General features: G+C 71.2%; 39 protein-coding genes (1 of these 39 cut by a window edge). 25 read left to right on the top strand and 14 right to left on the bottom strand.

Going from position 1 to position 45222, the window contains the following annotated elements; translation table 11 throughout:
- Positions 1-140 precede the first annotated feature (140 nt).
- The 3 genes from ASC99_RS12225 to sucD all read left to right on the top strand — a co-directional run bounded on the left by ASC99_RS12225 (position 141) and on the right by sucD (position 3783).
- Positions 141-1325 carry a VWA domain-containing protein gene (locus tag ASC99_RS12225; RefSeq protein ID WP_057231197.1) on the top strand — a complete coding sequence of 395 codons (1185 nt, stop codon included), beginning with the start codon at positions 141-143 and terminating at the stop codon, positions 1323-1325.
- A 384-nt stretch (positions 1326-1709) separates the two neighbouring features.
- The gene (gene sucC / locus ASC99_RS12220) at positions 1710-2882 is read left to right on the top strand and encodes an ADP-forming succinate--CoA ligase subunit beta (RefSeq protein ID WP_057231195.1); all 1173 of its coding nucleotides are present in this window, start codon (positions 1710-1712) and stop codon (positions 2880-2882) included.
- 16 nt (positions 2883-2898) lie between these two features.
- On the top strand, positions 2899-3783 hold the full coding sequence (gene sucD, locus ASC99_RS12215) for a succinate--CoA ligase subunit alpha (protein WP_057231193.1): 885 nt from the start codon (positions 2899-2901) through the stop codon (positions 3781-3783).
- Positions 3784-3845: 62 nt separating this feature from the next.
- On the opposite strand, the gene ASC99_RS12210 is transcribed toward sucD, so the two are convergent.
- On the bottom strand, positions 3846-5357 hold the full coding sequence (locus tag ASC99_RS12210; protein WP_057231191.1) for a LuxR C-terminal-related transcriptional regulator: 1512 nt from the start codon (positions 5355-5357) through the stop codon (positions 3846-3848).
- Positions 5358-5471: 114 nt separating this feature from the next.
- Here ASC99_RS12210 and ASC99_RS12205 point away from each other — a divergent pair, with 114 nt between their 5' ends.
- The gene (locus ASC99_RS12205; RefSeq protein WP_057231190.1) at positions 5472-6842 is read left to right on the top strand and encodes a DUF6350 family protein; all 1371 of its coding nucleotides are present in this window, start codon (positions 5472-5474) and stop codon (positions 6840-6842) included.
- 13 nt (positions 6843-6855) lie between these two features.
- Here ASC99_RS12205 and ASC99_RS12200 read toward each other — a convergent pair whose 3' ends face one another.
- A complete protein-coding gene (locus ASC99_RS12200; RefSeq protein WP_057231188.1) occupies positions 6856-7545 on the bottom strand; it encodes a hypothetical protein in 690 nt (229 codons plus the stop codon).
- A gap of 418 nt (positions 7546-7963) precedes the next feature.
- On the opposite strand from ASC99_RS12200, the gene purN reads away from it, so the two are divergent.
- Positions 7964-8569: a phosphoribosylglycinamide formyltransferase gene (gene purN / locus ASC99_RS12195; protein ID WP_057232102.1), complete on the top strand. Its 606-nt coding sequence runs from the start codon at positions 7964-7966 to the stop codon at positions 8567-8569.
- Positions 8566-10146 (top strand): bifunctional phosphoribosylaminoimidazolecarboxamide formyltransferase/IMP cyclohydrolase, encoded by a 1581-nt coding sequence (gene purH / locus ASC99_RS12190; protein WP_057231186.1) that lies wholly within the window; start codon positions 8566-8568, stop codon positions 10144-10146. Before purN ends, purH begins: the two co-directional genes overlap by 4 nt.
- A 37-nt stretch (positions 10147-10183) precedes the next feature.
- Here the strand turns inward: purH and ASC99_RS12185 are convergent, their stop codons facing one another.
- The 3 genes from ASC99_RS12185 to ASC99_RS12175 all read right to left on the bottom strand — a co-directional run bounded on the left by ASC99_RS12185 (position 10184) and on the right by ASC99_RS12175 (position 11825).
- Entirely contained in the window at positions 10184-10876 is a 693-nt protein-coding gene (locus tag ASC99_RS12185; RefSeq protein WP_057231184.1) for an RDD family protein, read from the bottom strand.
- Positions 10877-11019: 143 nt separating this feature from the next.
- Positions 11020-11433 (bottom strand): DUF2752 domain-containing protein, encoded by a 414-nt coding sequence (locus ASC99_RS12180; RefSeq protein WP_200948324.1) that lies wholly within the window; start codon positions 11431-11433, stop codon positions 11020-11022.
- A 2-nt stretch (positions 11434-11435) separates the two neighbouring features.
- The gene (locus ASC99_RS12175) at positions 11436-11825 is read right to left on the bottom strand and encodes a DUF4190 domain-containing protein (RefSeq protein ID WP_057231181.1); all 390 of its coding nucleotides are present in this window, start codon (positions 11823-11825) and stop codon (positions 11436-11438) included.
- A 209-nt stretch (positions 11826-12034) separates the two neighbouring features.
- Between ASC99_RS12175 and ASC99_RS12170 the strand changes: the two genes are divergently transcribed.
- The 6 genes from ASC99_RS12170 to ASC99_RS12145 all read left to right on the top strand — a co-directional run bounded on the left by ASC99_RS12170 (position 12035) and on the right by ASC99_RS12145 (position 17085).
- Positions 12035-12892: a bifunctional methylenetetrahydrofolate dehydrogenase/methenyltetrahydrofolate cyclohydrolase gene (locus ASC99_RS12170; protein ID WP_057231179.1), complete on the top strand. Its 858-nt coding sequence runs from the start codon at positions 12035-12037 to the stop codon at positions 12890-12892.
- 5 nt (positions 12893-12897) lie between these two features.
- On the top strand, positions 12898-13299 hold the full coding sequence (locus ASC99_RS12165) for a DUF3017 domain-containing protein (RefSeq protein ID WP_057231177.1): 402 nt from the start codon (positions 12898-12900) through the stop codon (positions 13297-13299).
- 203 nt (positions 13300-13502) lie between these two features.
- On the top strand, positions 13503-14492 hold the full coding sequence (locus ASC99_RS12160) for a malate dehydrogenase (RefSeq protein ID WP_057231175.1): 990 nt from the start codon (positions 13503-13505) through the stop codon (positions 14490-14492).
- A gap of 83 nt (positions 14493-14575) precedes the next feature.
- The gene (locus ASC99_RS12155; protein ID WP_057231173.1) at positions 14576-15457 is read left to right on the top strand and encodes a hemolysin family protein; all 882 of its coding nucleotides are present in this window, start codon (positions 14576-14578) and stop codon (positions 15455-15457) included.
- Positions 15458-15487: 30 nt separating this feature from the next.
- Entirely contained in the window at positions 15488-16525 is a 1038-nt protein-coding gene (gene trpS / locus ASC99_RS12150; RefSeq protein ID WP_057232100.1) for a tryptophan--tRNA ligase, read from the top strand.
- Entirely contained in the window at positions 16525-17085 is a 561-nt protein-coding gene (locus ASC99_RS12145) for a 2'-5' RNA ligase family protein (protein WP_057231171.1), read from the top strand. Before trpS ends, ASC99_RS12145 begins: the two co-directional genes overlap by 1 nt.
- 11 nt (positions 17086-17096) lie before the next feature.
- Here ASC99_RS12145 and ASC99_RS12140 read toward each other — a convergent pair whose 3' ends face one another.
- A complete protein-coding gene (locus ASC99_RS12140) occupies positions 17097-19607 on the bottom strand; it encodes a CDP-glycerol glycerophosphotransferase family protein (protein WP_057231169.1) in 2511 nt (836 codons plus the stop codon).
- A gap of 225 nt (positions 19608-19832) precedes the next feature.
- Positions 19833-23333, bottom strand: a complete 3501-nt coding sequence (locus tag ASC99_RS12135) for a bifunctional glycosyltransferase family 2 protein/CDP-glycerol:glycerophosphate glycerophosphotransferase (RefSeq protein ID WP_057231167.1) — start codon at positions 23331-23333, stop codon at positions 19833-19835.
- A gap of 348 nt (positions 23334-23681) precedes the next feature.
- On the opposite strand from ASC99_RS12135, the gene ASC99_RS12130 reads away from it, so the two are divergent.
- The 3 genes from ASC99_RS12130 (at position 23682) to ASC99_RS12120 (ending at position 26927) form a co-directional block, all read left to right on the top strand.
- A complete protein-coding gene (locus ASC99_RS12130; protein WP_057231165.1) occupies positions 23682-24698 on the top strand; it encodes a glycosyltransferase family 2 protein in 1017 nt (338 codons plus the stop codon).
- A 256-nt stretch (positions 24699-24954) separates the two neighbouring features.
- On the top strand, positions 24955-25914 hold the full coding sequence (locus ASC99_RS12125) for a class I SAM-dependent methyltransferase (RefSeq protein WP_057231163.1): 960 nt from the start codon (positions 24955-24957) through the stop codon (positions 25912-25914).
- A gap of 89 nt (positions 25915-26003) precedes the next feature.
- Complete coding sequence (locus ASC99_RS12120) at positions 26004-26927, top strand: YihY/virulence factor BrkB family protein (protein ID WP_057232098.1); 924 nt, start codon at positions 26004-26006, stop codon at positions 26925-26927.
- A 7-nt stretch (positions 26928-26934) separates the two neighbouring features.
- Here ASC99_RS12120 and ASC99_RS12115 read toward each other — a convergent pair whose 3' ends face one another.
- Entirely contained in the window at positions 26935-28146 is a 1212-nt protein-coding gene (locus ASC99_RS12115) for a D-alanyl-D-alanine carboxypeptidase family protein (protein WP_369824180.1), read from the bottom strand.
- Between the two features lie 138 nt (positions 28147-28284).
- Here ASC99_RS12115 and ASC99_RS12110 point away from each other — a divergent pair, with 138 nt between their 5' ends.
- Both ASC99_RS12110 and ASC99_RS12105 read left to right on the top strand, forming a co-directional pair.
- Positions 28285-28530: an SCO4848 family membrane protein gene (locus ASC99_RS12110; protein WP_057231161.1), complete on the top strand. Its 246-nt coding sequence runs from the start codon at positions 28285-28287 to the stop codon at positions 28528-28530.
- Between the two features lie 89 nt (positions 28531-28619).
- Positions 28620-30101, top strand: a complete 1482-nt coding sequence (locus ASC99_RS12105; protein ID WP_057231159.1) for a hypothetical protein — start codon at positions 28620-28622, stop codon at positions 30099-30101.
- A 57-nt stretch (positions 30102-30158) separates the two neighbouring features.
- On the opposite strand, the gene ASC99_RS12100 is transcribed toward ASC99_RS12105, so the two are convergent.
- The 6 genes from ASC99_RS12100 to ASC99_RS12075 form a co-directional block, all read right to left on the bottom strand.
- Entirely contained in the window at positions 30159-30932 is a 774-nt protein-coding gene (locus ASC99_RS12100) for a succinate dehydrogenase iron-sulfur subunit (RefSeq protein ID WP_057231157.1), read from the bottom strand.
- Entirely contained in the window at positions 30932-32674 is a 1743-nt protein-coding gene (gene sdhA, locus ASC99_RS12095) for a succinate dehydrogenase flavoprotein subunit (protein ID WP_057231155.1), read from the bottom strand. The genes ASC99_RS12100 and sdhA overlap by 1 nt, the downstream gene beginning before the upstream one ends.
- Positions 32675-32702: 28 nt before the next feature.
- The gene (gene sdhD / locus ASC99_RS12090) at positions 32703-33194 is read right to left on the bottom strand and encodes a succinate dehydrogenase, hydrophobic membrane anchor protein (protein WP_057231153.1); all 492 of its coding nucleotides are present in this window, start codon (positions 33192-33194) and stop codon (positions 32703-32705) included.
- 6 nt (positions 33195-33200) lie between these two features.
- Positions 33201-33581, bottom strand: coding sequence for a succinate dehydrogenase, cytochrome b556 subunit (gene sdhC / locus ASC99_RS12085; protein WP_082598270.1), 381 nt, complete (start codon positions 33579-33581; stop codon positions 33201-33203).
- 219 nt (positions 33582-33800) lie between these two features.
- The gene (locus ASC99_RS12080) at positions 33801-34307 is read right to left on the bottom strand and encodes a 2-oxo-4-hydroxy-4-carboxy-5-ureidoimidazoline decarboxylase (protein WP_235502507.1); all 507 of its coding nucleotides are present in this window, start codon (positions 34305-34307) and stop codon (positions 33801-33803) included.
- A 412-nt stretch (positions 34308-34719) separates the two neighbouring features.
- Positions 34720-35460: an SDR family oxidoreductase gene (locus tag ASC99_RS12075; RefSeq protein ID WP_057231148.1), complete on the bottom strand. Its 741-nt coding sequence runs from the start codon at positions 35458-35460 to the stop codon at positions 34720-34722.
- A 233-nt stretch (positions 35461-35693) separates the two neighbouring features.
- Between ASC99_RS12075 and ASC99_RS12070 the strand changes: the two genes are divergently transcribed.
- The 8 genes from ASC99_RS12070 to ASC99_RS12035 form a co-directional block, all read left to right on the top strand.
- Positions 35694-37283 carry a methylmalonyl-CoA mutase gene (locus ASC99_RS12070; protein ID WP_057231146.1) on the top strand — a complete coding sequence of 530 codons (1590 nt, stop codon included), beginning with the start codon at positions 35694-35696 and terminating at the stop codon, positions 37281-37283.
- 217 nt (positions 37284-37500) lie between these two features.
- The gene (locus tag ASC99_RS12065) at positions 37501-38751 is read left to right on the top strand and encodes an amidohydrolase (protein ID WP_369824179.1); all 1251 of its coding nucleotides are present in this window, start codon (positions 37501-37503) and stop codon (positions 38749-38751) included.
- Between the two features lie 219 nt (positions 38752-38970).
- A complete protein-coding gene (locus tag ASC99_RS12060; protein WP_057231144.1) occupies positions 38971-40029 on the top strand; it encodes a BMP family protein in 1059 nt (352 codons plus the stop codon).
- A gap of 271 nt (positions 40030-40300) precedes the next feature.
- Positions 40301-41872 carry an ABC transporter ATP-binding protein gene (locus tag ASC99_RS12055; protein WP_057231142.1) on the top strand — a complete coding sequence of 524 codons (1572 nt, stop codon included), beginning with the start codon at positions 40301-40303 and terminating at the stop codon, positions 41870-41872.
- 5 nt (positions 41873-41877) lie between these two features.
- Complete coding sequence (locus ASC99_RS12050) at positions 41878-43029, top strand: ABC transporter permease (RefSeq protein ID WP_057231140.1); 1152 nt, start codon at positions 41878-41880, stop codon at positions 43027-43029.
- On the top strand, positions 43026-44294 hold the full coding sequence (locus ASC99_RS12045; RefSeq protein WP_057231138.1) for an ABC transporter permease: 1269 nt from the start codon (positions 43026-43028) through the stop codon (positions 44292-44294). The genes ASC99_RS12050 and ASC99_RS12045 overlap by 4 nt, the downstream gene beginning before the upstream one ends.
- The gene (locus tag ASC99_RS12040; RefSeq protein WP_057231136.1) at positions 44291-44686 is read left to right on the top strand and encodes a cytidine deaminase; all 396 of its coding nucleotides are present in this window, start codon (positions 44291-44293) and stop codon (positions 44684-44686) included. Before ASC99_RS12045 ends, ASC99_RS12040 begins: the two co-directional genes overlap by 4 nt.
- A gap of 97 nt (positions 44687-44783) precedes the next feature.
- Positions 44784-45222, top strand: the start of a protein-coding gene (locus ASC99_RS12035) for a thymidine phosphorylase (RefSeq protein ID WP_057231134.1). The gene runs 839 nt beyond the window's last position; 439 of the gene's 1278 nt are visible here — the first part of the coding sequence; its start codon is at positions 44784-44786; its stop codon lies off the right edge, out of view.

Here is a 45222-nt window from a genome sequence, read left to right as displayed (position 1 = left end):
CCCGCCGAGCTGGACATCGAACGCGCCGACGCCGCCCTGCCGGTGCTCACCCTGCTGCTGGGGCTGAGCCCGAGCAGTACCCCGGCCACTGCCACCGCCGTGGCCAGGATTCCCCGTCAGACCGACCGCAGGAGTGCCGGATGACCACCACTCAGTTCACCCCCGGCCCCGACACCCCCGAGCAGGACCGGCTCCGTCGCTGGCGCCTGGTGCTCGGCGGCGACTCCGACGGCACCGGCTGCACCCTCACCGGCCGGGACGCCGCGATGGACGGCGCACTCGCGGCGCTCTACCGGGGCGCCGAGGCAGCCGGCCCCGGCGGCCGGTCCGGTGCGACCCGGGCGGCCGGTCTCGGCGGCTCCGCCCCGCAGGTGGCCCGCTGGCTCGGCGACATCCGGGAGTACTTCCCGACCTCGGTGGTGCAGGTGATGCAGCAGGACGCGATCACCCGGCTCGGGCTGGAGCGGCTGCTGCTGGAGCCGGAGATGCTGGAGGCCGTCGAACCGGACGTGCACCTGGTCGGCACCCTGCTCTCGCTCAAGCACGCCCTGCCCGAGACCACCAGGGAGACCGCCCGTGCGGTGGTCGGCAAGGTGGTCGCCGACCTGGAGCGCAGGCTCGCCGACCGGACCAGGACCACCCTCGGCGGTGCACTCGACCGCAGCGCCAAGGTCAACCGTCCCCGGCACCAGGACATCGACTGGGGCCGCACCATCCGGGCCAACCTGACCAACTACCTGCCCGAGTACCGCACCGTGGTGCCCGAGCGGCTGGTCGGCTACGCCCGGGCGCAGCGCGCGGTGAAGAAGGAGGTGATCCTCTGCGTCGACCAGTCGGGCTCGATGGCGCCCTCGGTGGTGCACTCGGCGGTGTTCGGCGCGGTGCTGGCCTCGATGAAGAGCCTGTCCACCCGGCTGGTGGTCTTCGACACTTCGGTGGTGGACCTGACCGAGCAGCTCACCGACCCGGTGGACGTGCTGTTCGCCACCCAGCTCGGCGGCGGCACCGACATCAACCGGGCGCTGGCGTACTGCCAGTCCCGGATCACCCGGCCGGCCGACACCGTGGTGGTGCTGATCAGCGACCTCTACGAGGGCGGCATCCGGGACGAGATGCTCAAACGGGTGGCAGCGATGAAGGCGTCGGGCGTTCAGTTCGTCGCGCTGCTCGCACTCTCCGACGAGGGAGCCCCGGCCTACGACCACGCGCACGCCGCAGCGCTGGCCGCACTCGGTGCGCCCGCCTTCGCCTGCACGCCGGACGCCTTTCCGGAGATCATGGCTGCCGCGATCGAGCGCCGCCCGCTGCCGATCCCGGAGAGCTGACGACGGGTGAGCGGAGCAGGCAGGGGAGCTGACGGAGTGTTGAGGCCGATTCACCCGGACGTGCGACGGCCGGGCCCGACCTTCCGACGGCCTCACCGGGCCCGCGCACGGGTGGTGAGCTGGGCGCGCGGCGCGCCCGGAGGCACTCGTTGTGACGGTTCTCACCAAAGCCGACCGGGCCCCGGGCGAAACACGCCCGTCGTCCGGGGATAACCTGCCACACGGACGTGACGCGCGTGTTGATTGACGTGTGCGCCCGTGGCTGTGTGGGCCGCAAGGCCGTATCTCTGCGTACCCGCCCAGCCTCGACGACCCGCAGCGAAGATCCTGCCGTGGCACGCTCGTAGAGACACAATCCGCGACCACGAACAAGGACGAACACACGTGGACCTGTTCGAGTACCAGGCGAGGGACCTCTTCGCCAAGCACGGTGTACCCGTGCTTGACGGGGACGTCATCGAGACCCCCGAAGCCGCTCGCGCCATCGCCGAGCGTTTCGGCGGACGCGCCGTCGTCAAGGCTCAGGTGAAGGTCGGTGGCCGAGGCAAGGCCGGCGGCGTCAAGCTCGCCGCCGACCCGGCCGACGCAGTCGCCAAGGCCGAGGCGATCCTCGGTATGGACATCAAGGGCCACACCGTCAACAAGGTGATGCTGGCTCAGACCGCGGACATCAAGGAGGAGTACTACGTCTCCTTCCTGCTGGACCGCACCAACCGCACCTTCCTGGCCATGGCCAGCGTCGAGGGCGGCGTGGAGATCGAGGTCGTCGCGGAGGAGAACCCCGACGCGCTCGCCAAGATCCCCGTCGACGCCAACGAGGGCTGCACCCCGGCGAAGGCCGCCGAGATCGTCGCTGCGGCGAAGTTCCCGGCCGAGATCGCCGACCAGGTCGCCGACGTGCTGGTGAAGCTCTGGAAGGTCTTCATCGCCGAGGACGCGCTCCTCGTCGAGGTCAACCCGCTGATCAAGTCCGGTGACGGCAAGATCATCGCGCTCGACGGCAAGGTCTCGCTGGACGAGAACGCCGAGTTCCGTCAGCCGCACCACGCCGAGCTCGAGGACAAGGCCGCCGCCAACCCGCTCGAGGCGGCGGCGAAGGCCAAGGGCCTCAACTACGTCAAGCTCGACGGCGAGGTCGGCATCATCGGCAACGGCGCGGGTCTCGTCATGAGCACCCTCGACGTGGTCGCGTACGCCGGCGAGGAGCACGGCGGCGTCAAGCCCGCCAACTTCCTCGACATCGGTGGCGGCGCCTCCGCCGAGGTGATGGCGAACGGCCTGGAGATCATCCTGGGCGACCCCGACGTCAAGTCGGTCTTCGTCAACGTCTTCGGTGGCATCACCGCGTGCGACGCGGTCGCCAACGGCATCGTGCAGGCGCTCGCGCTGCTCGAGGAGAAGGGCGAGGCGGTCACCAAGCCGCTGGTCGTCCGCCTCGACGGCAACAACGCCGAACTGGGTCGCAAGATCCTGACCGACGCCAACCACCCGCTGGTGCAGCAGGTGGACACCATGGACGGTGCGGCTGCCCGCGCCGCCGAGCTGGCCAACAAGTAAGGAAGAGGACTACATCATGGCTATCTTCCTCACGAAGGACAGCAAGGTCATCGTCCAGGGCATGACCGGCTCCGAGGGTATGAAGCACACCCGCCGGATGCTCGCCTCGGGCACCCAGATCGTCGGTGGCGTGAACCCGCGCAAGGCCGGCACCACGGTTGACGTCGACGGCACCGAGGTGCCCGTCTTCGGCTCCGTCGCCGAGGCGATCAAGGAGACCGGTGCCGATGTCACCGTCATCTTCGTGCCGCCGAAGTTCACCAAGGACGCCGTCGTCGAGGCGATCGACGCCGAGATCGGCCTCGCGGTCGTCATCACCGAGGGTGTCCCGGTCCACGACTCGGCCGCCTTCTGGGCGTACGCCGGTACCAAGGGCAACAAGACCCGGATCATCGGCCCGAACTGCCCCGGCCTGATCTCGCCCGGACAGTCCAACGCGGGCATCATCCCGGCGGACATCACCACCACCGGTCCGATCGGTCTGGTCTCCAAGTCGGGCACCCTGACCTACCAGCTCATGTACGAGCTGCGTGACCTCGGCTTCTCCTCGGCCGTGGGCATCGGCGGCGACCCGGTCATCGGCACCACGCACATCGACGCCCTCGCGGCGTTCGAGGCGGACCCGGAGACCAAGATCATCGTCATGATCGGCGAGATCGGCGGCGACGCCGAGGAGCGTGCGGCGGCCTACATCGCCGAGCACGTCACCAAGCCGGTCGTCGGCTACGTCGCGGGCTTCACCGCCCCGGAGGGCAAGACCATGGGCCACGCCGGCGCCATCGTCTCGGGCTCCTCGGGCACCGCCCAGGCGAAGAAGGAGGCCCTCGAGGCCGCCGGTGTCAAGGTCGGCAAGACGCCGTCCGAGACCGCTCGCCTGGCCCGTGAGCTGATCGCCAAGTAAGGCTCGGCATTCGCCACGGAGGCCCCCCACCCGACACCGGGTGGGGGGCCTCCGGCGTTCCGTCAGGCCGCATGGTCCGGAGTACTCCTGGCGTTCCCGGTCCGGGCCGCCGGGCTTAGACCGGCCGGCAGCTCCACCGGGAGTTCGACGGCCGTCCCCGGGCAGAGCCGCAGGGCGGGGCAGGGCGCGGGCGGGACGGTGACCGGCAGCGATGGCAGTGGCGGCGCAGCGGGCGGCGTGGTCACCAGCCGGAACCCCTGGCCGGTCGGCCGTGCAGCCGCAGCCGCAGCCGCAGCCGCCGTCGGAGCGGTGGCAGGAGCAGTCGCAGGAGCGGCAGCCGGAGCGGGGCCGCGAGGTATGGACTGCCCAGGGGCCGGGCCGCACCAGTGACTGCGCAGCCCCGGCCAGGCCCCACTGCCGGGGCTCGGGACGGCCGGCCCTGCGCTGCCGCTGGTGGCCGTAGAGCAGACCTGGCCGGGGCCCAGCTCGGCAGGGCGGAACAGTTCTGACGGACCGTTGCCGGTCAGCGTCGCCACGATCGCGGCCGCCATCGCCAGGGTGACCGCCCCGGCGGTCGCGGTGGCCAGACCGGCCCGGGTCCGGCCCCGGACCTTGAGCAGTCGCGCGGAGGGCGGCCGGGGCGAGGGGCAGCCGTGTACCGCAGCCTGGTGCAGCAGGGCGCCGAGGCGGGGGCCGAACTCCGGATCAGCCGGGTCCGGGCCCACCAGGGCGGGGACCGTCCGGGCCAGTGCGGCCCGGGCGCTGAGGATGCGTCCGGTCGCGGCGGCGGTGCTGGACTGCACCTCGGCGGCCACCCGGACGGCGGGCAGCCCGAGTGCGTCGTGCAGCACCAGCGCTCGGCGCTGCGGCCGGGTGAGCCGCTTGAGGGCCTTGAGCAGATCACGGTCGCGCGGCGTCAGCCGGTTCTGGTCGGGACGCGGCGGCAGTTCGGACGGCGGGTGCACCCGGATCTGACGGTGCGGCAGCCTGATCAGGTGCGCCCGGCGGGGCCCGCCCCGGTGCCAGACCGCCTGGGCGGCCTCGAAGGCGTACTCCCGGACCCAGCCCTCCGGGTCCGGCAGCCCGGACACCTCGGCCCAACGGCGCCCGGCGGCCGACAGGGCCAGGTGCACCGCGTGCACGGCACGGTGACGGCAGGCGGTGAGCAGGAAGGTCTGCTGCACCAGTCGGGTGTGGGTGAGTGAGCAGAGCTCCTCGAAGCTCGTGGGGCGGGGTTCGGTCACCGGGAGCGGCCCGGCCGCCACGGCAGTGGGCGCCGGGGCAAGAGCAGGAACAACGACAGGAGCGGGCGCCGGGTGGGTGACCGGTGCGGCGGAGAGCCGGCCGGCGAGGGCGGTGGCCTCCTCGCGGGTGCGTACGCCGAGCTTGCGCATCGCCCGGTGCAGGTGGGTGCGGGCGGTGCCGGGGGAGATGCCGAGCTGTTCGGCGATCGCCCGGGTTTCCAGGCCGGTCGCCAGCAGGGCGAGGGCCTTGGTCTCACGAGGTGTCAGCAGCCGCAGCAGTTGGGTGGGGTCGGCGTGCGGGCGTGCGGGTGCAGGTGAGGGTGGGGTCACCGCACCGCCCGGGGCAGGCGGGCTGAAATGAGACACATAAACAGATAATCCGGGACACGGCGGAGCTTCGCCTCTTCACGGGGCATAACGGGTGATCTTGGGACCATGAGGCCCATGACTCAGCTGATGGGCCGTCCGATCCTGGGCCTGCCGGGCGAACTGGGAGTCCGCCCCTTCCTCGCCGACCTGCTCACCGGTGTCCGGGCAGCGCTGCTCACCCTGGCGGTGATGGCCGTCCCCGTACTCGCCCTCTGGGTGCTCACCCCGTACGCGGACGACACCGCCGCCGGAGCCGGGCGGCTGGCCTGTGCGCTCTGGCTGCTCGGCCACGGCGCCCCGCTGACCAGGGGGGCGACCCAGGCCCCGCTGACGCTGACCCCACTGCTGCTCACGCTGTTCATCGTCGTGCTGCTGGTCCGCACCGGCCGGCGCCTCGGCGGGCGCGAACGCCTGCACTGGCGCGCGCCGTTGGCGGTGTGCGCCGGGTACCTGGGGGTCGCGCTGTGCGCGGTCGCCGAGTGCTCCGGCGCGGGTGCGCTGCGGTCCGTCCCGCTGCTCGACCTGGTGGCGGTCGCGGTGCTGGTGACCGGTTCGGTCGGGGCGGGGCTCTGGTCGGCGGTCGGCGGGTGGTCGGCACGGTCCGGACGGTGGCTGGACCGGGCACCCGCATGGGCCCGGGTACCCGCATGGGCCCGTACGCCCGACTGGGCCCGGGTACCCGGCTGGGCCAGGCCGGCCGGCGGCGGTCCGGTGACGGGCCGGGCCGCCGCCGCAGGCGGCCTCGGACTGCTGGCGGCGGGTGGGGTGGTGCTGGCCGTGACCGTGCTGCTCGGCCTGGGTGCGGCCGGCCGGTCGGTAGCCGGGTACGGTGGCGGGCCGTCCACCGTCGGCGGGTTGACCCTGGCCTGCCTGCTGCTGGTGCCCAACGCCGTGCTCTGGGCGGCCTCGTACGCGCTCGGCCCCGGCTTCGCCGTGGGCAGCGGGACGGTGGTGGCACCGACCGGTGCCCGGGTCGGGCCGGTGCCGGACTTCCCGCTCTTCGCCCTGCTCCCGGAGACCGGCGGGGCGCCCTGGTGGCCGGTGGTCTGCGCGCTGCCACTGCTGGCCGGGCTGGTCCCGGCACTGCTGCTCGGCCGGGCGGCGGCGGAGGCCCGCTGGCATCCGGTGGCCACCGTCGTGTCGGCCGTGGGCAGTTCACTGCTGGCCGGGCTCGGCGCGGGAGCCTGCGCCTGGCTCGCGGGCGGCGCACTGGCCGGCGCCAGGATGGCGGAGCTGGGCCCGGTGCCGTGGCTGGTCGCGCCGATGGCGGCGGCCTGGCTGGCCCTGGTCACCGTGCCCGGCGCGCTGCTGGCCCGCTGGTGGGTGGCCCCGCCGGCCTGGTGGAACGACCTGACCGGCCGTCAGCTCTGCCGGGCCCGCCGGGCCGCCGGGCAGGGCCTGGCCTGGGCGGCCGACCATCTGCCGCCCAGGCGGACGGACACTTGAGCGGAGACCCCGGTCAGCGGTTCTGGTTGTACAGGTTGACCAGGAAGTCCGGGGCGAGGTTTTCGCAGCTGTCCCGGGCCTGGGTGGTGAGCGCCTCGCTGACGCAGCTCACGTAGTCCTGGTAGTACAGCGTGACGCCGAGCGAGGCCAGCACGAACAGGATGGTCACCCCACCCGTCACCAGCCCGCCGATCGCGGCCGGGGTCTGCGGCCGGACCGGCTGCGGGCCGTGCTGCGGACCGGGCTGGGCGGGGGTGCCCTCGGTGGACTTCGGCCGGGGCGCGCGCAGCGCGCCGATGCCCCAGTACGCGGCCAGCGCGCCGAGCAGCAGTGCCACGTACGGCGCGCCGAGCACGACGCAGAACAGGCTGCCCATGCCCGCGCTCAGTGCGTACCGGGAGCGGCGCTGGACCGGGTCGTTCGGGTCGAACTTCGGTGCGGCGGGCGGCTGCTGAGGCGACCAGCCGCCCTGGTAGCCGGGGCTCCACGGGTGCGGCGGCGGCACCTGCGGGCGGTCGTCCTGCTCGGACGACCCGTCGCCGGAGTCGCCGGAGTCGCCGGACCCGGCGGAGGAGCCATCGGAGGACCCATCGGAGGAGCCGTGCGGCGGCTGCGGGGCGCGCGGCTGCCAGGGCTGGTCGGGGGCATCCGCCGGCGGCGGCGCGAAGGGGTTGCGCTCGCCGGTGTTGTCGCCGCTGCTCATCGGTCAGCCAATCCTTCGTCGAGTGGTCGGGCTCGCTCAATGATCCCGCAGGGGTGTACGAGATTCACACGGGTATCGCCAACCGGAATCACGTGGCGTTCCGGGTCGGTTCCGGAGGCCGGTTCCGAGCCGGAACGCAGCCCGGGGTGTGGCCCACGCCTCAGCTACGCGCGTAGCGTTGCCATCGGGTTACAGGGGGCCTCCGACCAGCCGTTATCGTGGTGACGGTCAGCAGTTCGGAGCAGCCCCGCCGCCTCCCGACGCGACCTGGCGCCGCCCGTAGTGGCCCCACCGACGGTGGATGTACCAGCGGGCGCAACGACGTACGGAGAATCGCGCAGTGGCCGCAGGTTCCGCCCAGTCCGCCCGCACCGCCCGTAGCCAGACTTTCCCGCCGCGCACCCCGGGCCCGGCCCGGCTGGTGGTGCTGGTCTCCGGTTCGGGCACCAACCTGCAGGCGCTGATCGACGCCGTCGCCGACCCGGCCTACGGGGCCGAGATCGTCGCGGTCGGTGCGGACCGGGACGGCATCGCCGGGCTGGAGCGGGCCGAACAGGCCGGCCTGCCGGTCTTCGTGCACCGGATCAAGGACCACGCCGACCGCTCCGCCTGGGACACCGCGCTGACCGCCTCGGTCGCCGGGCACCGTCCTGACCTGGTGATCACCGCCGGGTTCATGAAGATCCTCGGCCCGGAGTTCATCGCCGCGTTCGCCGGACGGATCGTCAACACGCACCCCGCGCTGCTGCCCGCCTTCCCCGGCGCGCACGGCGTGGCCGACGCGCTGGCGTACGGGGTGAAGGTGACCGGCTGCACCGTCCATCTGGTGGACGGCGGCGTGGACACCGGGCCGATCATCGCGCAGGGTGTGGTGCCGGTCGAGGAGACCGACCACGCCGACGGCGGTGTCGCGCTGCACGAGCGCATCAAGACTGTCGAGCGTCAGTTGCTCGTCGACGTCGTGGGCCGACTGGCTCGCGAGGGTCACCGTATCGAGGACCGAAAGGTATGGATTCCGGCATGAGTGCCAGCTCCACCACGCCCCCCGTCTCGGAGAACATCCGCCCGATCCGCCGCGCGCTGATCAGCGTGTACGACAAGAGCGGTCTGGAGGAGCTGGCCCAGGGCCTGCACGCCGCCGGGGTCACCATCGTCTCCACCGGGTCGACGGCCGGCCGGATCGCCGCCGCCGGCGTCCCGGTCACCGAGGTCTCCGAGCTGACGGGCTTCCCGGAGTGCCTGGACGGGCGCGTGAAGACGCTGCACCCCCGCGTGCACGCCGGTGTGCTCGCCGACCTGCGCCTCGACTCGCACCGTGCGCAGCTGGCCGAGCTGGAGATCGAGCCCTTCGACCTGGTGGTGGTGAACCTCTACCCGTTCACCGCCACGGTCGCCTCTGGCGCCACCCCCGACGAGTGCGTCGAGCAGATCGACATCGGCGGCCCGTCGATGGTCCGCGCGGCGGCCAAGAACCACCCCTCGGTCGCCGTCGTGGTCGACCCGGCCCGCTACGCGGACGTGCTGACGGCGGTTCAGGGCGGCGGCTTCGACCTGCTCACCCGCAAGCGGCTGGCCGGTGCGGCCTTCGCGCACACCGCCGCCTACGACGTGGCGGTCGCCTCCTGGTTCGAGGGCTCCGGCTACACCGAGAACACCGAGGCGTTCCCGGCCTTCCTCGGCTCCGCCTACGAGCGGCAGAACGTGCTCCGCTACGGCGAGAACCCGCACCAGGGCGCCGCTCTCTACACCGATGGCACCGGTGGCCTGGCGGGCGCCGAGCAGCTGCACGGCAAGGAGATGTCGTACAACAACTACGTGGACACCGACGCCGCCCGCCGGGCCGCGTACGACCACGCCGAGCCGGCCGTCGCGATCATCAAGCACGCCAACCCGTGCGGCATCGCCACCGGTGCGGACGTCGCCGAGGCGCACCGCAAGGCGCACGCCTGTGACCCGCTCTCCGCGTTCGGCGGTGTGATCGCGGTCAACCGTGCGGTCACCGTCGAGCTGGCCGAGCAGATCGCCGAGATCTTCACCGAGGTCGTGGTGGCCCCGGCGTACGAGGACGGCGCGGTCGAGGTGCTGGCGCGGAAGAAGAACATCCGGGTGCTGCGCGCGGCCGAGGCTCCGGCCAACCGGGTCGAGGTCCGCCCGATCTCCGGTGGCGCCCTGCTCCAGCAGGTGGACCGGATCGACGCGGCCGGTGACGACCCGTCGGGCTGGACGCTGGCCACCGGCGACGCGCTCTCCGCCGACGAGCTGGCCGAGCTGGCCTTCGCCTGGCGGGCCTGCCGGGCCGTCAAGTCCAACGCGATCCTGCTGGCCAAGGGCAGCGCCTCGGTCGGCGTCGGGATGGGCCAGGTCAACCGGGTCGACTCGGCCAAGCTCGCGGTCGAGCGGGCCGGCGAGCGGGCCCAGGGCTCGTACGCCGCCTCGGACGCGTTCTTCCCGTTCCCGGACGGTCTGCAGGTGCTGCTCGACGGCGGCGTCAAGGCCGTGGTGCAGCCGGGTGGTTCGGTCCGCGACGACGAGGTGATCGCGGCGGCGAAGGCGGCCGGCGTGACGATGTACCTGACCGGGACGCGGCACTTCTTCCACTGACCCGGGAACTTGGGTGTGCGGGGCATCTGCCGTACGGTCAGCTGGACTTGACGGACACGGTGCCCATGATCTTGTCCGCGAAGGTCTGCTTCTTGGCGTCCCAGAGCGGCCACAGGTAGCCGATGTAGCAGATGCCGTCGACGAAGTGGCACAGGTAGCGAACGATGGTCAGACCGAAGCCGAGCGGCTGGCCGTCGCTCTCCCGGACCACCCGGATGTTGACCATCTTCTTGCCGGGGGTCTGGCCGGTCTTGCCCTGCTGCGATGCCAGCCAGAGCCCGCCGCCGAGCGCGATCAGCGCGCCGATGCCGATCAGAAGCATGCCGATGGCGGAGACGCCGCCACCGGTGCAGGACGTGCCGTACCTGGTGCTGACACAGTCGGCCGCTTCGGCGCCGACCCCGAGGCCGATGCCGTAGAAGATACCGGCCGGAATGCCGATGATCAGGCTGTCGACCAGGTACGCGGCGACCCGGGAGCCCCAGCTCGCGTAGAAGTTCTGCACCTGACCGGCGTTGGGGTAGCCGCCGGGCTGGCCGTAACCCTGCTGCTGCGGGATGCCGTAGCCCTGCTGCGGGTAGCCCTGCTGCTGCGGGGGCTGCTGCGGGTAGCCGTAGCCCGGCGCGCCCTGCGGGGGGCCCTGCTGCGGGTAGCCGTAACCGGGCTGCGGCTGCTGCGGGGGCTGCGGCGGCTGGTTGTACGGGTTGTTCGGGTCGGGCGGGTAACTCATCAGTGCCTCCGGGCAGGATGGTGAGGTGTGGGACGGGACAGGAAGACCCTGGGACGGACAGGCAGTTGAGTTGCCGACCGGGTGGGACATTAGCGGAACGCGGTGACACCGCGAAGGTCAGTTACCGTCAGAAAGCGTCAGGGTCAGGGAAGTACGACGCCGAAGCGGTGCAACTGCCAGAGCCAGGACACCGTTAAAGCGGTACCGATCAGGACATTCCGGTGGAGGTTGGGGAGTTGCCACCACCAGCGCCCCGGGCCGAGCGGCGCGACCAGCAGGCCGAGCCCGACCACCACCGTCACCGGGTTGGCCAGCAGCCCGGCGCCGAAGGCCCCGTGGCCGGCCTCGATGAAGACCGTGGTGCTCCCGCAGCCGGGGCAGGGGATGCCGGTGAACCGGCGCAGCGGGCAGAGCGCGCCGGGATCGTGCACGTCGTGCAGCGCGGCGACCGTCAGCGCGGCCACCGCCGCACCGGCCCCGCGCAGCGCCATTCGCAGCGCACCGCCCAGCGGCGTACCGGCCGTACTCGTCCAGCGAGCCGTCAACTGGTGGTTCACGATCAGTAGTTCTCGGAGAGGTCGGCGACGGTCGAGTAGAAGACCACACCGGCGATCCCGATCAGGATCCCGAGGACGGAGAGCACCATGCCGCCGATCGCCTGGCTGCGGCCGGTCCCGGTCTGCCGGGCTCTGTTCAGGCCCGCGATACCCAGGCCCAGCCCGACCGGGCCGAGCAGCGCCCCGTAGAAGCAGATCAGGATGCTCAGGAAGCCCAGCACCATGGCGGCGACGGCGAGGTTGTTCGGCGTGGGCGCCGGTACCGGCGGCTGCGGGTAGCCGTAGCCGGGCTGCTGGGGCATGGGCTGCGGGTACTGCGGCGCGGCGTACGGCTGCTGCGGCGGCCCGTACCCGTACGGATCGGGCGGCTGCTGTTGGTACGGATTGCTCACTGTTCTTCGGTCCCCCCGAGCTGTGCTGTCTCCCCCGTGCCGCTCCGACGGGCCGTCACCGGCCGTCGGAGCATGGTCGTGCCGGTCATATCGTGGGCGGGTGCCCCCGGGGCTGTCCAGCGGCGATCGGCACCTGGACGGAACTGTGGCGCAACCGCAACCCGGACGGCACGTGCCGAGCACAGGCCACGATCCGGGACAATGGCGCCATGACTGCCCAGATTCTCGATGGCAAGGCCACCGCGGCCGCGATCAAGTCCGAACTCGCCGTCCGCGTGGCGGCCCTCAAGGAGCGGGGCATCGTCCCCGGCCTCGGCACCGTCCTGGTCGGCGACGACCCGGGCAGCCGCTGGTACGTCAACGGCAAGCACAAGGACTGCGCCGAGGTCGGGATCGCCTCGATCCAGCGCGAGCTCCCGGCCACCGCCACCCAGCAGCAGGTCGAGGACGTCGTCCGCGAGCTCAACGCCGATCCGACCTGCACCGGCTACATCGTCCAGCTCCCGCTGCCCAAGGGCCTGGACCAGAACCCCGTCCTGGAGCTGATGGACCCGGACAAGGACGCCGACGGCCTGCACCCCACCTCGCTCGGCCGGCTCACGCTCGGCATCGAGGGCCCGCTGCCCTGTACCCCGTACGGCATCGTCGAGCTGCTCCGCCGGCACGAGGTCAAGCTGGACGGCGCCGAGGTCGTGGTGGTCGGCCGCGGCGTGACCGTCGGCCGTTCGATCGGCCTGCTGCTGACCCGTCGGTCCGAGAACGCCACCGTGACGCTCTGTCACACCGGCACCGTGGACCTGGCCAAGCACCTGCGCCAGGCCGACATCATCGTGGCCGCCGCCGGCGTCGGGCACCTGATCAAGGCTCAGGACGTCAAGCCCGGCGCGGCCGTGCTGGACGTCGGCGTCAGCCGGGACGGCGAGGGCAAGATCATGGGCGACGTGGAGCCCGCGGTCGCCGAGGTGGCCGGCTGGATCTCCCCGAACCCCGGCGGCGTCGGCCCGATGACCCGCGCGATGCTGCTCAACAACATCGTGGTGGCGGCCGAGCGCCGCGCCAACGGCTGACGCCGATGGCGGCCAAGTCACGCCGACGGCCGGTGAAGACCACCGGCACGCTGCCGCCGGAGGGTTCGGCGGCGGCGCTGGACCGCAGCCACCCGCTGCCGGCCCGGCAGTGGCCGATAACGATGGTGCTGGCCCTGGTCGCGACCGGGCTCGGCATCACCTGGTTCGGTGACTTCAAGTACGGCCTGCTGACCGTCGGCGGGGCGGTGCTGATCGGGGCGGTGCTCCGGCTGGTGCTGCCCGAGGTCGGCATGCTGGCGGTGCGCAGCCGCTTCACCGACGTGACGGTGCTGACCTTCCTCGGCGGGGCGATCGTGCTGCTCACCCTGATCGCCCAGCCGGATCCGTGGCTGCGGCTCTCGGTGCTGGACAACATCGGGCAGTTCATCGGCCGTCAGCGGCGCTGACGCTCGCGGTGGACTCCCACGAACGGCCCCCGCCCGCACCCGGGCGGGGGCCGTTGTGACGTATCAGCCAGTGCCGTGGGCATCCCCGGCGGCGGGCTTGCGATAACCTGACGCCGGATCTCTCGATGTCGAGAGACCGTCCTCGGCTCCAGCGCGTCGGGCGCGCGTGGGGCGTGGCTGGCGATCGCTGGAGTAGACAGAAAATGACTCGCACCCCCGTCAACGTCACCGTCACCGGCGCGGCCGGCCAGATCGGCTACGCGCTGCTGTTCCGCATCGCCTCGGGCCACCTGCTCGGCGCGGACGTGCCGGTGAACCTGCGCCTCCTGGAGATCCCGCAGGGTCTCAAGGCCGCCGAGGGCACCGCGATGGAGCTGGACGACTGCGCCTTCCCGCTGCTGCGCGACATCACCATCACCGACAGCCCGGCCACCGCCTTCGACGGCGCCAACGTGGCCCTGCTGGTCGGCGCCCGTCCGCGTACCGCGGGCATGGAGCGCGGTGACCTGCTGCAGGCCAACGGTGGCATCTTCGGCCCGCAGGGCAAGGCCATCAACGACAACGCCGCGGACGACATCAAGGTCCTGGTGGTCGGCAACCCGGCCAACACCAACGCCCTGATCGCCCAGCGCAACGCCCCGGACGTGCCGGCCGAGCGCTTCACCGCGATGACCCGCCTGGACCACAACCGCGCGGTCGCCCAGCTCGCCAAGAAGCTCGGTGTCACCGTCAACGACATCCAGCGGCTCACCATCTGGGGCAACCACTCGGCCACCCAGTACCCGGACATCTTCCACGCGCTGGTCAACGGCAAGAACGCCGCCGAGGCCGTCAACGACGAGAAGTGGCTGGCCGAGACCTTCATCCCGACCGTCGCCAAGCGCGGCGCGGCCATCATCGAGGCCCGTGGCGCCTCCTCGGCCGCCTCGGCCGCGAACGCCGCCATCGACCACGTCCACACCTGGGTGAACGGCACCGCCGAGGGCGACTGGACCTCGATGGGCATCGTCTCCGACGGCTCGTACGGCGTCGAGGAGGGCATCATCTCCTCCTTCCCGGTCACCACCAAGGACGGCAAGTTCGAGATCGTCCAGGGCCTGGAGATCTCCGACTTCTCCCGCGCCCGGATCGACGCCTCGGTCGGCGAGCTGGTCGAGGAGCGCGACGCGGTCAAGGAGCTCGGCCTCATCTGAGCCCGAGCCTGAGCCACGGATCACCCGAACGGCCGGGTCGCCCCGACAGGGGCGGCCCGGCCGTCGCCGTACACTGACCCCCCGTGACCCTCGCCCTGCTCCTGCTGCTCACCGCCGCGTCGGCCGAACTGCTCCGCCCGCTGAGCCGCCTGCTCGGCTACGCCAGGGGACTCCGCGAGGAGCCCGCGATCAGTTCCGCCGAGCTCCGCGGCCTGGTCGCCGCCAACACCGAACTCGGCCACGACGAGCGGGAGTTGATCGCCGACGTGTTCTCGGCGGGGGAGCGGCAGCTGCGTGAGGTGATGGTCCCCAGGACCGAGGTCACCTTCCTGGACGCCGACCGCCCGCTGGCCGAGGTGCGCGCCGAGACCAGCCGCTCGCCGCACTCCCGCTACCCCGTGGTGGAGGGCTCCTACGACTCGGTGGCGGGCTTCGTGCACGTCCGCGACCTGTACGGGGCGCGCGGCGAGCACGCCCTGCGGGTCCGCGAGCTGACCCGGCCGGTGAAGCTGCTGCCGGCCACCAAACGGGTGCTGGCGGCGATGGGTGAGATGCGCCGGGAGGGCCACCACCTGGCCATCGTGGTGGACGAGTACGGCGGCACCGCGGGCATCGTCACCCTCGAGGACCTGGTCGAGGAGCTGATCGGCGAGATCCGGGACGAGTACGACGCCCAGGACACCACCGCGACCCGGCGGTTGGCCGGTGGTGGGATGGAGCTCGACGGACTGCTCAACCTGGCCGACTTCGCCGAGGAGACCGGCGTCACCCTGCCGGAGGGTCCGTACGAGACGGTGGCCGGATACCTGGTCAGCGAGCTGGGCAAGCTGCCCAGCACCGGCGACCAGGTGGCCACCGAGGACGGCCTGCGGCTCGCGGTGGCCAAGCTGGACGGCCGCCGGATCGAACGGATCCGGGTGAGTGCCGTCACACTGTCGGAACCTCCAGGGGCTGAGGTTTCCTGAGCGGTCGGTGAAGCTGGAAGAATGGCGCTCATGGTCAACGCAGCGGTCACCGGTCCGACGAAGGACCGTCCCCGGGTGCTCTCCGGCATCCAGCCCACCTCGGGCTCGTTCCACCTCGGCAACTACCTCGGTGCGGTGCGCCAGTGGGTGGACCTGCAGGAGGCCAACGACGCCTTCTACATGGTGGTCGACCTGCACGCGATCACCGTCGAGCAGGACCCGGCCGTCCTCCGGGAGAACACCCGGGTCTCCGCCGCCCAGCTGCTCGGCGCGGGCCTGGACCCGGAGCGTTGCACCCTCTTCGTCCAGTCCCACGTGCCCGAGCACGCCCAGCTCGCCTGGATCATGAACTGCATGACGGGTTTCGGCGAGGCAGCCCGGATGACCCAGTTCAAGGACAAGTCCGCCAAGCAGGGCAACGACCGCACCTCGGTCGGCCTGTTCACCTACCCGATCCTGCAGATCGCCGACATCCTGCTCTACCAGGCCGACGCCGTCCCGGTCGGTGAGGACCAGCGCCAGCACCTGGAGCTCACCCGCGACCTCGCGGAGCGCTTCAACACCCGCTATGAGCCCACCTTCACCGTGCCGAAGCCGTACATCCTCAAGGAGACGGCCAAGATCCTTGATCTGCAGGACCCGACTGCCAAGATGAGCAAGTCGGCCTCCTCGCCCAAGGGCCTGGTGAACCTGCTGGACGAGCCCAAGGTCAGCGCCAAGAAGTTCAAGAGCGCCGTCACCGACACCGGCACCGTGGTCTCCTACGACGAGGAGAACAAGGCCGGCGTCTCCAACCTGCTGCGGATCCACTCCGCGCTCAGCGGTCAGTCGGTCGAGCAGCTGGTCGAGCACTTCGACGGCAAGATGTACGGCGCGCTGAAGACCGAGCTGGCCGAGCTGTTCACCGAATGGGTCGGCCCGTTCCAGCAGCGCACCCAGGCCTACCTGGACGACCCGGCGGAGCTGGACCGGGTGCTCGGCCTGGGCGCGGAGAAGGCCCGCTCGGTCGCCGCCGAGACACTGGCCACCGTGTACGACCGGATCGGCTTCTTGCCGCCGAAGCGCTGATGTCGACCGCCGTGCCCGCCCCCGTCGGTGACGGCCTCCCCGAGGCCGTCACCATCGGCGTGTCCATACACGTCCCGGAGCCGTACGGTTCCGCGATCCAGGACGCCCGGGCCGGGCACGGCGACCCACTGGCCCGCTCGATACCGACCCACGTCACCCTGCTGCCGCCGACCGGGATCCCGCTAGACCGGCTCGCCGAGGTGGAGACCCATCTGCGCGCGGTGGCCGCCGGGCACGCCCCGTTCCCGATGCTGCTGCAGGGCAGCGGCACCTTCCGGCCGGTCTCGCCGGTGGTCTTCGTCCGGGTCGAGGAGGGCGCCCAGGAGTGCCGGGCGCTGGAGGCGGCCGTCCGCTCCGGTCCGCTGGCCCGCGAGCTGGCCTTCCCGTTCCACCCGCACGTCACGGTCGCGCACGGTCTCCCCGAGGAGGTGCTGGACCGGGCGTACGCCGAGGCCCGCACCTTCCACGCGGCCTTCCCGGTGCCCGGTTTCGTGCTCTCCCGGTTCGGCGAGGACGAGGTCTGGCGCCCGTTGCGCAGCTACGCCTTCGGTGCGGGCTGACCCTGGTCGGCTCAGCCGCCCAGTTCGAGCAGGCGGTCCACCACCCGGGCGGCGGCCCGGCCGTCGTCCAGTCGGCAGTGGGTGGCGCGGAACCTCCGGTAGGCGTCCGCGTGCCGGTCGGCCAGTGTGCTGTCGGTGGTCAACGACCGCAGGGCGCCGATGAGTTCGGCCGAATCGGCCAACAGCGGCCCGGGGGCCTCGCGTTCGAAGTCGAAGTAGAAGCCGCGCAGGGCGTCCCGGTAGTGCTCCAGGTCGTAGGTGAAGAACAGGATCGGCCTGCCGGTGATCGCGAAGTCGAACATGATCGAGGAGTAGTCGGTGACCAACACGTCGGCGGCCAGCAGGAGTTCCTGCACGTCGGGGTAGTCGCCGACGTCCAGGACGAAGCCGTCGCCGGCGTCCGGCAGCGGCTCGGCCACGTGTGTGTGCGGGCGGACCAGCAGGACGTGGTCCTCGCCGAGCGCGGCCCGGGCGGCGGCCAGGTCGAGCCGCAGGTCGAGCCGGTAGCCGTCGCCGTTGGCCCGCTGCTGGTCCTCCCGCCAGGTGGGGGCGTACAGCACGATCCGCCGGTCGTCGGGGATGCCGAGCCGGCGGCGGACCGCCGAGGCGTCCGCCGGGCCCGCCAGCAGGTCGTTCCTGGGGTAGCCGGACTCCAGGACCTCGCCGGTGTAGCGGAACGCGCGGCGCAGGATCGGGGTGGCGAAGGCACTGGGGGAGAGCAGCAGGCTCCACTGCGGGACCTCGCGGTCGAGCGCGGCCAGGTAACCGGCCTTGGCCAGCAGGGGATTGGCCATGTCGTGGGCGATCCGCTTCAGCAGCGAGCCGTGCCAGGTCTGCAGCACCACCTGACCGGGTCGGCGTTCGAGGAACTCCGGTAGGTGGGTGTTGCCGACCAGGTAGCGCGAGGTGGCCAGCGCCTCGTACCACTCGGGGCTGTGACTGCGGATCGGCCGGACCCCGGCCGGGACCACCGCCTGGGCGTCGTCCACCACCCAGAGGTGCTCCAACGGGACTGCCCGCCGCGCGAGTTCGGCGTGGACGGCGCGGGGTGAGTCGGCGTAGCCGCGCCCGCCGAACACGTCGTAGAGCACGGCGGGGCGGAGCGGCCGGCGCCGGGCGGCGGGGTAGTCGACGGTGCGCAGCCGTCGCTGGGCGTACCGGCTGCGCTCGGCAGGCGCCAGGACGGGCGTGGAGTCGAGGATCAGGGTGTTGTGCCAGCGGCTCTGCAGTACGGCCCGCTTGGCGCCCCCGGCGACCACCCCCGCGGTGGCTCCGAGCCCTACCATGCACGGGAGTTGGGCCAGGGCCCGCGAGCTGAGCAGCAGGGGCTGTTCGGCGTCGGCCCGGCCGGCCGGGCGCAGCCGGAGCTCCCAGATGCCGCGCCGGAGCGGGCGTCTGCTGAGGTCGGGCGCGGTCACGATGGCGGGCACGGTGAGCTCGGCGGGGGTGCCGCGTTCGACCGGACGGCGGATCTCGCCGGTGCCGTTGGCGTGCCGGAGCACCAGTTCCAACGGGCCGTCGCCGGGGAGGGCGACCTGCGCGGTGAGCCGGAAGCCGTCCCGGTCGGGGGTGATCCGGTCGACCAGTACGGCACCGGGCTGGACGCAGAACTGCGGGTACCCATCGGCCAGTTGACGGACCAGCAGGGCACCGCCCGCAGGCCGGGCGAGCAGCAGGCCGCCGGGCCAGGGGCGCTCGTCGAGCACCGGCCGTTCGGTGGAGCCGTCCGGCCGGAGCAGTTCGCCGTGCCAGGAGGCGGTGGTCGCTCCGACGGTGGCGAACGCCTCGAACGGCAGCCGGACGGTGAAGTCCCGGCCGGTGGCGGCGACCGGGTGCCGGCTCTCGGCCCCGGTGTGGCAGTGCGACAGCCGGAACACCGTGCCGGGCGGCAGGTCGTGGGCCCAGCCGGTGAGTTCGAGGCCGTCGTCCACCGGCCGGAGGCCGGTGAGCCGGCTCCACACCCGGTGCACCTTGAGCCGCAGTCGCTGGTCGGCGAAGTACAGCAGCACCCGGACGTTCTGCTCCACCCAGTGCGCGGGCGGGTACTCGCCCGAGCCGCACCAGTGCGGCCGGAGCGGGCCCCGTTCGCGCCGCACGCCGGTCGGCCCGAGGGCGCGCAGCAGCCCGGCGCTGACCTCCCACTCGGCATCCGGCCAGGCGCCGTCGCCGGTGCGCAGCCGCTCCGGGTCGACCGTGGCGGTGAAGGCGGCCCAGTCGTGGTTGTGGTCGCTCTGCGCGCTGTCCTCGGTCACCTCGGGCAGCCGCAGCGGCCGGGTGCGGAACCGGATCGGCGGCCGGCCGGGGCGGGCGAGTTCCAGCACGGTGAAGGAACTGCGGACCTTGCCGCTGCCGCGGTCGTCCCGGCGGGCGAAGCCGGTCAGTTCCAGCCGTCCTCCGGTCCACCTGGCGGAGCGCAGCCCGAGCGCGAGGGCGGCGGGCGGCGCGGCGGCGGGCGCGGCGGGGGTCGTCGGTCTCGACGATCGAGGGGACGGCAGCAGAAGGCGGGAACGGGCTACGGGCATCGCGGGCGGCTTCCTGGGCGGCGCGGTCGGCCGCAGGACGGCCGACGGTCCGGCCGGCTGCCGTGGATCGACGGTGCCGACCCTGACACGGACTGTGAGCGCCATGACATACCCGCCGGACCGGCAGGTCAACCGATGCGGTCGGGAAGGCCCTGAGGACGACCCGATCGGGGGCCCTGGTCGAACCGATGTCCGGGCTTGGTCCGGACATCGGTTCGACTCCGGTCAGCCGAGCAGGGCGTCGACCACCCGGACCGAGGCCTGGCCGTCGTCCAGGTCGCAGTACTTCTGCCGGAAGGCCGCGTACGCGTCGGCGTGCTGCGCGGCCACCGCGTCGACCCCGCCGAGGGCTTCGACCAGCTCGGCCGAGGTCGCCAGCAGCGGGCCCGGCGCGTCCGCCTCGAAGTCGAGGCTGAAGCCGCGCAGGTTGTCCCGGTAGTGCTCCAGGTCATGCGTGAAGAACAGGATCGGCTTGCCGGTGTTCGCGAAGTCGAAGGTGACCGAGGAGTAGTCCGTCACCAGGACGTCCGCGATCAGCAGCAGGTCGGCCATGTCGGGGTAGGTACCGACGTCCCAGACGTAGCCGTTGCCCGCGCCCGGGACCTGACCGCACATCAGCTCGTGGGCCCGGATCAGCAGGACCTGGTCCTCACCCAGGGCGGCCTGGGCCGCCTCCAGGTCGATCCGCAGGTCGAGCTGGTAGCCGCCCTGCGGCCGGCGCCGGTCCTCCCGGAAGGTCGGCGCGTACAGCACCACCTTCTTGCCCTCGGGCAGGCCGAGCCGCTCGCGGACCTGCTCGGCGGTCTTCTCCCGGTCGGGGGCGAGCAGCACGTCGTTGCGCGGGCAGCCGGACTCCAGGATCTCGCCCTGGTACTTGAAGGCCCGCCGCAGCACCCCGGTGGAGAAGGTGTTGCCGGAGACCAGCAGGCTCCACTGGGCGACCTCGCGGTCGAGCAGCTTGAGGTACTCGGAGTCGGTGAACCAGACCTTCTCGAAGTCGTGGCCGATCCGCTTGAGCGGGGTGCCGTGCCAGGTCTGCAGGACCACCTGGCCGGGCCGGCGGACGAAGAAGTCCGGCAGGTGGGCGCTGGTCACCACGTACTTGGCGGTGGCCAGGTGCTCGTACCACTCGGGGCTCAACTGCCGGACCGGCTCGGCGGTCTGCGGCAGGTCGGCCTGCATGTCGGTGCTGGTCCAGACGTGCCGCAGCGGGGCGCCCCGGCGGACCAGCTCCTCGTGCACGGCCCGCGGCGAGCCCGCGTACTGGCTGCCCAGCCCGGCGTCGTAGAGCACCGTGTCGGTGAGCGGGGCACGCTGGGCCTCGGCGAAGCCGTTGCGCAGCCGGCGCTGGCGGTAGCCGCTGCGCTCCTCCGGCAGCAGGTCGGAGTGCGACTCCAGCGAGAGGCTGTCGTAGGTGCGGCGCTCCAGCACCACCCGGCGGCCGCGGGCCTGGATCTCCAGCGGCAGTCCGCGGTGGCAGGAGGAGGCGAGCAGCGCGCGCGGCCAGAGGCTGCCGGGCTCGGCGCCGACCGGGCGGAACACCACGGCCCAGGTGCCGCGGTGCAGCGGGACCTGCCCGGCGAACGAGGCGGTCGGCACGGCGGGCAGCGCGGCGCGGAACCGGCCGTCGGTGATCTCGACCGGGTAGCGGTGCTCCTCCTCCAGCCAGCTGTGCCGGATCACCAGCTCGTAGTGGTGGCTGCCCGGCAGCGGGAAGCTGCCGCTGAGCAGGAAGCCCTCGGTGTCCTTGGCCCGGACGATCTCGTCCACCACCGGCTGCAGCACCTGGTCGGTGAACTGCAGGTACCCGCTCGGCGAGGGCTTGGAGAACAGCGCCCTGGTCCCGTTCAGGATCGGCAGGTTGAGCTGCTGGGGAGCCCGGCGGTCGTCTATCACCACCGGCAGGGTGGTGCCGTCGGCGAGCAGCAGCTCGGTGGCCCAGCGGTCCCGCAGCCGCTCCTCGGCGGCCGGGTCGAGCGCGTCCCAGGCCTCGCGGACGGCGGTCAGCCGATCGATCGGGAAGCTCGCGGTGAACGGCACGTCGCGGCCGGCCGGCGTGCCCAGCTCGACCGGGAAGAGCAGCTCGCGGTCGGACTCGGTGTGCAGCATTCGCAGCTGCACCCCGGCCAGGTCGGCGCCGGAGCCGACCTGCCCCGTGAAGGTGATCTCGCCACCCTGCTCACTGACCGTCAGGGCGCGCACCCGGACCCGCTCGACCCGCAGGTAGACGTGGTTGTTCTTGAGCCACGGCACGATCCGGACGTCGTCCTCGACCCACTGCACCGGCGGGTACTCGGCGTTGTCGCTCCAGCCGCCCGAGATCCGGCCCTTGTAGACGCCGCCCTTGCCGATGCCCGCGATCAGCACCCGCCAGGAGCCGTCCCGCCACTCGCCCCGGTGCTTGAGCCGCTTGGGGTCGATGACGGCGGAGAAGCCCGCCCAGTCGCAGTTGTACAGGTCGTGCGGCGAGGAGGCGGTGGCCTCCGGGCTGTACATGGCCCTGGTCTGCACGGCCAGCACCCGGCGGCCCTTGGCCTCCCGGAGCACCAGCACCTTGACCATGTCGTGCCGGTTCTCGGCGCCCAGGTGCTCGGGGAAGGCGTGCCCGGTGATCTTGAGCTTGCCGTCCTCCCAGGCCGAGTCGTACAGCCGGCTGCGCATCACCAGCGCGTTGTCCAGCCGCAGCACGTCGGCGGGCACGCTCTTGCGGCCACCGCGCAGGAACGGGTAGTCGGCGTACGGACGGAGCAGGCCGCGGGCCGGGGCGGCGCCGTTGCTGTCCTTCTCGAACTCCATCTGGTCGACGAACTCGGACATCCGGTTCTGCAGCGTCAGGTGGTACTTGAGCCGCAGCGGCGCACGCAGCTTGCGGACCTGCTCGGGGCCGATCGCCCGGAGCAGCCGGCTGACGTTCGTCTGGTAGGCCTCCCGGTAGTCCTGGTCGCCCTCCAGGACGGACCAGAAGAACATCGGGATCTCCTCGACGAGGTTGTTCTCGTCGTAGGAGCGCAGGTGCTCCTTGAACTCCGGCTCGGGCCTGGCCAGCAGCCAGGCCCGGACCAGCTCCATCGACTTGACCCGGTCGACCAACCCCTTGGGATTGGTGCGCATCTGAGTGATCGACATCTCGCCGACCTCGCGCTCGCGCCAGTGGTAGATCGGCTCGGAGAGGTCCTCGTACAGGATGCCTTCGGGGTACAGCACGCCGGCCGCGTCGAAGAACGAGCGGCGGTAGACCTTGTTCCACGCCGTCCGGTCGGTGACCAGGCTGGGCAGCTCGGTGACGTGGGTCTTCAGCCTGGTCTCGGCGAACGGCTTGCGGTGCCCGCCGGACGGGTAGTACCCCACCGCCCGGAAGCGCAGCACGTTGCCGGTGACGAAGTCCGAGCCGGTCTCCTCCAGCGTGCCGATCATCAGCTCGTACGCGCTGGGCGGCAGGGTGTCGTCACTGTCGACGAAGTTCAGGAACTCGGTGTCCGGCGAGATGTGCCGGTAGCCGGTGTTACGGGCCGCACCGAGACCCTTGTTCTCCTGCCTGACCAGGCGGAAGCGCGAGTCCTTGGCGGCATAGGCCTCGGCGAGCGCCGCGCTGCCGTCCTTGGAGCCGTCGTCGACCATCACACATTCAAGGTCACCAAATGTCTGGGCGGCGATCGAGTCCAGGCACTCCTCGAGGTAGCGCTCGACGTTGTAGATCGGGACGACGACGGAGAGGCGGGGGGCCATCGGCTGCGCGGGCCTTTCATCGGGGACGTGCGACCAGCTGTGCCCAGTCTCTGCGACCGAACACAGGTCTTCCGCGATCCTACCGTCCGGCCCGTCCTCTCCCACGGTGCCGCAACCCGGCAGGGCACGATGCCGACCAGCACGTACTCGTTGTCCCGGAAGACCCTTCCGGCCACCCCGGGCAGCGGGAAGGAGTAGCTGCGCCCGATCCGCAGTCCGGCCTGTCCGGCGTGTTCGCCAGGTGCTCCAGCACGTGGGTGACCGGCACGCCGGCCCGCACCTCACCGGGTGGAGGCCGGGCGTCGCGGTGGAATCCCGCCGTCCCGGGGCCCCTAGAATGAGGGGCAAATGCCCCGCTTCAGTGTGATCGTCCCGGTCTACCAGGTCGAGGAGTACCTGGCCGAGTGTCTCGACTCGGTGCTCACCCAGTCCTGTCCGGACTTCGAGCTGATCGCGGTGGACGACCGGTCACCCGACGGCTGCGGCGCCCTGCTGGACCAGGCGGCCCGGCGCGACGAGCGGATCCGGGTGCTGCACCTCGCCGCCAACGTCGGCCTCGGCCGGGCCAGGAACGCCGGCCTCGAGGTCGCCACCGGCGACTACGTGATCTTCCTGGACAGCGACGACACGCTGACCCCCGGTCTGCTGCAGGCAGTCGAGGACCGGCTGAAGGCCACCGCCGACCCGGACCTGCTGGTCTACGACTACGCCCGCACGTACTGGGACGGCCGGGTGGTCCGCTCCGACTCCGCCCCGGTCTTCGCCCGTCCGGGCCCCGCGGTCTTCGACCTGGACCTGCGCCCCGACCTGCTCGACCTGCTGATGGTGGTCTGGAACAAGGCCTACCGCCGGGGCTACCTCGCCGAGCAGGGCCTGACCTTCCCGGCCGGGTACTACGAGGACACCCCCTGGACCTTCCCGGCCCTGCTGGCCGCCGGCCGGATCACCGTGCTCGACCTGGTCGGCGTGCACTACCGCCAGCGGCGCGAGGGCGGCAACATCCTGGCCACCGCGACCCGCAGGCACTTCGACATCTTCGACCAGTACGACCGGGTCTTCGCCTTTCTGGACCGCCGCCCCGACCTGGCCCGCTGGCGCCCGGTGGTCTACGGCCGGATGCTGCACCACCTCGGTACGGTGGTCTCCAAGCCGGGCCGGATCCCGCCGGGCGACCGCCGCGCGTACTTCCGCCGGGCCGCCGAGCACTGCGCCCGGCTGCGCCCGGCCGACTACCGGCGGGCCCCGGGCGTCGGGGGCCTGCGGACCGAACTGCTCAGCCGTGGACGGTTTCTGACGTACCAGGGGTTCCGCCTGCCGGCCCGCGGCCGGGCCGCTCTCGGCAGGCTGACCCGGGGGCGCGGGTAGCGCTCCGCCCGGTCCGCGATCGGGGCGGTCGGAGCCCTTTAAGGCCGGGCGCCGGTGCGGTAGTGTCGCGCGCACCTAAGGGACAGCGTGCCGTGACGGCAGGCCGCCGGACGGGTGAATCCGCACCTGGCGGGTGAGGGCGGTCAACCATCCGTACCGAAGCTCACCCAGGAGCGGTGGTCACCCGGACGGCACCGGGTCGTTGCTCCGGTTGGGCCGTCCGTGGCGGTCGGCCGTGCAGCTGTGAGGAGTACCGATGACCGGAAGCACCGCGACCAGCGACAGCCCCAGAATCGTCGAACCGGCGGTGCTGGGTGACGTTCCGGGCTGGTTCTGGGATCTGGACCGGCACGCTTTCGAGTGGTTCCTGGACCGTCAGGAGCAGGCCGGCGTCGGTGGCGACCTGATGGAGCTCGGTGCCTACCTCGGCCGCAGTGCGATCGTGATGGGCCGTCATCTCCAGTCCGGCGAGCGGTTCACGGTCTGTGACCTGTTCGACTCGGACGCCCCGGACGACGAGAACTCGGCCGAGATGACCATGTCGTACCGCAAGACGCTCACCCGCGAGGCGTTCGAGGTCAACTACCTGGCCTTCCACGACCAGCTGCCCGAACTGATCCAGGCCCCCACCTCGGTGCTGGCCGACGGCCGGATCCCGGCGGGCAGCTGTCGGTTCGTCCACGTGGACGCCTCGCACCTGTACGAGCACGTGGCCGGCGACATCAAGGTCGCCCGGGACGCGCTGGCCAAGGAGGGGGTGCTGGTGCTGGACGACTACCGCTCCGCACACACCCCGGGCGTGGCCGCCGCAACCTGGGAGGCGGTGTTCAACCTGGGGCTGCGGCCGATCCTGCTGACCGAGTGCAAGTTCTACGGCACCTGGGGCGACCCGGTGCCCGCGCAGGAGGCCCTGCTGGCCAGTTCCGGCGGCGCCTCCGGCGTCTGGGTGGTGACCGACACCATCGCGGGGCAGCGGGTGCTCCGCCTCGACGGCCAGCCCGACCGGATCGCCGACTTCCCGGTCTCCCGGCACCACGACCGGCTGGTCAAGGAGGCCAAGTCCCGGAAGGGACGGGCCGCCGCCGAGGACCTGGCGGGCCGTCGCGCGAAGGCCGCCGTCGCCCGCCGCCCGGTCGAGGTGGCCAAGCGGGTGGCCGTCGACCTGCTCCCGCCGGTGGTCACCTCCGCCGTCCGCCGGGCCCGCCGCGCGAAGTGAGCCGCCGTCGGCCGGAGCGTTGACGCTCCGGCCCCCGGTCGGGCCGGTATACAGGACCGGACGTTCCGGACCCGACCGGCAAGGTGGCCGTGGAATTCCTGACCAAACTCCCGGTGATCGGCCCGCTGGCCGCCCGAGTGCTCCGCAGCCGACCCTGGCTGGTGTACGCCCACTTCACCGAGGTGCAGGGCAACCGGCTGGCCGGGGCCGTCACCTTCTTCGCCTTCCTGGCGCTCTTCCCGCTGCTCACGGTGGCGCTGGCGATCGCGGTGGCCGCGCTCTCGGACAGCCGGGTGGACCAGCTCCAGCAGGACATCGCCGACCAGCTGCCCGGCCTGTCCGACTCGCTCGACCTGCCCTCGCTGGTCGCCAACGCGGGCACGGTCGGGCTGATCAGCGGTGTACTGCTGCTGATCTCCGGGCTCGGCTGGGTGGCGACCATGCGCGGCTCGATCCGGGAGATGTGGCGGCTGCCCGCCGAACCGGGCAACCCGGTGATCGGCAAGCTCTGGGACTGCGCGGTGCTGCTCGGCCTCGGCCTGGTCTCGGCGGTCTCGCTGGGCGCCTCGGCACTGGCCACCACGCTGGCCCGAAGGGCCGCCGAGTGGCTCGAACTCGACAGCGTGGGCTGGCTGTTGAGCCTGGTCGGGTTCCTGATCGCGGTCGCCGCCGACCTGGTGCTGTTCGCCTACCTGCTCGGCCCGTTCCCCCGGATCACCGAGCAGCAGCGGCGCCGCGCCCTGCTCCAGGGCGCCCTGATCGGCGCGGTCGGCTTCGAGCTGCTCAAGCTGCTGCTCTCCTCCTACCTCGGCTCGGTCGCGGGCAAGAGCCTGTACGGGGCCTTCGGCGTGCCGGTCGCGCTGCTGCTCTGGATCAACTTCGTCTGCCGGCTGCTGCTGTTCTGCGCCTCCTGGACCGCGCTGGCCGACCCGGCCGCGGCCCGGGCCAGGACCAGGGCACAGGCCGACGCCCTGCTGGAGAGCGTGGCCGAGCCGCCGGCCGAGGACCGCTGACGCCGGGTCAGCGGGTGGGCCGGCGCCTGACCCAGTACACGGCACCGACCACGGTGGCCAGGCAGAGCCCGGCGGCCAGCCAGCCGGGCCAGCCGATCCCCTCGGGTACGGGCACCGCCGCGACCTGCTCCACCTGCTCCGCTTGCTCCACCGGCGCGGCCTGCGGCGGTTCGGCGGCGGTGGCCGGGCCGGTGGCTCCTCCGGTACCCCCGGCGGGGGCGGCGGGCGCAGCGGGGGCGGCGGGGGCGGGCGGCAGGTCGGCCAGCCGGCCGACCGGGGTGACCTTGCCGGCCGCGGCGAAGCCCCAGTCCAGCAGCGCCGCCGTCTCGTCGTAGACCTGCTGGTAGCCGGCCGGGCGCATCACCGTCACCAGCAGCGTGCGGCCGCCCCGTTCGGCCGCGCCGGTGAAGGTGGCCCCGGCGTTGGTGGTGTAGCCGTTCTTCACCCCGATCAGTCCCTGGTACTTGCCCAGCAGCCGGTCGGTGTTGGCGATGCCGAAGCTGCCGCGCACCCCGGTGGTCTTGTCGACCAGCCCGGGGAACTGCGCGTCCCGGGTGGCGCAGTAGACCCGGAAGTCCGGGTTGCGCAGGCCGGACCGGGCGAACAGCGTCAGGTCGTACGCCGAGGAGAGCTGCCCGTCCGTGTCGTACCCGTCCGGTGTCACCACCTGGGTGTCCAGCGCGCCCAAGGCCTGCGCCCTGGCCTGCATCTGAGCCACCGTCTCGGCGATCCCGCCGTTCATGTGCGCCAGCACCCGGACCGCGTCGTTGCCCGAGCTGAGGAACACCCCGCGCCACAGGTCGTCCACCCGGTAGTCCAGGTTCTCCTTGATCCCGACCATGCTGCTGCCGTGGCCCATCCCGGCCAGCTCGGCGTCGGTCACCCGGTGCACGGTGTTCTTGTCGAGCTTCGGCAACACGGTGTCGGCGAACAGCATCTTCAGCGTGCTCGCGGGCGGCAGCCGCAGGTGCGCGTTGTTCGAGGCCAGCACCTCACCACTGCCCGCGTCCGCCACCAGCCAGGACTGCCCGGTCAGCCCGGCGGGCAGCGGCGGCGCACCGGCCGACGGAGCCAGCTGCACCCCTGGCTGCCCCAGCCGTTCGCCGCCCACCGTGGAAACCCCGGGCGGCGGCTCCTGCCAGGGCACTCCGGCGGAGCAGAGCGAGACGGCCGCGGCCACCGCGGCGCACCGGTACACGAAGTGACGGAGTGTGGGCACCCACGGACCGTACCCGGACGCCCCGCCGACGGCCCGCCGCGCCGCCATCGTCCCCCGAACGAGTGCCGCCGGTTGGCCCGCCCGGCCCACTCCGCATACTGGACCGGACAGCTCCGCCCCCGCCCGCTAGGACCTCCCATGAAGCTCGGCCGCCGCACCTCCTGGTTCCTCACCGCCTTCGGCGTCTGGTCGGTGATCATCTGGACCACCTTCCTGAAGAACCTCTGGAAGGACTCCGGCGGCCAGGCCTTCACCAACGGCGACCACGGGCAGCCCACCACCTTCTTCTGGGTCCACCTGCTGCTGACCGTCACCTCCCTGGTGCTCGGTCTGCTGGTCGGCGCCGTCGGCGTCCGCAGCCTGCGCACCCTCCGCCGGGCCTAAAGGCATTGCCCCCACCCGGCGGAAATGCCAGGATCCCCGCCGGGGGCGTACACGGCGCACCCTTTTTTCTTCTGGGTGGGGATTTCCAAGTGACTCTCTCTCGACGGCTGCTGGCTTCCGCCGCGACGGTGGCGGCCGTCTCCGGTCTGCTCTCGGCCCCGGCCGCGTCGGCGGCCTCGCTCGACCAGGTCACCGCAGCCTGCACAGCGGACTGGCTGAGCACCACGACCCCGGTCCTGACCGGGACCACCTCCGGTACGGGTGCCCGGTTCGGGCTCTGGGACGAGACCACCGGCACGAAGCTGGTGGGCCGTCAGGTCGACGCTCTGGCCGGACAGCTGTCCGTCACCCCCGAGGCGCTGACGGACGGTCACCGGTACGCCTGGCGGTTCTGGCCGCAGGGCGGCGGACAGCCCACCGCCAAGTGCGGCTTCGGGGTGGACGTCACCGCGCCGGTCGCGGCGGTCAGCTCCACCGACTTCCCGGCCGAGGGCGCCAACAAGTTCGCGGGCCAGAAGGGTGTCTTCACCTTCCGCGCCACCGAGACCGGCTCCGGGGTGGCCTGCTACCGGTACGTGCTGGACGGCACGATCGGTGTCGGGGGTGGCTGCGAGGGCGCCGTCCCGGCGGCCGCCGACGGCTCCGCGACGGTCACGCTCAGGCCGCGTGACTGGGGTACGCATGTGCTCCAGGTCCAGGCCGTGGACCGGGCCGGCAACGTCACCGGGCCGACCGTCTACACCTTCTACGCCCCCTGGAACGCCAACGCCCCCAAGGCGTTCGGCGACGTGGACGCCGACGGTGTCCCGGACATCGTGCTGACCGACCTGGCGGGCAACCTCCAGGTGATCAGCGCGGACGCCACCGGCACCGAGCCGAGCGCCGTCATCCCGGCCCAGGTCGCGCCGGGCGGTACGGGCAGCTGGGACGGTCTGGAGATCACCCACGGCGGCTGGTCCCGGAACACGAACCCGGTGGACGACGTACTGGTCCGCCGACCGGGCTCGGCCGGTGGCTACTACCTCTACCGGGGTGGCCTCGACCCCGCCCGGCTGTCGGCGATTTACACCCGTCTGCCGGCGGCCGAGGGGCTCGACTGGTCCCGGGCCGAGCAGCAGGTGTCGATCGGTTCGGGTGCCCGCTCGGCCCCGGAAGGCCTGCAGCAGCTCGCCCTGGTCGACGGGGATCTCTGGGTGGCCGCCGTGGAGGGCTATTGGGGGGAGACCAGCCGCGTCACCACCACCGGTAACTGGGGTGGATACCAGCTGATCGGTCCCGGCCCCGACGCGGCCGGCAACCTCACGGTCTGGGCCCGCGAGAAGGCGACCGGCACGCTGCGGGCGTACGCCGTCCCGCGCGACGCCGCCGGCGCGTACGACTTCTCGGCGCTGGCTGACCCGGCGGCCGGGACGGTGCTCGGCAGCTTCCCGGTCGCGCAGTACCCGACCCTGGGCAGCACCGGCGACGGCGACGGTGACGGGGCGTCGGACCTGTACGCGGTCACCGCTGACCGGCACCTGGTCACCTTCAGCGGCGTGACGAACCCCAAGGACCTGGGGCTCCTGAAGTAGCAACGACTGAGGGCCCGTCCGGCAGACACCGGACGGGCCCTCAGTTCGTGGCGAAGACTAGAAGCGGCGGGTCACCAGGGCCCGCTTCACTTCCTGGATCGCCTTGGTGACCTCGATGCCACGCGGGCAGGCCTCGGAGCAGTTGAAGGTGGTGCGGCAACGCCACACGCCCTCACGGTCGTTCAGGATCTCCAGGCGCTGCTCGGCACCTTCGTCACGCGAGTCGAAGATGAAGCGGTGCGCGTTGACGATGGCCGCCGGGCCGAAGTACTGGCCGTCGTTCCAGAACACCGGGCAGGAGGAGGTGCACGCGGCGCACAGGATGCACTTGGTGGTGTCGTCGAACCGCTCGCGGTCCTCGGCGGTCTGCAGGCGCTCGCGGGTCGGCTCGTTCCCGCTGGTGATCAGGAACGGCATGACGTCCTTGTACGCCTGGAAGAACGGGTCCATGTCCACGATCAGGTCCTTGAGGACCGTGAGGCCCTTGATGGCCTCGATCGTGATCGGCTGCTCCGGGTTGACGTCCTTGATCAGGGTCTTGCACGCCAGCCGGTTGCGGCCGTTGATCCGCATCGCGTCGGAGCCGCAGATGCCGTGCGCGCAGGAACGGCGGTACGTCAGGGTGCCGTCCTGCTCCCACTTGACCTTGTTGAGGGCGTCCAGGACGCGCTCCTTCGGGTCCATCTCCAGCTGGTAGTCGACCCACACCGGGTCCGGCAGCTCCTCCGGGTTGAACCGGCGGATCCTGAGGGTGACGGTGATCAGCTTGACGCCGCCTACCTCGGCCGCGTCCAGAGCGGCCGAGTGCTTCTCCACGGTCGGAGTGCTCATCAGTACTTACGCTCCATCGGCTGGTAGCGGGTCGTGACGACCGGCTTGTAGTCGAGGCGGATCGAGGTGGTGCCGTCCGCGGCGACCTCCTGGTACGCCATGGTGTGCTGCATGAACTTCACGTCGTCGCGGGTCGGGAAGTCCTCGCGGTAGTGACCGCCGCGCGACTCCTCGCGGGCGAGCGCGGAGACGGCCAGCACCTCGGCCAGGTCGAGCAGGTTGCCCAGCTCGACGGCCTCCAGCAGGTCCGTGTTGTAGCGCTGGCCCTTGTCCTGGATCGCGACGTGCTTGTACCGCTCGCGCAGCCCGGCGATGTCGGCCACGGCCTGCTTCAGGGTCTCGCCGGTGCGGTAGACCATGGCATTGGTGTCCATGGTCTCCTGCAGCTCCTTGCGGATCTGCGCGACCGACTCGGTGCCCTCGGAGTCCCGGAGACCCTCGATGATCGCCACGACCTTCTCGGCCGGGTTCTCGGGGAGCTCGGTGTGCTCCACCGTCTGCGCGTAGTCGGCGGCGGCGATACCGGCCCGCTTGCCGAAGACGTTGATGTCGAGCAGGGAGTTGGTGCCCAGGCGGTTGGCGCCGTGCACCGAGACGCAGGCCACCTCGCCGGCCGCGTACAGGCCGGGCACCACGTCGGTGTTGTTGCGCAGCACCTCACCCTGGACGTTGGTCGGGATGCCACCCATCGCGTAGTGCGCGGTGGGCTGGATCGGGATCGGGTCCGTGTAGGGCTCGATGCCGAGGTAGGTCCGGGCGAACTCGGTGATGTCCGGGAGCTTGGCGTCCAGCTGCTCCGGCGGAAGGTGCGTCAGGTCCAGGTAGACGTGGTCGCCGTCCGGGCCACAGCCGCGACCCTCGCGGATCTCGGTGTAGATCGCGCGGGAGCAGACGTCACGGGACGCGAGGTCCTTCATGACGGGGGCGTAGCGCTCCATGAAGCGCTCGCCGTCCTTGTTGCGCAGGATGCCGCCCTCGCCGCGGGCGCCCTCGGTGAGCAGGATGCCCATCCGCCAGATGCCCGTCGGGTGGAACTGGAAGAACTCCATGTCCTCCAGCGGCAGGCCGCGACGGTAGACCAGCGCCTGGCCGTCACCGGTCAGGGTGTGCGCGTTGGAGGTCACCTTGAAGAACTTGCCGGTGCCGCCGGAGGCGAAGACCACCGACTTGGCCTGGAAGACGTGGATCTCGCCGGTGGCCAGCTCGTAGGCGACGACGCCCGCGGTCTTGCCGTCGTTGATCAGCAGGTCCAGGACGTAGAACTCGTTGAAGAACTCGACGCCGTGCTTGACGCAGTTCTGGAACAGCGTCTGCAGGATCATGTGGCCGGTGCGGTCCGCGGCGTAGCAGGACCGCCGGACGGCCGCCTCACCGTGGTTGCGGGTGTGACCGCCGAAGCGGCGCTGGTCGATCCGGCCCTGCTCGGTCCGGGAGAAGGGGAGACCCATCTTCTCCAGGTCGAGGACGGCGTCCACGGCCTCCTTGCACATGATCTCGGCGGCGTCCTGGTCGACCAGGTAGTCACCACCCTTGACCGTGTCGAAGGTGTGCCACTCCCAGTTGTCCTCCTCGACGTTGGCGAGGGCGGCGCACATGCCGCCCTGGGCCGCGCCGGTGTGGGAGCGAGTGGGGTACAGCTTGGTCAGCACTGCGGTGCGGCTGCGCTGGGTCGACTCGATGGCCGCGCGCATGCCCGCGCCACCGGCGCCGACGATGACGGTGTCGTACTTGTGAATCTGCATGGGGTCTACGTCGCCTCTGGCTGGCCGATTAGATGTTCGGGTCGAAGGTGAAGATCACCAGGGTGCCGAGCAGGACCGTGAAGACGGTCGCGGCACCCATCAGGGTCTTCAGCCACAGCCTGGTGGAGTCCTTCTCCGCGTAGTCGTTGATGACCGTGCGCATGCCGTTGCTGCCGTGCAGCATGGCGAGCCACAGCATCAGCAGGTCCCAGCCCTGCCAGAACGGCGAGGCCCAGCGACCGGCTACGAAGGCGAAGTTGATCTTCGACACGCCGCCGTCGAGCACCAGCATGATCAGCAGGTGACCGAGGATCAGCACGACCAGCAGGACACCCGACAGGCGCATGAACAGCCAGGCGAGCATCTCGAAATTGGTGCGGGTACGGCGAGGGGTCTTCTTGGTACGCGCACGCGGGGGCTCGACGACGAAGGCGTCGGCGGGGTTCCCGGTGCCCAGGCCCTGGCCCGTGTGGGCGTGGACGGAGGGGACCACCAGGGTCTCGTTGGTGTCAGCAGCCATCGTCGATCACTTCCCGAACCAGGAGAGGAGGGTGTGCTCGAGGATCGGGTAGAAGGCACCCGCCATCAGCACGACCCAGACACCGACGACGGTCCACAGCATCTGCTTCTGCAGACGCGGACCCCTCGACCAGAAGTCCACCGCGATGACCCGGAGGCCGTTCAGCGCGTGGAACAGGATGGCGGCGGTGAGGCCGTACTCCATCAGGTTCACCAGCGGTGTCTTGTACGTCGCGATGACGGTGTCGTACGACTCGGGTGACACCCGCACGAGAGCGGTGTCGAGAACATGGGCGAACAGGAAGAAGAAGATGAGGACGCCGGTGACTCGATGAGCCACCCAGCTCCACATGCCTTCCCGGCCGCGGTACAGCGTTCCAGCCGGCACGGAAAACCCTCCGGAAGCGATTGGGGGCTCGGCCGGCTTCGGTGTCGGTCAGCCCGGCCGGTACGGTCCTCCGGCCGCCAGCATCCTATCGACGCGCTGTGGTGAACCGCCTCCGGGGGTGTCAGGTGTGATCAAACAGGCACGCACGGCCTAATCGGCGCCCCTGATGTGACGCTGAGTGAGGGAATTCCTCCGCTCGGCGTCACATCAGGGGCGCCGTCAGTTGCCCGTCCGGGTGGCGGTGGCCGAGGCGACCAGGTGCTCCAGCCGGGTCAGCGCGATCCGGCGGAGCTCGTCGGCCGCGATCAGCCGCTCCTCGTCCGGATCGTTGGCGAGCCTGGTCCGGACGGAGCTGAGCACGGTGTCGAGCATCTCCTCCGGTTCGATCCCGTCCAGGCAGACCACGAAGACGTGGCCGAACCGCGCCTCGTAAGCGGCGTGGGCGGCCCGCAGTGCGGTGTGTGCCGCCTGGCTGCCGGGTGCGCGCATGCCGAGCAGTGGCTGCGGCATCCAGCTCTCGTCGGCCAGCGCCTCGGCCAGGTCGGCCGGGCGCAGGTCGTAGGAGGCCTCGCTGGCGGCTGCCAACAGGGACTCTATGTCGGGGTAGGGGCGGTGTGCGGTGAGCCGAAGCGCCCACCGGTGGCTGCCGCAACAGGCCAGCAGGGCCTCCTCGGCAGCGCCGGGGTCGGCCTCGTTGAAACGGTGAAGCCCGAGCAGGGACGGCACCAGCAACGGCAGGTCGAACCGTCCTGGCGGGATGTCACTGGACAGCGGGTCCTCCTCGTGAGGGCGGGAAGGGGGAGTTGCTCCAGAGACGAAACGTAGGTGGTCAGCGGTTGCGCGAGGGACCGGTCGGCCAGGCCCGGGAGCAGGCATCTTGTGGACCGCCCGGGCAGCGGCACCACGGTAGTTGAGGGTTCGTCAATTGAGGAAGGGCCATGCCGAATTCACTCGAACGAGCTATCAAGTCGTAACGTTGTCATGTTCGTTGAGGTGGCGCTGCGTTGAGGTGGCGCTGCGTTGAGGTGGCGCTGCGTTGAGGTGGCGTTGAGGTGGCGCTGCGTTGAGGTGGCGCTGCGTTGAGGTGGCGCTGCGTTGAGGTGGCCGCCCGCCCGGCCACCCCGACGTCGGACCGTGGTCAGCCCCGGTACACCTTGTGGTTGGCCGCCTGGGCGCGCGGCCGGACCACCAGCAGGTCGATGTTGACGTGCGGCGGCCGGGTGACCGCCCAGGAGACGGTGTCGGCGACGTCCTCGGAGCTGAGCGGTTCGGCCACGCCCGCGTAGACCGCCGCCGCCTTCTCCTCGTCGCCCCGGAAGCGGGTGACCGCGAAGCCCTCGGACTTCACCATGCCGGGGGCGATCTCGATCACCCGGATCGGCTCGCCGCACAGCTCCAGCCGCAGGGTGGCCGCGACGGTGTGCGCGGCGGTCTTGGCGGCCACGTACCCGCCGCCGCCCTCGTACGCGGCCAGTGCGGCGGTCGAGCTGAGCACCAGGACGGTGCCGTCACCGCTCGCCCGCAGGGCGGGCAGCAGGGCCTGGGTCACGTGCAGCACGCCGAGCACGTTCACCTGGTACATCGCCAGCCAGTCGGCCGGGTCGGCCGCCTCGACGCTCTCGGCGCCGATCGCGCCGCCCGCGTTGTTGACCAGCACGTCGACGGGGCCGACCTCGGCCGCGAACGCGTCCACCGCCGCCCGGTCGGTCACGTCGACGGTGAAGGCTCGGCCGCCGATCTCCTTGGCCAGCGCCTCGATCCGCTCGGTCCGGCGGGCCGTGACCACCACCTCGAAGCCGTCCGCCGCCAGCCGTCGGGCCGTCGCCGCGCCGATGCCGCTGCTCGCACCGGTGACCACGGCCACCTTCCGCTCGGTCATTTCCACTCCCCAGTTGTTCGGTCGTTGCCGCCGATCATCGCAAACGGCCGGACCGCGCCCTGGGTGGGTGGCACCGGCCGGGGCGGGGAGTGTCGGGGCGGATGCGGCCTGTGAGCAAGGTCCTAGCCGTGGCATCTGTCCGCTCAGGACCGCAGCCGACTACATTGCGTAGCTCCAGCTGAACGTTAATCAGCATTCACTCACCGCATCCCTCACCCTGCGGAGGACCCCCCATGGCAGCCGAGCCCCGTCGCACCGAGTCGGGCCTCCCGATCGAGCCGCTGTACGGTCCGGAGACCCTCGCCGACTGGAGCCCGGAGGCCAAGCTCGGCCGGCCCGGCGAGTACCCGTACACCCGGGGTGTCTACCCCTCGATGTACACCGGCCGGCCCTGGACGATGCGTCAGTACGCGGGCTTCGGCACCGCGGCCGAGTCCAACGCCCGGTACAAGCAGCTGATCGCCAACGGCACCATGGGCCTCTCGGTCGCCTTCGACCTGCCGACCCAGATGGGCTACGACTCGGACGCCCCGATCTCGGCCGGCGAGGTCGGCAAGGTCGGCGTGGCGATCGACAGCGTCGACGACATGAACGTGCTGTTCGGCGGCATCCCGCTGGGCGAGGTCTCCACCTCGATGACCATCAACGCGCCGGGATCGCTGCTGCTGCTGATGTACCAACTGGTGGGCGAGGCCCAGGGGGTGGCCTCCAACCAGCTGACCGGCACGATCCAGAACGACGTGCTGAAGGAGTACATCGCGCGCGGCACGTACATCTTCCCGCCGAAGCCCAGCCTGCGGCTGATCGCCGACGTGTTCCAGTACTGCCGGGCCGAGATCCCGAAGTGGAACACCATCTCGATCTCCGGCTACCACATGGCCGAGGCCGGGGCGAACCCCGCGCAGGAGATCGCCTTCACGCTGGCCAACGGCATCGAGTACGTCCGCACCGCGGTCGCGGCCGGGATGGACGTGGACGACTTCGCCCCCCGGCTCTCGTTCTTCTTCGTCTCCCGCACCACGCTGCTCGAAGAGGTGGCCAAGTTCCGTGCCGCGCGCCGGATCTGGGCCCGCGTCATGCGCGAGGAGTTCCACGCGAAGAACCCGAAGTCGCTGATGCTGCGCTTCCACACCCAGACCGCCGGGGTCCAACTCACCGCCCAGCAGCCCGAGGTGAACCTGGTCCGGGTCTCGGTCCAGGCGCTCGCGGCGGTCTTCGGCGGCACCCAGTCGCTGCACACCAACAGCTTCGACGAGGCCATCGCACTGCCCACCGAGAAGTCCGCCCGGCTGGCGCTGCGGACCCAGCAGGTGCTGGCGTACGAGACCGACATCACCGCCACGGTGGACCCGTTCGCCGGCTCCTACGTGGTCGAGCAGATGACCGACGAGGTCGAGGCCGCCGCGCTGGAACTGATGCACAAGGTGGAGGAGATGGGCGGTTCGGTGGCCGCCATCGAGCAGGGCTACCAGAAGGGCGAGATCGAGCGGACCGCCTACCGGATCCAGCAGGAGCAGGACTCCGGCGAGCGCACCGTGGTCGGCGTCAACCGCTTCCAGCTGGACACCGAGGACCCGTACGAGCCGCTCCGGGTGGACCCGGCGATCGAGGCCCAGCAGGCCGAGCGGCTGGCCAGGCTCCGTGCGGAGCGCGACAGTTCGGCGGTGGACCGCTCGCTGACCGCACTCCGCAAGGCGGCCGAGGGCAGCGACAACGTGCTCTACCCGATGAAGGACGCGCTGGCCGCCCGGGCCACCGTGGGTGAGGTCTGCAACGCGCTGCGGGAGATCTGGGGCACCTACGTGCCGGTCGACCGGTTCTGAGCGGACGTCAGTCCGGTACGTCGACGGGGTCCGGGGCGCGCGCCTCGGGCCCCGCGCCGTGTCCTGCTCTCCGACCGCTCGTTGCACAGACCAGCGAGCACCGGAAGGCGGATGAAACGGTATGTCATACCCAGCTGCAGGGCCGGTATGCACCCATCCGGGGACCACTTCGACGGAAGTCGGGCCAAAACCCCACCACCGGCCTAGTCTTGTTGAGGTGAACGATCCTCAGCCCGCCGCTCAGGCCACTCTCACCCCCGCCCGCCCCGGCTCGGACCTGCGGGCACGGGTACGGGCCTACCAGGCGGAGTTGATCGCCTTCCGCCGTGACCTGCACCGGCACCCGGAGTTGGGGCGGCAGGAGTTCCGCACCACCCGGCTGCTCCGCGAGCGGCTGCTGGCCGCCGGGCTCTCGCCCAGGCTGCTGCCGGGCGGCACCGGGATGACGGTCGACATCGTGCCGGCCGGCCACAAGCCGGGCACCCCGTTCCTGGCCTTCCGGGCGGACATCGACGCGCTGCCGATCGACGACGCCAAGACCGAGGCCCCGTACCGCTCCACGCTGCCCGGCCGGGCACACGCCTGCGGCCACGACGTGCACACCTCGGTGGTGCTCGGCACCGCGCTGGTGCTGGCCCAGGCGGCCCGGGCGGGTGAGTTGAAGCAGCCGGTGCGGCTGATCTTCCAGCCCGCCGAGGAGGTGATGCCCGGCGGTGCGCTGGACGTCATCGAGGCGGGCGGGATGGCCGACGTGGGCCGGATCTTCGCGGTGCACTGCGACCCGAAGGTCCAGGTGGGCCGGATCGGCCTCAAGGTCGGCGCGATCACCTCGGCCTGCGACCGGCTGGTGCTGCACCTGGACGGGCCCGGCGGCCACACCGCCCGCCCGCATCTGACGACCGATCTGGTCACCGCGGTCGCCCGGCTGGCCTCCGACCTGCCGCCCGCGCTGGCCCGCCGGATGGACCCGCGCTGGGGCGTCAGCCTGGTCTGGGGCCGGATCGCCTCCGGCTCGGCATCCAATGTGATCCCGCAGCACGCCGAGCTGGAGGGCACCGTCCGCTGCCTGGAGCTGGCCGGCTGGCGTGAGGCGCCGGACGCGCTGCACGAGCTGACCGCCAAGCTGGCGGAGCTCTACCGGGCCAAGTGGACGGTCGACTACCACCGGGGCGTGCCGCCGGTGGTGAACGAGCACGCCTCGATCAGTCAGTTCGAGGCGGCGATGACCGGCCGCTTCGCGGCCGGGGCGGGCCCGGTGGTCGAGGACACCGAGCAGAGCCTCGGCGGCGAGGACTTCTCCTGGTACCTGGAGCACGCGCCCGGTGCCCTGGCCCGGCTGGGAGTCAGGAGCCCGCACGACAGCACGGTCCGCGACCTGCACCAGGGGCGTTTCGACGTGGACGAGCGGGCGATCGCGATCGGCGTCGAACTGTTCGCGGCCCTCGCGCTGGAGTACGGCCGAGTCTGAGACCTGGGGGCCGAGGTCGGCGTAGAGTGGCGGCGTACTACCAGGGAGTAGTGACATTCAGGTGTGGCAAGCGTAGTCATATGTCCGGTTTGTCCCGACGTAGCACCACGTTTTGATAACAACCCGAATGCCCTTCCTGCCCGTAACACAACCGTGTTCTACGCGCGTTACGGTGGCGCTCGACCACGCCATACGGGTGTGTGAGAAGGAGATACTCCCTTGCGCCGTTCAATGAAGCTCGCCGCGGTTGTGCTCTCGGGTTCCCTGGGCATCGCCTCGCTCGCCGCTTGCGGCGCAAAGAGCACCGACAGCAACACCACCTCCCCGGCCGCCGGCGCCTCCGGCATCAAGGTCGGCATGGCGTACGACATCGGCGGCCGTGGCGACCAGTCGTTCAACGACTCCGCCGCCCGTGGCCTGGACAAGGCCAAGGCCGACCTCGGCGTGCAGGTCACCGAGGCCGAGGCCAAGACCGGCGAGGCCGAGGCCGACAAGGAGACCCGCCTCAAGTCCCTGGTGACCAGCGGCTACAACCCGGTCATCGCGGTCGGCTTCGTCTACCAGGCCGCCGTCGAGAAGGTCGCCAAGGAGAACCCGAACGTCAAGTTCGCGATCATCGACTCCGGCTCCTCCACCCAGCCGAGCAACGTCACCTCGCTGACCTTCTCGGAGCAGGAGGGCTCGTACCTGGCCGGCGTCGCCGCCGCCTCGAAGAGCACCGCGAAGCACATCGGCTTCATCGGTGGCGTGCAGTCCGAGCTGATCAAGAAGTTCGAGGCCGGTTACGTCGCGGGCGCCAAGTCGGTCACCCCGGACATCAAGATCGAGACCACCTACCTCACCACCCCGCCGGACTTCTCGGGCTTCAACGACCCGGGCAAGGGCAAGGACGCCGCGCAGGGCCAGCTCGACAAGGGCGCGGATGTCATCTACTCCGCCGCCGGCTCCTCCGGCAACGGCGCCATCGAGGCCGTCTTCAACGCCAAGAAGTGGGCCATCGGCGTCGACTCGGACCAGGCCGCCCAGCCGGCCCTGGCCAAGTACAAGGACCGCATCCTCACCTCGATGGTGAAGAACGTCGACACCGCGGTGTTCTCGTACATCGACTCCGTCAAGAAGGGCACCCCGATCACGGGTGCCAAGAACTTCGACCTGAAGGAGAAGGGCGTGTCGCTGGCCACCACCGGCGGCTTCATCTCCGACATCCAGAAGAAGCTGGACGACGCCACCACGGCGATCACCTCGGGCGCCACCAAGATCCCGACCACCACCAGCTGACACTTGCTCAGCCTGCCGCTGACCGTGCCGGTCAGCGCGCATGATTGACACAGCATCAGGGCGGGGCCCGGCTGGGTGCGCACGCGCACGCCACCGGGCCTCGTCCGTTCCCCCAAGCCTTCTCCAGCGCAACGACGCGCCCTGTGACCACCAGGAGATCGCCATCACCGCTTCCGAACCCGCCCCGACCCCCACGGGCGGCAACCCCAGCGCGGGGACGGCGACACCGGCCGTCGAACTGCGCGGCATCACCAAGCGCTTCCCCGGTGTCGTGGCCAACCACGACATCGACATCACCGTGGCTCCCGGCACCGTGCACGCCTTGATGGGTGAGAACGGCGCCGGCAAGTCGACCCTGATGAAGATCCTCTACGGCATGCAGAAGCCGGACGAGGGCACCATCGCCGTCAACGGCGAGCAGGTCGAGTTCAACACTCCCGGGGACGCCATCGCGCGCGGCATCGGCATGGTGCACCAGCACTTCATGCTGGCCGACTACCTGACGGTGTGGGAGAACGTCGTCCTGGGCGGCGAGAAGCTCTACGGGATAGGAGCCAAGGCCAAGGCGAAGATCCGCGAGATCTCCGACCAGTACGGCCTGGGCATCCGCCCGGACGCTATGGTCGAGGACCTCGGCGTGGCGGACCGCCAGCGCGTGGAGATCCTCAAGGTGCTCTACCGGGGCGCCCGGATCCTCATCCTGGACGAGCCCACCGCCGTGCTGGTGCCGCAGGAGGTGGACGCGCTCTTCGCGAACCTCCGGGACCTCAAGTCCGAGGGCGTCACCGTCATCTTCATCTCGCACAAGCTGCACGAGGTGCTCTCGGTGGCCGACGCGATCAGCGTGATCCGCCGCGGCACCACGGTCGGCGATGCCGACCCGCGCACCGTGACGGCCCGTCAGCTGGCCGAGCTGATGGTCGGCGCCGAGCTGCCCTCCCCGGAGAGCCGCGAGTCGACCGTCACCGAGACCGAGATGCTCAGGGTCGACACCCTGCGGATCGCCAAGGCGGACGCCGAGGGCATCGAGCGCGTGGTGCTGGACGACGTCTCGCTGCGGATCCGCAAGGGCGAGATCCTCGGCATCGCCGGTGTCGAGGGCAACGGCCAGGCCGAGCTGGTCGAGGCCATCATGGGCATGCTGCCGCTGGACGGTGGCGTCGTCACGCTGGACGGCGTCGACCTGACCGGCACGCTGACCCGGGCCCGCCGCGAGGCCGGCATCGGCTACATCCCCGAGGACCGGCACAAGCACGGCCTGCTGCTGGAGGCCCCGCTCTGGGAGAACCGGATGCTCGGCCACGTCACCGAGTCGCCGAACTCCAAGGGGATGCTGCTGGACCCGGCCGGGGCCCGCAAGGACACCCGGCGGATCGTCGAGGAGTACGACGTCCGTACCCCCGGCATCGAGGTCACCGCCGCCTCGCTCTCCGGTGGCAACCAGCAGAAGCTGATCATCGGCCGCGAGATGAGCCACCGCCCCAAGCTGCTGATCGCCTCGCACCCCACCCGTGGTGTGGACGTCGGCGCGCAGGCGCAGATCTGGGAGCAGATCCGGGTCGCCCAGCGCGAGGGCCTGGCGGTGCTGCTGATCTCCGCCGACCTGGACGAGCTGATCGGCCTCTCCGACACCATCCGGGTGATCTACCGCGGCCGCCTGGTCGCGGACGCCGACCCGGCCACCGTGACGGCCGAGGACCTGGGCACCGCGATGACGGGTGCGGCCGCCGGCCACATCGAGTCGGCTCCGGAGGCGGTCGCCGAGTTCCAGGCGATCGTGGCCGAGGGCACCGAGGCCGAGTCCACCGACGACACCGCCACCGACGCGCAGGCGGGGGAGTAACCCACATGACCAGTCCCAAATCCGCCGCCAAGCCGGCGGCCAAGAAGCGGTTCGACACCGAGAAGATCGTGCTCGGCCTGGCCGCCCCCGTGCTGGCCGTGCTGCTCTCGGTGGTGATCTGTGCCGTTCTGCTGGCGGTCTCCGGTAAGGAGCCGTTCAAGGCGTTCGACGTGATGTTCTCCTACGGGACCGCCTCGGACGGCCAGGTGCTGACCCTCAACCGGGCCACCGTCTACTACCTGGCCGGTGCCGCCGCCGCGTTCGCCTTCCGGATGAACCTCTTCAACATCGGCGTCGACGGCCAGTACAAGCTGGGCGTGCTGTTCGCCGCCTTCGTCGGCAGCCAGGTCGACCTGCCGGCCGTCCTGCAGGTCCCGCTGCTGCTGGTGACCGCGATGCTGGTCGGTGGCATGTGGGCGAGCATCGCCGGTCTGCTCAAGGTCTACCGGGGCGTCAGCGAGGTCATCTCGACCATCATGCTGAACGCCATCGCGACCGCCGTGGTCGGTCTGCTGCTGGTGCCGGGCGTCTTCGCCCCGGACAAGGGCACCGCCACCAACGCGATCCAGACCGATCCGATCTCGGCCTCCAGCCACTTCTTCACCATCGAGACCGCCGGTGGCACCCTCTGGGGCTTCGTCGTGATCGCGATCCTGGTCGGCGTCCTCTTCCAGTTCACCCTGAGCCGGACCCGGTTCGGCTTCGACCTGCGCGCCACCGGCCGCTCGGAGAGCGCCGCCACCGCCTCGGGCGTGAACGTCAAGCGCATGGTGATCACCTCGATGGTGGTCTCCGGCGGGATCGCCGGCCTGATCGGCCTGCCCGAACTGATGACGAGCTCCTACTACTTCGGGCAGAACATCCAGCCGGGTCTGGGCTTCATCGGCATCTCGGTCGCCCTGCTCGGCCGCAACTCGCCGATCGGCATCGCCTTCTCGGCGCTGCTGTTCGCGTTCCTCGACGTGGCGGGTACTCAGTTGCCGCTCCAGGGTGGCTACCCGCAGGAGATCGTCAACGTCATGCAGGGCACCATCGTCATCTGTGTCGTCGTCGCCTACGAGCTGGTCCGCCGCTACGGCCTCAAGCGCCAGCAGCAGAAGGTCGGCGCCGAGCTGGCCGCTCAGGCCGCCGCTGCCAAGAAGGAGGTGGCCGCATGAGTACCGCCACTGTCGCCCGGCCGAAGTCGCCGGGCAGTTCGCCCGCCAAGAAGGGCAAGCTGACCGTCCCGGTCGTGCTGCTGCTGATCGCCGGAGCCCTGCTGCTGTTCTCCGCCGTCGGCGCGGCCACCGGCAACCACGGCCTGACCTCCTCCGGGCAGATCACGGCCGCGCTCGGCGCCTCGGTGCCGATCGCGATGGCCGGTCTCGGCGGTCTCTGGGCCGAGCGGGCCGGTGTGGTCAACATCGGCCTCGAAGGCATGATGGTCGCCGGCACCTTCTGCGGCGCCTGGGCCGGTTACCTGGTCAACCCGTGGGTCGGCCTGCTCGCCGGTATGGCGGGCGGCGCGCTCGGCGGTCTGCTGCATGCGCTGGTCACCGTCACCTTCGGCGTCGACCACATCGTCTCCGGTGTCGGCATCAACCTGCTGATCCCCGGCATCTGTGCCTACGTCAACCGGATCTACTACCGCGACTACGTGGCCTTCGGCGCCGGGGCGAACCAGTCCCCGCCGGCCGACCCGCTGCCGTACATCACCATCCCCGGCCTGGCCGACTGGCTGGACACGATCGAGGCGCACCACTGGTTCCTGGTCTCCGACGTCGCGGGCATCCTCGGCGGCATGGTCTCCAACCTCTCGGTGGTCGTGGTGATCGCCGCGGTGTTCCTCGTGGCCAGCTACTTCGTGCTCTGGCGGACGGTCTTCGGTCTGCGGCTGCGCTCCTGCGGTGAGAACCCGACCGCGGCCGAGTCGCTGGGCGTCAACGTCTACAAGTACAAGTACCTCGCGGTCATCGCCTCGGGCGCGTTCGCCGGTCTGGCCGGTGCGTACCTGTCGCTGGTCGCGGCGCACTTCTACAAGGACGGCATGACCCAGGGCCGAGGCTTCATCGGTCTGGCCGCGATGATCTTCGGCAACTGGATGCCTGGCGGTCTGGCGATGGGTGCCGGCCTGTTCGGCTTCACCGACAGCCTCCAGCTGCGCGACCCCGACTCGGTGCACGTGCTGCTGCTGACGGTCTCGATCGCGATGGCGCTGCTGGCGCTCTGGAAGCTGTACCGGCGTCAGTTCAGGGGAGCCGCGATCAGCTTCGTGGTCGCCGCCGGTCTGGCAGCCTGGTTCGCCACCACCGACACGGTGCCGCGCGCGCTGATCGTGGCCACCCCGTACGTGGTCACCCTGGTGGTGCTCGCACTGGCCTCGCAGCGACTGCGGATGCCGAAGGCGGACGGCCAGATCTACCGCCGCGGGCAGGGCAAGTGACGACCGCTCAGCCGGTCGACTGGGAGCAGCTGAGGACCGCCGCCCGGGACGCGATGGGGCGTGCGTACGCCCCGTATAGCAAGTTCCCGGTCGGCGCCGCGGCGCTGGTGGACGACGGCCGGGTGGTCACCGGTTGCAACGTGGAGAACGCCTCGTACGGCCTGGCGCTGTGCGCCGAGTGCGGGCTGGTCTCGGCGCTGTACGCGAGCGGCGGCGGCCGGCTGGTGGCATTCACCTGTGTGGACGGCGCTGGCGAGCTGCTGATGCCGTGCGGGCGCTGCCGGCAGCTGCTGTACGAGCACGGCGGGCCCTCGCTGCTGGTCGAGCTGCCGTCCGGAGTGCGGCCGATGAGCGAGGTCCTGCCGGACGCGTTCGGGCCGGAGCGGCTCTAGCTACCGCTTTAGTTACGCGCGTAGAGTGTCGCGGGGGATCAGCTCCCCCGCGGCACTCTTCGCATTTCTTCTTCTTCGAACCTTCTGGAGAACCCTCATGGACGCCCCCTCCGTCATCAGGACCAAGCGCGACCGCGGCGAGCTGACCGACCCTCAGATCGACTGGGTGATCGACGCCTACACCCGTGGCGAGGTCGCCGACGAGCAGATGTCCGCGCTGGCCATGGCGATCCTGCTGAACGGCATGAACCTGCGCGAGATCAGCCGCTGGACCGACGCGATGATCCGCTCCGGCGTCCGGATGGACTTCTCCGCGCTCGGTGTCCCGACCTCCGACAAGCACTCCACCGGCGGCGTCGGCGACAAGATCACCCTCCCGCTGGCCCCGCTGGTCGCCGCCTGCGGCGCGGCCGTCCCGCAGCTCTCCGGCCGCGGCCTCGGCCACACCGGCGGCACCCTGGACAAGCTCGAGTCCATCCCCGGCTGGCGGGCGCTGCTCTCCAACGAGGAGATGATGTCGGTGCTGCGCGATGCCG

The organism is Kitasatospora sp. Root107 (assembly GCF_001424875.1).
GTDB lineage: Bacteria > Actinomycetota > Actinomycetes > Streptomycetales > Streptomycetaceae > Kitasatospora.
This window is presented reverse-complemented; position numbering and strand designations above follow the sequence as displayed.

Bases quoted from the DNA above. Each gene is read 5' to 3' on its own strand.
- ASC99_RS12205 (WP_057231190.1), top strand. From the start codon at position 5,472: ATGACTCAGCTGATGGGCCGTCCGATCCTGGGCCTGCCGGGCGAACTG.
- ASC99_RS12100 (WP_057231157.1), bottom strand. From the start codon at position 30,932: ATGAGCACTCCGACCGTGGAGAAGCACTCGGCCGCTCTGGACGCGGCC.
- purH (WP_057231186.1), top strand. From the start codon at position 8,566: ATGAGTGCCAGCTCCACCACGCCCCCCGTCTCGGAGAACATCCGCCCG.
- ASC99_RS12145 (WP_057231171.1), top strand. From the start codon at position 16,525: ATGTCGACCGCCGTGCCCGCCCCCGTCGGTGACGGCCTCCCCGAGGCC.
- ASC99_RS12130 (WP_057231165.1), top strand. From the start codon at position 23,682: ATGCCCCGCTTCAGTGTGATCGTCCCGGTCTACCAGGTCGAGGAGTAC.
- ASC99_RS12165 (WP_057231177.1), top strand. From the start codon at position 12,898: ATGGCGGCCAAGTCACGCCGACGGCCGGTGAAGACCACCGGCACGCTG.
- ASC99_RS12050 (WP_057231140.1), top strand. From the start codon at position 41,878: ATGACCAGTCCCAAATCCGCCGCCAAGCCGGCGGCCAAGAAGCGGTTC.
- ASC99_RS12045 (WP_057231138.1), top strand. From the start codon at position 43,026: ATGAGTACCGCCACTGTCGCCCGGCCGAAGTCGCCGGGCAGTTCGCCC.
- ASC99_RS12200 (WP_057231188.1), bottom strand. From the start codon at position 7,545: ATGAGCAGCGGCGACAACACCGGCGAGCGCAACCCCTTCGCGCCGCCG.
- ASC99_RS12070 (WP_057231146.1), top strand. From the start codon at position 35,694: ATGGCAGCCGAGCCCCGTCGCACCGAGTCGGGCCTCCCGATCGAGCCG.
- ASC99_RS12225 (WP_057231197.1), top strand. From the start codon at position 141: ATGACCACCACTCAGTTCACCCCCGGCCCCGACACCCCCGAGCAGGAC.
- sdhA (WP_057231155.1), bottom strand. From the start codon at position 32,674: ATGCAGATTCACAAGTACGACACCGTCATCGTCGGCGCCGGTGGCGCG.
- trpS (WP_057232100.1), top strand. From the start codon at position 15,488: ATGGTCAACGCAGCGGTCACCGGTCCGACGAAGGACCGTCCCCGGGTG.
- ASC99_RS12140 (WP_057231169.1), bottom strand. From the start codon at position 19,607: ATGCCCGTAGCCCGTTCCCGCCTTCTGCTGCCGTCCCCTCGATCGTCG.
- sucD (WP_057231193.1), top strand. From the start codon at position 2,899: ATGGCTATCTTCCTCACGAAGGACAGCAAGGTCATCGTCCAGGGCATG.
- ASC99_RS12170 (WP_057231179.1), top strand. From the start codon at position 12,035: ATGACTGCCCAGATTCTCGATGGCAAGGCCACCGCGGCCGCGATCAAG.
- ASC99_RS12160 (WP_057231175.1), top strand. From the start codon at position 13,503: ATGACTCGCACCCCCGTCAACGTCACCGTCACCGGCGCGGCCGGCCAG.
- ASC99_RS12125 (WP_057231163.1), top strand. From the start codon at position 24,955: ATGACCGGAAGCACCGCGACCAGCGACAGCCCCAGAATCGTCGAACCG.
- ASC99_RS12075 (WP_057231148.1), bottom strand. From the start codon at position 35,460: ATGACCGAGCGGAAGGTGGCCGTGGTCACCGGTGCGAGCAGCGGCATC.
- ASC99_RS12135 (WP_057231167.1), bottom strand. From the start codon at position 23,333: ATGGCCCCCCGCCTCTCCGTCGTCGTCCCGATCTACAACGTCGAGCGC.
- ASC99_RS12185 (WP_057231184.1), bottom strand. From the start codon at position 10,876: ATGAGTTACCCGCCCGACCCGAACAACCCGTACAACCAGCCGCCGCAG.
- ASC99_RS12110 (WP_057231161.1), top strand. From the start codon at position 28,285: ATGAAGCTCGGCCGCCGCACCTCCTGGTTCCTCACCGCCTTCGGCGTC.
- sdhD (WP_057231153.1), bottom strand. From the start codon at position 33,194: ATGGCTGCTGACACCAACGAGACCCTGGTGGTCCCCTCCGTCCACGCC.